This window comes from Paraburkholderia sp. GAS42 (assembly GCF_050436565.1).
GTDB lineage: Bacteria > Pseudomonadota > Gammaproteobacteria > Burkholderiales > Burkholderiaceae > Paraburkholderia.
In genome coordinates this window covers 172,446-230,116 of sequence record NZ_JBNDML010000005.1, presented here as the reverse complement: position 1 = coordinate 230,116, position 57,671 = coordinate 172,446, and the positions used below count along the sequence as shown (strand labels likewise).

The following is a 57,671-nucleotide window of genomic DNA, read 5'->3' as shown; positions in this document are numbered from 1 at the left end:
CGTCATGATGTTGATCTGCCAGCCTGTGAGTTCGCTGGCAAGACGCACGTTCTGACCGCTACGGCCAATTGCGACCGCCAGTTCGTTTTCGTCTACGACGACGTCCATCGAATGCTTCTCTTCATCGACGACAATCGACTGGACGGCTGCCGGCGCGAGGGCGCCGATCACGAACTGAGCGGGATCTTCCGACCATAGCACGATGTCGACGTTTTCGCCACCGAGCTCATTACGGACCGCCTGCACGCGCGAACCGCGAATCCCGACGCAGGTACCGATCGGATCAATACGCTTGTCATACGCGACCACGCCGATCTTCGCGCGAACGCCCGGATCACGTGCCGCCGCCTTGATTTCCAGCAGGCCCTGCTCGATTTCCGGCACTTCCATTTCGAAGAGCTTCATCAGGAATTCGGGCGCGGTGCGCGACAGTTCGATCTGCGGACCGCGTGCGGTGCGATCGACCTTCGCGATATATGCGCGAACCCGGTCGCCGACGCGCAGGTTTTCCTTCGGGATCAGCTGGTCGCGGCGCAGCAGCGCTTCGACACGGCCGGTTTCAACGATGAAGTTTCCCTTGTCGAGGCGCTTGACCGAGCCGGTCATGATGTGTTCGCCGCGCTCCAGGAAGTCATTCAGGATCTGCTCGCGTTCAGCGTCACGCACCTTCTGCAGGATGACCTGCTTGGCGGCCTGCGCGCCGATACGGCCGAATTCGATCGACGGCACCGGCTCTTCGATGAACTCGTCGAGTTGAATCTCAGGCTTCTGTTCGCGTGCTTCGAACAGCAGAATTTCCTGATCCGGTTCCTGCAAACCGGCTTCGTCCGGCACCACGCGCCAGCGACGGAAGGTTTCGTGCTCACCGCTTTCACGGTCGATATGGACGCGGATGTCCGCATCTTCTTCGAAGAGTTTCTTGGAGGCCGAAGCGAGCGCCGCCTCAAGGGCGGCAAAAACCACGTCCTTGTCGACGTTCTTCTCGCGTGCCAGCGCATCCACCAGCATCAACACTTCGCGACTCATTGTTTGCGGCTCCTAAAGTCAACTTTGGGGACGAGGCGCGCCTTGTCGATATCTGCGACCGTAAAATCGAGCATCGCGGCACCTTCCTTCCCTTCGAATTCCAGACCGATCGTTTCGCCTTCGGGTGCATGCAGGATGCCCCGGTACGATTTCCGTCCGTCCAATGGCTTTTTCAACGTGATAACCACTTCGCTGCCCGCGAAGCGTTCGAAGTCCGCCAGTTTTTTCAGCGGACGGTCGAGACCGGGCGACGACACTTCAAGCCGCTCGTAATCGATGTTTTCGACCGTCAGAACGTGCTGGAGCTGACGCGTGACCTTCTCGCAGTCTTCGATTGCGATGCCGGCCGGCTGGTCGATATACACACACAGCATGCCGCGCCCGGTGCGCTCGAGATCGACGAGCTCGTAGCCGAGGCCCACGACCGTGGTTTCAATCAGTTCCGTCAGTTGCACAGTGCCCTCTAAGATGTTCGCGCGGCGAGCCTGCGGGTTGCCAACCGGGTTGCCAGCGATTACACCTGCGGGCCGCGCGCCAGGCTGGCGCACGTTCGTGCTACCCGGGATGCAGAACCACAAACTGAAGCGGCAAAAAAAAATGGGCGAAACGCCCATCATCTTATTGCCGGTGGTCGCACCTGAGCCGCACAAGAAAAGCCGCACGTCCAGCGACTTCGCGATTGTAGCATTTTTCAGGACAAACGCAAACCTGCGATGCCCGTAGAACGCCTGCTGAAGCCTGTTTTAACAGGTATTTCGCGGTTTACTTCGCGTTTTAGCGAAGCCGCGAGATAGCGGTTGCGCGGTGATCTGGATCCGCCGTCGACTGCAGCCAGGCTGCACGGCGACGCTGGATCCAGGATCCGGTCAATCGCTCAGCGACCGCGGGTGCGGTTGCGCGGCGTGCCGCGCGGGCCGCCGCGGTTGCCTGCAGCATTCGGATTGCCGCCGGTGCGGTTGCCCGCATTGCCGCTGCCGCCGCGATTACCGCCCGGTGCGCGATTGCTGCCGCCGCTGCCGGCGCGGTTTGCGCCGCCTGCGCCCGCACCGCTGCCGGCCGCACGGTTACCGCCATTGCCCGAAGGCGCCCGGTTTCCGTCGATATCGCGTCCGCCACGTGGGCCCGGATTGCCGCCACGACCACCACCCGTGCCACGACCGCCATAGCCGCCTGTACCCGTGCCGAAACCCGATGACGCGCCGCCGCCAAACCCGCCACCGAAGCCACCGCCGGCTGCACCGCGACGGCCCTGGCCACGCGGCTGCTGGTCGGCGAGACGACCGTGCGACATCAACACCGGTTCACGGTTGATGAAACCCATCGACGTCTGCATCGGATCCGGCTGACGACGCTCTGGCGCTGCGTTGCGGCCACCTTTTTCCTCGGCAGGCGCCTTGAGGCCAACCGACGCCATCAGGCTGCGCACCTGATTGTCTTCGAGTTCTTCCCAGCGACCGCGCTTCAGCCCCTTCGGCAGCGAGATCGGACCGTGACGCGTACGGATCAGACGGCTTACCATCAGGCCAGCCGCTTCGAACATACGACGCACTTCGCGGTTACGGCCTTCGGCCAGCGCGACGTGGTACCAGTGATTCGTGCCTTCGCCGCCGCCATCGCGGATGCGCAGGAAATTCGCCGGGCCGTCTTCAAGCTCGACGCCGTGCAGCAGCTTCTGACGCATCCCTTCGGCCAGCTCACCCACCACACGCACCGCGTACTCACGCTCGACGCTATAGCGCGGGTGCATGAAGCGGTTCGCCAGATCGCCGGATGTGGTCAGCATCAGCAGACCTTCGGTGTTGAAGTCGAGACGGCCGACCGCGAGCCACTTGGCGGTTTTCATCGGCGGCAGCTTGTCGAATACCGACGGACGGCCTTCCGGATCCGCGTGACTGACGATTTCGCCGGTCGGTTTGTGATACAGCAGTACGCGCGGCGGCTTGTTCGCCAGCTTGCGCTTGACCGGCTTGCCATTGATGCGGACCTGGTCCGTCGGCATGATGCGCTGGCCGATGTGCGCCGGCTCGCCGTTGACGGACACACGTCCGGCAATGATCAGCTCTTCCATATCGCGGCGCGAGCCCATGCCAGCTTCGGCAAGCACCTTATGCAGCTTGGGCGCATCGTCGTCCGGCGAGAGCACGCGTTTCGGCGCGGCGGCCCGGCCACGGCGCAGCATCGGGGCGCGCACGCCACCAGTGGTGCTGTTGTCAGCATCGAACGCCGGGGATGTCACGTATGAAAACAGATCGTCCGGGGAAGCCTCGGTTGCGACTGCAACGGCAACAGCCGGCGCCTCGCCGCGACGGTTCCTCTGGCGCTGTCCGCCTTCGCGGGGCGCGCCATCACGTTGACCGCCTTCGCGCGGCGCACCGTCGCGCGGCGCATTGGCCCGCTTGCCGCCTGCGTTCCGGCGTTGTCCCTGGCCCTGACCTTGCCCCTGACCTTGTCTCGGGGCGCCTTCCTTGCGCGGCGGTCGCGGCTGCGCCACGACCTCGCCGTCCTGCGCCGTTTCCGTCGCGACCGGTTCGCCTTGCGCCGGTTCGCCTTCGGCGCCCTTCGCCTTCGCTCCTGCGCGTCGACGCGCGATCAGACTGCGCGGACCGCGGCGCAGGCCGCGACGCGGACGGTCTTCGCCTTCGGCGCCTGCGGTTTCGCCCGTGCGATCGCTTTCGCCGGCCGATGCCTGCGACTCGCGCGCCTCGTCGGGACGTGCAGATTTCACGGCGCGCTCGGATTCGGACGAATCGGTGTCGTGGGTATGTGTCAAAACAACCTCAAAATGTCAGGTCGCGCGCGCCCATTGCGGGCGCGGCAAAAGTTCGGTTACGTCAGGCGCTGCGCGATTCGGTTTCGTCGTCGGTCAAAACGCCTGCGTCCCGCGCGGCATCGCCACGATCTTCCTGATCGTCGTGTGCCGCACGTGTCGGGTTCGACTCAATGACGTGCTCCGTTTCGCGGAGTTCGCCCGAGCCGTGCGCGGGTGCTGCCGGATCGGCCTGGGAGACCGGATCCTGATTTTCTGCATGACCAGCGATGCTCGAAGCATCGCCGGCTTTCGGTTCAACGTCTGTTTCGGCGACCGGCGCATCGAATTGCGCGTGGGCAATCAGGTGCACGTCGTCGATGGGTGTTGCTGCCGGATGCGCCGGTTCGGCGACTTCCGTGGACGATAGTTCCGCTTCGGGACTGGCAGCCGCGACATGTGCCGGTGCGCCATCCGTGTACGCACCAGCCACGTCAGCCGCTTCACCTGCCGCCGACGCTACGTCCACGTCGGCATCCGCACCAGCCGATCCTTCGACCGCTTCAGCCGCTACGACTTCGCCATCTGCGAATTCGATCGCGTGCTGACCCAGCAGGTTCACGTTCAGCTGCGCCGTTGGGTCGTCGAGCGGCGGCAGTTCGTCGAGCGCCTTCAGGCCAAGATCGTCGAGAAACGAGCGCGTCGTTGCATACAGCGCCGGACGCCCCGGCACATCACGATGACCAATGATTTCGATCCAGCCGCGATCTTCGAGCTGCTTGACGACCTGCGTGTTCACCGTCACGCCGCGAATCTCTTCAATATCGCCGCGCGTGACCGGCTGGCGGTAGGCGATGATCGCGAGCGTTTCGAGCACAGCGCGCGAATACTTCGGCGGCTTCTCGGGATGCAGACGGTCCAGGTACGAGCGCATTGCAGGCTTGCTCTGAAAGCGCCAGCCAGACGCCAGCCCGACCAGTTCAACCCCGCGACCCGACCAGTCCTGCCTCAGGTCTTCGAGCAACGTGCGAACGGTGTCTGCCGACACGCCGTCGGCAAAGAGCTTGCGCAGCTCGCCGAGCTTTAAGGGCTCCTGCGCGCAGATCAAGGCAGTCTCGAGGACGATTTTCGCCTCTTGGGTATTCATGCAGCCAGGTCGACCTTATGAGTTAGGGTCAAAGAACCGGATCGGACAGACGATTTGGAACTGAAGACGCGCTCGCCCGATTCTGATCGGTCATATTGATGGGAGCACGCACCGGGGGGAGGCGAAACAGGCTAATCGAGCCAAACCCAGCCGGACGGAGCAGCGAAATTCCTGTAAGGAATCGCGTGACTGAGCGCCATCTTACGCAAAAAAAATCGAAGCGTAAAGGCGAAATACCGGCCACGAGGCCTCCCGGAAGTCCGGCCCGTCTTTGCCCGCCGGAAATCAGCGCGCGCCACACTCTCCCAGATAACGCTGGAGACGCTCCACACCGGCGTCGAGGCGCGCGGTGTCGCATGCGTAGCACCAGCGCACGAAGCCCTCGCCTTCAGGCCCGAACGCGCTGCCCGGCGCGAGTCCGAGCCCCGCCTCGCGAACCAGCGCCTTGCACAAATCAAGGCTCTTCGCCGCGCCGGGTAACGAAAAGAACAGATACATCGCGCCGGCCGGTGCCTTGACGTCGACGCCAGGCATCGCCGACAGTGCCTGCACCAGATGATCGCGTGAAGCCTTCAGGTCGGCCACGAGCTGCTGCGTGAAACGCCCTCCCTGTTCCACGGCCGCCACGCCCGCCTGCTGCACGAACGATGGCGCACAGGACGTGTTGTACTCCACCAGCTTGCCGAGATCGTCCATCAACGCGGCGGGCGCGACGATCCAGCCGAGCCGCCAGCCGGTCATCAACCACGCCTTCGAGAATGAGTTGACGCAGATCACCCGTTCGTCGCGCGCGGCGAGATCGAGGAACGATGGCGCGGCGCGGGTGCTGCCGGCGTCGTCGCCGTAATAAAGGCGCTCGTAGACTTCGTCGGCGACGATCCAGATGCCGTGACGGCGGCAATGCTCGAGCACGGAGCGTTGCTGCTCCCGCGTCATCACCCAGCCGGTCGGATTGTTCGGCGAGTTGATCATCAGCAGTTTCGTGTCCGGCGTGAGGGCCGCCAGCAGCCGGTCCAGATCGAGCGTCCAGCCCTGCGTACCATAATCGAGCGCAACGGTGTCGACGTGTGCGCCAAGGATCTTCGGGATTTCGACGAGGTTCGGCCACAGCGGCGTCACGGCGACGACCCTGTCGCCCGCGCCGACCACCAGTTGCGCTGCCAGCATCAACGCGTTCACGCCGGCGCTCGTCACCGCGACATGTCCGGCCGACGTCGCCCCGTGCAACGCGCTCACGTAGCTGGCGAGCGCGGCGCGAAGCGGTGCGATGCCGAGATTGTGCGTGTAAAAGGTCGCGCCATCGGCGAGCGCGGCGCTTGCCGCGTCGCGGATGAATTGCGGCGTCACGCGGTCGGATTCGCCGAACCAGAATGGCAGCACGTTTTCGACGCCAAAACCCGCATTCGCGACTTCGCGGATCTGCGATGGCCGCAGCGCGCGGACGGCGTCCCGGGCGTCGGGGGCTGAGGGTTTGCGGAAATCCAGTTCGGTCATTGTGGTGTTCACGTGGTTCGTGGCAAGGCAGGAGAACGTCAGTTTAATGGTTCACCGTTTTTTCGCGACGGCGGGCGGGCAGCGCGCCACTTAACGCAGATCCTCCGCCCTCGCCGGCAGTTGCCGGATCAGCCCCCACACGGCTTCGGCCGCCGGCGACAGCGAGCGGTCCCGCCGGCGCACCAGCTCCACCGTCCGCTCCGCGCGCGGCACCAGAGGGCGCGCCACCAGCGACGAATGCGCCGGCAATGGCAATGAAAGCCACGGCAGCACGCTGACACCGATGCCGGCCTCCACGAGCCCGAATACCGTCGCCGAGTGCCCCAGTTCCTGCACCACGGTGGCCGTGACGTTGTGCTCGGCCATCACGGCATCGATGATCGGCCGGCTACCCGACGCGTAATCGAGCATCACGAGCCGCTCGCCCTCCAGATCGATCCACGCGACCTGCCGCTGCGCCGCCAGCCGGTGATCGCTACGCGACACGAGGCAGAATGAATCGGTCATCATCGGTTCGCTCGTGAGGTCGTCGGCGGAAAACGGGCCTATGACCACACCGAAATCCACTTCACCCGACTTCACCTTGCGCACCACATCGCTCTGCACGTCGTCGCGCAGCCCGAGCGTGACGTACGGAAAGTCCCGGCCACACGTCGCGATGATCTGCGGCATCAGCCGGCAGGCGATCGTCGGACTTGCCGCCACCACGACGCGCCCGCGTCGCTGCTGGCCAATTTCGCGGATCTCGCGCAGCGCGTCGTCCAGATCCGTCAGTAACCGCGACACGCTCGCCACCAGATTGCCGCCGACGTCGGTGAGCTGCACTTCGCGGGTCGTCCGGTCGATCAGCTTGAGACCGATTTCCGCTTCCAGCTCGCGCACGCAGCGACTCACGGCTGACTGCGTCAGCCCGATTTCGTCGCCGGCGCGGCTGAAACTCTGAAGCCGCGCGACCTCGATAAACACGCGCAACTGACGCAATGTCACATTCATCCAATTGCCTCATCAATGAGCATCTTTGATGCGCATTGTATTGTTTCCCGGCGCGCTACGGCACAAAACACAAATCGCTGCAATGCAGCAATAGAGCGCAGACGCACGCTGGGCGGGCTTGATTGCACAAGATTGGTGATTGTCCCGATTTGCGAGATGGGTTTTTTGGATTCTTATACGCCACTGACTAGCGCCCGCGCTGGCCTGATGCCACGGGGTTTTGAGGCGTTCGCGGAAGAAATGGCACGCTTCATGCATTAGGGTGAATACTGGGTCGGCGCTGCTCGCCGCTTGATAAACGCTCTAGACGCCGTGGCAAGCCCGACCCCGCCTGGCACTCGAATTCGGGTGCATGAAGAGTGCGCGGCGCGGGGCAGCGCACCGGAGTTAGCTTCGCTGAGGTGAAAACATGATGCTGTTCGACGATTTGAGAGACAACGAGTGGGCGCTGGTCGAGGCGTTGTTCTGTGCGGAGCCAGCACGAAGCGAACGACGCGGTCGTCCTCGCGTGGAAGCCCGCGCGGTTGTCAATGCTGTGCTGTGGGTGCTGTCGACGGGTGAAGGCTGGTCCAAACTGCCAGGCCGCTATCCGTCGCCCCCCACTTGCCGCCGTCGTTTCGACGAGTGGCAGGCCGATGGTACGCTCGCCGAAATAGTTAAGCGACTGGGCACGAGCGGCCGCGAAATTTCGCTGCGCGGACGCATCGGAGCGACGGCGGCGAAGCCGCCCGCACCGCCGAGCCGCGATCGACTGCGCGGCGCATTCTGGACCAATCCGGAATCCTGGCGCGCGCCGGTCAAGATGGCCTGACGCCAACCCCATGCCACCGGGCGCCTTCGGGCGCCCGTTGAGCATCTGACGGCGCCCGCTTCAGCACGTCGATTTCGCTCGCTCTTCCGGCGGCCGCGACAGCGTTTCCAACGCTCTTCCCTGCATACTTCGACAACGCTGGAAGCCGGCTGGCGCACGCAGCGCCCGACCAGTATTCAGCCGCTGACGAAACATCTCTTTACCATTATTTACAGCGTGCTTTCGCTCCTGAGCATACCGTATGAGTATGCGAACAAGCCTATTCCCGATGGCTTGACGGGAGCCCCTCATGAAACCAATGTCCCTGCTTCTGTGCGGCATTGTGGTTTCAACACTTGCCGCACCCACGCTGGCCCAGGAACGGCCGCAGACGTGGAACTTGCATCCGGAACGTCCTGCCAGCCTGAAGGCATGGCAAAACGACGCGCCGGGCCGCGGCTTTACGCCGCCCACGCCGCGTGGTGACCTGCGCGGAGATATCGCGAGTAACGCGCGCGAGCGGCCCGAGCCCTCTCACGACAATGGTCAACGCCGGCGTTAACGCTACCGGATGTCGATGTGAAGACCACCGCATGCCCGAACCCGAACAGGCCACGATGCCGGGCACGACCGCAATTCAAGCCGTGATGCGGGCCGCGGCGATCGTGAGCGAAACATGCGAACAATACCGGGAACCACTTCGAAATGGGCGTTGTCTCACCCAAGCCATAAGCACAGCGTGGCAGAAGTAATTCCGGTAAGCCCGTATCTCGCGATACGGGCTTTTTTTTGCGCAATGGCTTTTCACCGACGCGGAGCGCCGGGTTCGTGCAAGCCCGCGGCAGTTACGGACGCGCTTCGAAAGCGGTGGCCGTGCTCACCTCAGGCGTGACTGCGATGTAATGGTTCATCCGGTGGGCATGCCACTGCAGCGAACGTTCGTCGCGTTCGAGCCGCGCGAACTCTGCCCTGCCCCGCTCGGTCAGCACCGCGATGTCTACCGGGGCGTGAAAGCCCGGCGCCGGGGCAACCGTGCGCTGTCGAACGGTCTCCATGAGACCAAGCGCGCGAAGATATTCGAAAACACCGGGGCGTCTGGCCCAGGGCACCTGGCGATATTGCGCCCGCCTCAGCGCTTCAAGTACCGCTTCGTTGGAATACGTGGTCATCTCACTTCTTTCTTAAAGTGCAGCCATGACACGACTTGCGCAACGCCAATCACCGCGCCACTGGTGAGATGCGAAGCACCGGATTCGCCCGATGTTCCGTTTGCCACCGGGTGCTGCCTGTTATATTCAGGACCCCCGTACGAACGCCTTGCTGACGTTCTCTCCCCGTGCCGACGATGCTTTCCGTACCGGTGCGATGGCAGGCGCGAAGATTGTCCCGAAAGTGATACGTTACCCCATTTAAATTGATTCTATTCACTTTATTGGCGCTTTTTTTTGCAGCTTTCCTGCTTTTGCGCCGGTTGCGTTCGATCATCGCCATTATCGCGCTTACGCTCTTCTGGCTGCTCTCGTCCGGATGGCTAACGGCACCCTTACTGGCGTGGGCGCAACACGGCGCCTGTCCCGTTGCGCGCGCAACTTTCGCCGGACACACCGCGATCGTCATGCTCGGCAGCGGCACGGAATACGACGATCACGATCGCCTGATTCCGAAGCGCGATGCCATCGCCCGCATAGAGAAAACCGCCGAACTTTACGCGGGCTGTACACGCGTCGCGACGCGCTGCGATGTCATCGTCAGCGGCGGCAATCCGCAGCATCACGAAGCCACCGAAGCCGACACCTATCTGCCCTGGCTTTTGCAACGCGGCGTCTCGCGCAACGACATCGTGCTCGAAAACCGCAGCCTCACGACTTACGAAAACGCGAAGTTCGTCGTCACCATTCTGCAACACGTACATTACGATTCGTTGATACTCGTGACATCCGCGCATCAGATGCCGCGCGCGTTGCTGGACTTCCACCGTTTCGGCAGTTTTCCGCAGCCGGTTATTTCAAATACGCGACGCGCGCAAACCGGCGTGCTGCCGCGCTATATCAACCTCGTCAATGCCAACATCGCGCTGCACGAATTGATCGGGATTGCACAATTTCACGTCTACCGCGCGATTGGCTGGTTCTGATCAACGCGAGGCACGGCGAATGCTGCTTTAATTAAAGGACTCGCTGGTCGCATCGGCGCTGGCACAGCCGCATCGACCGCATCGGCGCGCCATGTAACCGAATGTAACGAACTGTCAATTCTGTTACGGGTTGTCCGCGGGAGCAGATATTGCTCGCTAGAATGCAGTGTCTTTCCGACTGGACAGGCATTACTCGGGTCCATAAACCACTCTACGGAGGTAGCGATGAAAAAAGCGTCCCTGGCAGTCCTGGTTGCCCTTTCCGCGTTGTCGACGGGCGCGGCCTACGCGCAGTCCGACAGCGGCGTCACGATGAGCACCGATCCGGCGAAAGCCGCTGACGTCGAGCAACGTGCGCAGGATTTGCAAGCCAAACAGCAGGCCATGGAAAACGCGCCCATGCCGGCTCATCATGGCAAGTCGATGAAACACAAGAAAGCGCCGAAGGCCGAATAACATTTGCTCCGGCGTCGCGGCAAACCATGCCGCATCGAGGAGGAAAAGCCGAAGCCGGCGTTACCGGCTTCGGCTTTTTTATTGCCGGCGGCCCGGCAACGGTATGCTAAAGTCGCGCACCCACCCATCCCAACCCGTGCGCACCCTGGTGCGGAGGACAGAATGAGCAACATCCAGCTGGACATCGAATGGACCGAAGCAGCGTCCCGCAAGATTGAAAAACTGATGCCACGCGGCAGCCAGGAAGCATTTCTCGCGTTGCCGCCGGTCGAATGCCTGCCCATGGAAGGCGACGTGCTGTTCCTCGGCCCGGCTGGCAAACAGCAGCCGTTTATCGTCGCCGAGCGTCAGTATCATCACGAAGGCGACGCGGACTGGACCATCATCCTGATTCTCGACGTCCCACAGGCGACGCACTAAAGCTTCTTTCGCACGATCAAGCGACAAGAACCACAGACGGCGGGCAAGTGCCCGCCGTCTTTCCATTCGCGGATCAAATAATCGAGCCAGCACGCGAAAGCCGAAGCGCCAGCTGCGCCATCACGCGATCTTCGACACCACGCGAATTTCCGAGTGTTCGACCCAGTCCTTCACCGCCTGCCCGCAGGCGGCGATGTGCGCGGACTTCGCGTGTGCGGCCAGCGCCGCCTCGCTTTCCCAGCGCTCGACAAACACAAAACGGCGCGGCTCGCTTACATCGCGATGCAGGTCATACTGCAGCGCGCCTTGTTCCTTGCGCGTCGGACCGACGATGCCTGTCAGCGCTTCACGCAACTGCTCTTCGTAGCCCGGCTTTGCTACCGAGATTGCAACCACTGCTACTTCCGACATATCGCTCTCCGTTTCAGAAAGACAGCAGGATACCCGCCGCGCCGCGAGCGCGCTGGGCACCTCCCATTCTGTGATTCGCCGAACACTCGTCACGCAAATGACCTGATAGACTGTTTTCGACCCAGGGTCTGCACGGCGCTCTGCGCGACGGTGCTGGAGTACGCCCTCGGACACAGATTACGCAGCCCCGCTCGCGCGAGGCTTTTCGCCGGTGAAGCGCGCTAAGAGTCCGCGGCCGGCAGCATGTCGAAGCACGTTGCCCACGGCAAACCCGGATGTCCACCGTCGACGAACTAACACTCAGCCGCCTCCTGCCCCGCATCGTCCGGGATGGGGACGGCTGGTCGGCCAACTGGCGGTCCATCACACTGCATAGCGTGTTCCAGCCGGTGCTGTCGATCACGCATCAGCGCATCGTCGGCTATGAGGCGCTGCTGCGCGCAACCGATTCGGCCGGCAATCCCGTGACGCCCGACGCACTCTTCTCGCAGGCGCAGCTGCATGCGAACGCGCCGATTCTCGATCGGCTCTCACGCTGCCTGCACGTCGCAAATTTCGTCGAACAGAAGATCGACGCGTGCTGGCTTTTTCTGAACGCGCTGCCACAGGTCTTCGAAACACGCTGGCCGCATCGCGCGTTTATCGACGAGTTGTCTGCGCACTTCGGCCTGCCGCGCGAGCGCATCGTGATCGAACTGCTGGAGCAACCTGCGGGCGATGAAGAAGCCGTGGCGCGCACGCTCGCCGCGACCCGGCCGCGCGACTTCCTGATCGCGATCGACGACTTCGGCACCGGCTTCTCGAACTTCGACCGCGTGTGGCGACTGCGTCCGGATATCGTCAAGCTGGACCGCTCGCTGATCGCGCGCGCCGGCAAGCGCGAGGGCGACGAATCGCTGATGACGCATCTGATCGCGATGCTGCATCAGGCCGGCACGCTGGTGCTCGCCGAAGGCGTCGAGACTGACGACGAACTGATGATCCTGATGCAGGCCGATGTCGATTTCGTGCAGGGATACTGGTTCGGCATGCCGCAGGCGTCCGTGCGCGCGGCGGGTGCAGGCGCGCCGGAACTGATCGAATCGATGTGGCTCAAGTACGACGCCTACGACCGCGCGAATGCGCATCACCAGCAGCTGGGTTTCGAAAGTTTCGCCGAAGCGGTCCGCGCGGGCGCACACGTGTATTCAGCGACCGGCGATCTGACGCAGGCGGCCGAACAGGTGTTCAACGTGGGCGAAGCGCGACGCGTGTTCCTGCTCAACGCGCGCGGGTTGCAGGAGCAGCCGTCTGTGACGGCGAAGGATCTCGCGCCGCCGCCGTCGCGCCTCGCGCCGCTCTTTCCCGATACGCATAACAACTGGTCACGGCGCGCGTATTTCCGGCACGCGATGGCGTCACCGGGACACGTCGCGATGATGGGACCTCATTACTCGCTGACCGAGGGTGAGGATTGCTACACAGCCGCGATTGCTATCGAGCGCACTGACGGGACGGAAGGCCCGGAGGTATTCTGCGCGGATTTTCTGCCGGACCGGTCGCACGGGGGTGCGCGTTGAAATTGTGTGCGCATCTGCGTTCGTGGGTGTGCGCTCCGGTGGCATGGAAGCGTCCCTTGTGTTTCGGTCAACCACAGGGAAAGATCAGTCCTCCACGCGTCCGCGGCCTGCCTTGATTTCACCGCGTTTCGTTTTCCCGTCGAGCCTGCGCAGATTCGACGCCCGCGTTGGACGCGTGGCGACCCGCGCCTTGCGGCTGACACTGACGCTTTCGATCAGCTGATCGAGGCGCGCAAGCGCGGCGGCACGGTTCATTTCCTGCGTGCGATGCTCCTGCGCCTTGATGATGACAACACCATCGCGCGTCAGGCGATGATCCGACAACGCGAGCAGGCGCATCTTGAGCACCTCGGGCAACGACGACGCGCGTACGTCGAAGCGCAGATGAATCGCACTCGACACCTTGTTGACGTTCTGCCCGCCTGCTCCCTGCGCGCGCACAGCCGTCAATTCGATTTCGTTCAGTGGGACCGGGTAACGTGAAGTCATGGCTCGGGTGTTTTGCAATCAGACGCGGGAATAGCCGGATCGATTCCAGTCGTTCGGGCCGCGTGCCAAATGCAGCCCGGCCGGACAATGAACGATAGAACGACCGACAGCGGCGACGCCATGCCGCAATCCGGGCGCCACCTGCGCGGCACTTTACCCGCGTCCTCGGCCGGGCGCATCGAATAAAAAACATTTGCCTGTGTCCGGTACCCTGACGATACTTGTGACACTTCGACATCACACCGATCCGCATGAAAATACGCGCGAGTTTTTTCCTCGAACTGGTGGTCAACCTGCTGTTGCCATGGCTCGCGTATCGCCTCGCCGCGCCGCATTGGGGCGAAACGGGCGGCCTCATCGCTTCGGCGGTGCCGCCGGTTGTCTGGAGCCTTGTCGAACTGGCGCGCTTTCGTCGCGTCGATGCGCTGAGCGTGCTGGTGTTGCTGGGCATTGTGCTGTCGATCGCAGCGATGGCGGCGGGCGGCAGCCCGCGCATGCTGTTGCTGCGCGAGTCGCTGGTGTCGGGCGCGATCGGCGTGGCGTTCCTGGTTTCGCTCCTGATGCCGCGGCCGCTCGTGTTCTATCTCGCGCGGGCAACCGTTGCCCGGGAAAAGGCAGACGGCGCCGCGCACATCGACGCGTTGTGGCACGAACGCCCCGCTTTCGCGTCCGAGCTTCGACTGATGACGGCCGTATGGGGCGCGGGCCTGACGCTCGAAACCGCGCTGCGTGCCTTCATGGCGATGACGTGGCCGATCGAACGCTTTCTCGTCATATCGCCGTTTGTGAGCTACGGCATCTACGGCGCGTTGCTGCTGTGGACCGTGTGGTACCGAAAAGGCATGCGCCGACGCGTGACAGACGCCAGCGAGGCCGATGGCGTCGCCGGGTAGCTGTCCAGTCTGTTTGCGCTGCCGGGCCGGTCGGGTCTGACTGGAGAGCCTGGTCTCTCCGGCACGCGTTTCGACAACGCCGGTCATGCGTCACGCTCCAGCGCCTCCGCGATTCGGGCCGCGAGGCCCGAGTCGCGCTGCGTAGGCGTTGCGACCGCCTGCGACAACACTGCGCGCGAACCGATCACTTCAACCCGGTGACGCGCGCGCGTGATCGCCGTATAGACCAGCTCCCGCGACAGCACGCGGCTGAACGTCGAAGGCAGAATGAGTGCGGCGTGCTCGAATTCCGAACCCTGTGACTTGTGGACCGTCAACGCGAACGCGGTATCGTGCGGCGGCAGCGCGGCTGGCGATACCGCGCGCAGGCTGCCATCGCCGGTGCGGAAGTACACCCGCAGTGCGCCGTCCGCGCCCGGCAGTGCGATGCCGATGTCGCCGTTGAAGAGACCGAGCGCGTAATCGTTGCGCGTCACCATGACCGGCCGGCCCGCGAACCAGCCCGCTCCGACCGTCAACGGGACACGCGCCACACGACGCACCTGCGCGGCCATCAACGTATTGATCTGATCGACGCCGCGCAGCCCCGAGCGCGTCGCGCACAGGATGCGAAACTGGTTCAACGCATCGAATAGCGGCGCCGGGTCTGGCAAGCGGGCGGCAAGCGCGTCTGCGAGCGCGTCGGCATATGGGGTGAAACCGGCCGCGAGTCGTGCAACCGTGCGGTCACTCAAAGTGGGCGACGCATCTTCGTAGAGCGCGGCCACGCACGGTGAGTCAGGATCGGTTGTCAGCGTATCGAGCACTGCGTGCGGGTCGCCGCCACGAATCGCGAGTGACAGCTGACCGATCGCCGAATCCAGACCGAAGCGGTAGTTGCGTTCGAGCCAGACGACGGCATCGGCAAGCGGCGCGGCTGTTTCTCCAGGCTCGCGGCTGGCGCTGCGCTCTTCTCCGTACGGCGGCGCTCCGAACAGATCATCGTCGAATGGCGAAAGGGGCGATGTATTCGCCTTTGCTGACACCACCTGCGAAGGTAACGACGCCACAAGTTGCGACTCGTCGATATCCAGCGCCGCGGCGACCCGCGCGATACCTGCAGCGCTGAAAGCCGGACGCGCGCTGAGTTCCGCGAACACGGCGCCTGCCTCGACCGCCGCAAGCTGATCCTTGTCACCCAGCATCACGAGACGCGTCTGCGGTGCGATCGCGTCGAGCAGATGCGCGGCCATGGCGACGTCGATCATCGACGCTTCGTCGATCACGATCACGTCGTACGGAAGGGGATTGTCGCGATGATGTCTGAAGCGGCCACCCGGTCCACTGCCGAGCAGACGATGCAATGTCCAGGACGTCTGTGGAAGACGCGCGGCAATATCGGGCGGCAGATCGCCGGCACGGGCAAGGAGTGCTTCCTGCATGCGCTGGGCCGCCTTCCCGGTGGGCGCGGCAAGTGCCACGCGCAGATCCGGCGCGGCGTCGAGCAGACACGCGAGGACGCCTGCCACGGTCGTCGTCTTGCCGGTGCCCGGGCCGCCGCTCACGATGGTGAGCCGGCCCGACAACGCCATGACTGCCGCGACGCGCTGCCAGTCGACCGCGTCATCCCGGGAAGGACCGAAATATCGCAGCAGACGTGCACGAAGCGCGCCCGTGTTTTCTGCTGCGTTGTCGCTGACGGGCGCAGGCGCCTCGCCGTTTCCATGCGCCTGCGCCTGCGCGTGCGCGACGAGCGCGCGGGCAAGCTGCCGTTCATAGTCGTAATAGCGCGCGAGGTATAGCCTGCCCTGCCCGTCGATGACCAGGGGCCGCAGCGCTGCGGCCTCCTGCGAACCGTCGCAGGCAATACCGCTCGCCGATAGCGCCGCGCGCGCATCCGCTTCCGATGTTTCGTAGCGCCTCGCGAGCACATCGAGCGGCACACAGACGTGACCTTCGGCCGTCGCGCGACTGATCGCGAACGCCGCGCGCTGTGCCCAGCGCACGCTCGATGCGTTGCCGCCGAGTCGCCGTGTCAGCACGCCCAGTCGACGCGCGAAACCTTCGGCGAGCGCCGTGCTGAAATCCGCGGGTGTCGGCAGCGTGACTTCGATGTCGAGTGGCGGTTGTTCAAATGCGCTCATGCCGCGCCTCCATCCATCAAGGCATCCAGTGCAAACACGAGCTCCGCCTGCGGCGTACGTGCGTGGACACCCGCTGCGCCTTCCGCGTGACGCCATTGCGGCCGTACACCCCGCACGAACAGATACAGATAGCCTCCAATATGCGTGTCGTAGGAATAGTCGCGCACGCGTGCGCGCAGATACCGGTGCAGCGCAACCGTGTAGAGCAACGCCTGAAGGTGATACGCGTGACTTGCCATCGCCGCTTCGAGCGACGCCGCAGCGTAGTCATCGGGCGTATCGCCGAGATGGTTCGATTTCCAGTCGACGATCCAGTAGCGACCGCCGTGCTCGACGATCATGTCGATAAATCCTTTGACGAAGCCGCGCAATACACCCGGTTCCAGCGCGACGTCCGGGTAACCGTGCGATATCAGCAGCGCACGCAACGCTGGAAAGTCGAGCGCGTGTGCGGGAAACAGAAACTCGAGTTCGTTCAGGCGCCGCAGCGGATTCAGCGAGGCGAGCGTCATGCCCGGCACGAGTTCGGTCGTGACGACGTCGGTCAGCAGGTTGTGCATCATCGAAGGCATCTGCCGCGCGAGTTCAGGCAGTGCAGGCGCAGGTCGCTCCCGCAATGCCCGTTCGATCGCTCCCGGCCAGGTCCCGGCATCGGTGAAGTCGGCCAGTTCGAACATCCGGTGCAGACATTCACCGGCCGCCGCGCCGCGCGGAAAAGCCAGGATGTCGTCCGGCGCGTGTGCCGGGCGCTGCACGATGACCGGCGCGGCGTTCACGTCCACAGCGACATCGACGATTTCATCGTGATCGGGACGTGCATCTTCCGTTTGCGTGAAAGCTTCTTCGGTGCGCGCGCCGGCCGCCACGAGCCCGCTGAAGCTGGCCATGCGCCATTGATCGCGCAACAGACGACGGTTCATCCGCGACTGCATTTTCGTGCCGTCAGCCTGCTGGTTTTCCAGTGGCACGCGACGCGTCATTGGAGGCAATGCCTCGATCGATACGGGACCGCCCGACAACGCACGCCAGCGCGTCTGCAACACGCTTTCATCCGGTGGCCCGGCGAGCCAGGTGTCGAACGTGTGACCGCTACCGGCAACCAGCCAGTTCAGCACGCTGCGGCGCGACTCTTTCGTCGAACGCGACGAAAGGTAGACGCCACCGACGAGATAGCAGCGATACACAGCCCGTGTAAGCGCCACGTAGACGAGCCGCGCGCGTTCCGCCGCCTGTTCGCGGGCGGCAAAACGCTGGGCGCGCTCCGCTTCGTCGTCGTCGCAACCGTAGTGCAGCACGGCCGCGCCTTCATCATCGTGATATTCGCGTGCGTCCGGCAGACCCGATGAAGGCGGTTCGCGCAACTTGCCGTCGTTAAGGAACGGACAGAACACGACCGCGTATTCGAGCCCTTTCGACTTGTGGACTGTCACGATCTGCACGAGATTGCGGTCCGATTCGAGACGCAACTGTGCTTCCTCGCCACCGCCCTGGGTACGTTGCGCCGCGAGCCAGCGCAGCGTCGGCGCAATACCGGGCTGCGTCGCGGCGCGCGACTGCACGAGTTCGGCGAGATGGTTGACATCGGTCAACCGGCGTTCGCCGTCCACGCCTGCAACCAGCCGTTGCGCGACGCGCAGTTCGCGCATCAACGTGCGCCACATGACTGCGAAGCCGCGCTCGTGCCACAGCATCCGGTAACGCGAAAAACGCTCGACCCAGCTCATCGCATCGGCCGCGTGTGCTGGGTCATTCTGCGTCAAGGGCGCCTCGGCGATCTGTTCGAGGCGCCACAGCGCGGCGGCATCAAGCCCGAGCCAGTCCGTCGCGAGGGCGGCCCGCAAGCGACGCAGATCGCCGGGTGTGTCGACCGCCGCCAGCACGCGCTCGATCTGCTCGGCATCCAGCGTCGAAAACACCGAAGCCTGTGCAAGTTCGACGCTGCCGACGCCCCACGCGGCAAGCGCCCGTTTGACGAGACTGCCCTGTCGATGCGTCTGTACGAGCACCGCAATATTGCCCGGCGCAAGCGGCACATCGCCGATCGACACCGTGCCCTCCCGCGCGCCGCGCAGCAGGCGCACGATCTCCGCGGCGCACGCTTCACTGGCCTGACGCTGAGCCTCGCGTTTAGCCAACGCGCTTTCGCCTTGCGGCAGCATCCAGATACGAAAGTCGCCACCCTGCCAGTCTGGATCGATGAACGGCGCACGTTGCCGGGCGCCCGCGCGCACGGGCTGGTAATCGAGACCTTCCAGCACGAACGCCTGTGGATTGGCCTCGAAGATCCGGTTGCACGCCTCGACGATCGGCGACGTCGAACGTTGATTGACTGCCAGTGTGTAGCGCGCGGACGCGGCATCGCGCGCAGCGAGATAGGTGTGCAGATCCGCCGCGCGGAAGCTGTAGATCGCCTGCTTCGGATCGCCGACGAGAAAGAGCGGCCCTGCCGGCGCGAAAATGCGATTGAAGATCGCGAACTGGAGCGGGTCCGTATCCTGAAACTCGTCGATCAACGCGGCCGGATAGCGGACGCGCAATGCATCAGCGAGCCACGGATGGTCTGCGAGCGCACGATACAGATTCGACAGCAGATCGTCGAATGACACCACCCGACGCGTACGTTTGCGCGCACTGAGTTCGGCCGGCGCGGTGTCGAGCCACGACTGGACCAGCGTGAGCCAGCGCGCGCGTTGCGTGGCCTCCGATGCGACGACGGCTGCCGCGAGTTCGTCCGCCAGCGCGAAAAACGGATGTTCAGGTGGCTCGAACCTGACCTTTGTCGCCTTCTTTAGCGCGGACGCGGTCAGCTTCAGCGCGGTGCGCGGCGGTGCTTCGTGAGGATCGTCGCCGGCGAAGTATTCGGTCCACGCGGAGATCGCGGCGCTCACTGCATCCGGCTTGTGCGACGTCTTGCTGAGACGCTCCTGCACATCGGCGAGCAGGCTCGCGATCGCATCGCGCTCCGTGCGCCAGAGATCGCTGGCGCGCTCGAATCGCGCCTGTATCTCCTGCACGCCGGACGCTTCGCCCGTATCGAGGCCGCCCCAGCGCAACTGCGCGAGCGGCTTTTTGAGGCGTCGTGCGAGTTGCTGGTCGAGAGAGACCGGCCCCGCGTGCTTCGCCACGAGCCACGAAGCGAACGCGGGATGCGCGGCCGCGACCGGCTCGACGCGCTGTCGCCAGAAATCAGCAGCGAGTTCGAAGCGCAACGCGGCATCGTCCGCTTCCATATCGAAGGCGAACGGCATCGCCGCCGCGAAAGGCGCTTCCTGCAAGGCCCGCTGACAGAACGCGTGAATGGTGTGAATGGCCGCCTGATCGAACGTCCGTAACGCGCGACGCACGACCTTCGCCGCATCGCCCAGATCGATGCCGTTCTCCGGCGCGAGCGTGGTCTCGAACAGTCTCGCAATAAACGGGTCGCCGCCATCATCGCCGGTTTCGATCGCGCGATCCAGTTCGGCCAGCCGCCCGCGAATGCGTTCGTGCAGTTCCGCCGTCGCCGCCTTCGTGAAAGTGACGACCAGGATCTGGTCGGCGTTCAGATTCTTCTCGAGCAGGAGCCGCACGTACAGCGCGCAGATATTCCACGTCTTGCCCGTTCCCGCCGACGCCTCGATCTGGTTCACGCCATCAAGCGGGCACGCGAAGACATCGAGTTCTTCCGCCGCCGTTGCATGCGTCCACGATGCGCCGATCATGATGCGCTCCGCAGATGCTGGACAAGCGGCTTGAAAACGATCGCGGCGAGCGTGCCGAACGGTTCGTCGAGCGTGAGCGGCGTGCCGCGCAAGGCGATCCTCAGCGCCGCGTCGTCGGATTCGCCGCGCACGCGGTCGTTGATCCATGCGCCCTGCGCGGCTGAATCGCTGTCATTGATTCTGGCCCACGCGCTTTTTGGGAAAAAGCGCAACGGCATCATGCGTCCCGCCCGATACAGCGCGGCAAGCGGCGCAAGTTCATCAAGAGGAGCCTCGACGGGCGCGAGTTCGAATGTATCGCCACTGCCATGCCAGACCGTGCGCCGCGGGCCGGACGGATCCTGCGCGCAATAGACGAGGTGTGCAAGCCACGCGGACAGATAGTCGCGCGCCGTGGGCCGCGAATAGCGAAAAATCACCTGACCGGTTTCCGTCAGGAGGTTGAGCGTGCCATGCAGCTGGAACGGCGTTTGTTCAGCAGCCTGTCGTAGCGCGGCGTCGGATGCGCTGAACAACGCCACGTCACCGGTATCCGGCCAGCGCGGTGTGATGTCGAGCGCGAAGTGCAAACGCTCGACGCCCGCCGTGAGTTCGCGTCGTACGTTGTCCGCCAGTTGTCGCAACGCGCCGAGTTCACGCGCGCGCCAGACGGCCCCGGTCGCGCCGCCTGGCAACTCAGGGCTCGCCTCTGCCACGCGACGCGCGCGCGCAAACGCGTCATCGCCCACATCGCGTTCGAGGAGACCGGGCAACAGACGGTCTGCGAGCGCGTCGCGGCCCGCGTAGTCGAGTTCAAAAGGTTCGATATCGAGCAGTTCACCCTGAGCGTCGGACAGCACGATGCCGAGCCGGTCGCGCAAAATCGCGCGCGCTGGATGGCGCCAGAAATGCAGAAAACTGTCGAACGCGACGGGTGCTGCCGGCTCGGCCGGCAACGGTTCTGCAAAGAATGGCGCAACGGCTGCGCCACGCGGCGCTGCCAGCAAACCGGCGAGTTCCGCGCGATCCACATCGTACGTAAAGAGCCCGCGGTTCGACTCGAAATAGTCAGCCGCGAACGGCTGCAAAGGATGCTCAACGATGAATGCGCGCCGCGCGAGATCCGTTTCGGCAGGGGTCGCATCCGACCCTGACGAAACACGCGCCAGATGATCGAGCAGCTCGTCGACCAGCGCTGCCGGCGGCAACGACGCGTTATCGCGAATGCTGCGCCCCGTATAGGCAATCAGCAGACGGTCGCGTGCGGCCAGCAGCAGGTCGAGGAACAGGTTGCGTTCGTCATCGCGCCGCTGGCGGTCCCCCGCCTTGCCGAACGCAGCCATCAGATCGAATTCGTCCGCGCGCGCAAGGCTTGGCAGCACGCCGTCGTCCATGCCTAGCAGACACACGACGCGATACGACAGACCGCGCAGGCTGGTCAGCGACGAGAACGTCACGCTACCCCATGGCACGCCACCGCGCGCGGGATCATCGAGCGCTTCGGCGAACGCCGCGCGCACCACTGCCGCCGGCAACGTCACGTCCCTCGCGCCCGCGTGCATTGCTTCCCCCATGGTGTCGAGCGCATCGCGCACGTCCGAGAGCGCATCGGCGAACAGCACGCCGCCATCGAAGCACTGACCCAGCGTTTCCAGCAATAGCTGGGTCCATTCCGCCGGCGTGTGCTCCGTCTCGCAAAGACGCGCGAAGGCGTCGATATCGTCGACAAAGCGCGCGAGCCGCCCCAGCAGTTCCGCATCCGAACCATCGGCGCCTTCCACCGGCAACCAGGCGTCGACGGGATCGCCGCCGTCAGGCATTGCGTAGCCGAGGAACAGGCGCGTAAGTGCATCCGAGAACGTGTGGCGCGCGATAGGCACCGCCGCGTCGTCCGGCTCGACGGGTGCGAGACCGCGACGCGCCCCGGCGGCTGCCAGCCATTCCTGCGCTGCTTCGAGCGCAACGGCGTCGATGCCATAGCGCGCGCCGATCGCATCGACGCGCAGCCATTCGATCAGTTCCGGCGCGCCCACACTGCGGTCTGGCAATGCAAGCCAGTCGAGCAGCACGCGCGCGACCGGATTGGCCTGCGAAGGCGGCAAGCCGGTGATGCGATAGGGAATGCGCCGCGTGTCACCCGACGGCGCCGTGCCGAACACCGCATCGATCAGCGGACCGGCCGCACCGAGGTCGGGAAATGCGACGAGTACGTCCGACGGCTGAAGGTCGTCGAATTCGTCGAACCAGCCTAGCAGCCGGTCGTGCAGCACTTCAAGCTGACGCGACAGGCTGTGACAGACGTGGACCTCGACGCCATGTTCGACGGGCGGCTCGCTTCCCGCCTCGTCGTGCAAATCGAGAATCGCGTTCTGTACACGGGCAAGCCAGCTCGAGGCAGGGTTCTCGACGAAGTACGACACTTCGCTCGACGCCGCGCTCTCCGTCAGTTCATGAAGCATATGCAGTTGCGCCTGGGTCTGCCTGCCCCACTCCGCGAGCAGCGGATGACCCACTTCCTGGAAATCGAGTTGATCTGCGGCATCGAGCGATTCGATACGGCCTTCGCTGACGAGATCGAACCAGTACTCGCGGCACGGGTTCATCACATAAAGACGCACGTCGACCCAGCGCGACAGCTCACGCAGGAGCGCGACGTGCAGCGGCGGCATGGTCGGCAGCGCAAACACGCTGACCGACTCGGGCCAGTTCGCCCGCGCGACGGCGTCGAGATCGAGCCTGCGCACTTCGTCAAGAAAGCGATACGCGGGCGGCGTTGCGTCGGACGGCGATTGAACGTCGCCCGCGACCTCCATCGACAATGCGCGCCAAAGCGCAGCCTGCCAGCGTTCGTCCTCGCGGATGGCGTCGCTGCCGCCCGTGAGCCGCGGACCACGATCGTTCGCCGGACCGGAAGCGCCCGCGAAGATCGAACCGCCCGCCTGCCATTGCGTGAGCCACTCCGGCCGGTAGGTCAGATAGTGGTCCAGCACGGTGGCGATGCGACGTGCCAGTTCGTAACGCATCGGTGAATCGGCCGCATCGAGATAGCTGCGCAGCCGCGGCGACGCGCTCCATGGCGCGCCGTCACCCTCGCCGAGCAGACGATAGCAACGCCACACGAGCCGGTCAGGCGCGAAAGGCGAATGGACAGGCACGGGAATCACGCCATCGATGCGCGCCCACAGCCACTGCGCGAGATAGCCAAAGTTGACATTGGCGCAGACGCCATGCCGCTCTGCAATATCGATTTCCAGCTGGCGGCGCACTGCGGCGCTCGGGACGATGACGGACTGCGCCGTCCACGGATCGGACGGTGCAGCGGACAGATCGTCGAGCAACGCGGCCGCGAGCGTCTCGTATCGGTTCGAGTAGAAGAGCTGGAGCATGGAGCCTATGGAAACGGGCGCCGCCGCCCCGACAGAAGACGACGACAGACATTGAGGCAACAGCATAACAAAGGCATCGATCGCATAGAACCTGGCCGGACGGATGAGGTCAGAGCACAGGCAAAATCAGTTAGACTCGACGCAGCTTGAGTCTGGCCCCTCAATCGTTTTTACGTTTCCCTCAACTCAGGAAAACCCAGGCAGTCGATGCGCTATTCGGTCGAAATCAAGAAATTTTTGTACAGCCAGTACTTCTATGGCGGACTGCGCATCGCGGTGGGCGTGTCGTTACCGGCCGTCCTGTGTCTCGTCGTGTTCCACAACCGCGATCTGGGGTTTACGATCGCGACCGGCGCCCTCGGCGCCTGTGTCGTCGACATGCCGGGGCCGCTCAAGTACAAGCACAACGAGATGCTTGCCTGCAGCGTGATCGGGTTTCTGTCCGCACTTGCCACCGGGCTCGCCACGGTCAATTCTGTCGCGCTCTGGTGCACGGTCGTACCGCTCACCTTTGTGCTGTCGTTAATCGTTGTCTACGGCAACCGCTGGCCGCAGATCAGCTTCGCGACGCTGTTCATGATGATCATGACGCTCGAGGAGCACTTCACGCCGCTGCAGGCGCTCGTCAATGCTTCGTGGATTCTGCTGGGCGGGCTCTGGTACACGTACTGGGCAACACTGGTCAGCCACTGGATGATGCATCGCATTGAACAGCAGGCGCTGGCGGAGAGCGTGTTCGCGTGCGCCGATTACCTGCTGGCCCGCTCCGATTTCTATGATCTCGATCACGACCTCGATGAGTGCTATCGCAATCTGGTCGCGAAGCAGATTGCAGCGGTCGAACGTCAGGATGCCGCGCGCGACATCGTGCTGCGTAATCTGCCGAAACTGAAGAGCGGCAAGCTGGATGGCCGCCGGGCCTCACTGTTCAACCTCTTTATCAATACCGTCGACCTGCATGAACTGATCGTTGGCGCGCACACGGACTATCCACTGGTGCGCAATACGTTTGGCGGCTCGGACCTGCTCATCTTTTACCGTGATCTGATGCGAAAGGTCGCGGCGGATCTCGAGGACATCGGGCTGGCCGCGTTGCGTAACCGGCCGCCGCGGCTGCGCATCAGCATGAAGGCTGAACTGCGGGCGATCGAATTCGAGATCGAACTGCTGCGCAAGAACGATCTGCCATCGAAGAACCCGGAGGCCTACGCGGCGGTGTCCGCCACCTTCCGGCGCGTCTGGAGCGCGACGCGTCTGATAGACAAGATGCGCAGGAGTCTCTCTGACGACGCCGACGTGACAGAAACAGAAGTCCGCGTCGACCAGGCGCTGTCGCGTTTCATTTCGAGCCGTCGCGTGCCGTTCCGGCAGATCTTCTCGAATCTGACCATGGCGTCGCCGAGTTTCAGGCATGCGCTGCGCGTGACGATCGCCGTGGCGGTTGGCTTCTGGCTCGGCCGGTTATTGCCGCTAACGAACGCGTACTGGATCGTGATGACCACCGTCATCATCCTGAAGCCCGGTTATTCGCTCACCAAGCAGCGTAACGGACAGCGGATCGTCGGTACGATGATCGGCTGCGGCGCCAGTATCGGGCTGATGATCTTCGTCAAGGAACCGCACGTCCTGCTGATCGTGATGTTCGCGTCGATGGTGATGAGCTACAGCCTGCTGCTATTCAACTACACGGCAAGTGTCGTGTTCACCTCGTCGTACGTCTTGCTGATGTTCCATCTGCTGGCGCCGGGCAGCCTGCACATCATCGGCGAGCGGGCGATCGATACCGTCGTGGGGTGTGCGATCGCGATCGCCGCGAGTCATCTGTTCCCGTACTGGGAATACCGGCTGATGGGCAAGCTCGTCAACGACATGATCTCGGCGACGCGGCAGTATCTGGAAGCCAGCTGGTGGTGGAGCGGCAGGCCCGGCGCGGCCGCCGCCGGCATTTCCGCAGCCGCGGTGACTGAAGCCGGCGCACGGGCACCCGTCGCGGCGATGGCTGAAGCGTCGGCAGGCGGTGAGGCGGTTGTGCTTGCGCCGGCAGGTGGCGACACGGCGGTGCTTGCGCCGTCCGTCATCGGCAATGCTGCGCTCAACCCCACTGCCGGCAGCGCGGCCGCCGTACCTGGTGTGTCCGCGAAAGCATCCACTACGCCTGCTGCAGCGGCTGCCGCCAGCGCGCTCGATCGTGACTTCCGCTATCGTCTGGCGCGCAAGAACGTGCACGTCGCGTTTGCGAATCTCGGCCAGGCATTCCAGCGGATGATGCTCGAACCGAAGTCGGCGCAGAAGTTCGTGCCCGAACTCAACGATCTGCTGGTTCGCAGTCACGTGCTTGCGTCGCATATCACGGCCGCGGCGCCGCTGCTGCGCACGGCCGCGCAGCAAAAGGACGGCGTGTCGCTGCAGTCGCTGCAACGTGCACTCACCGTCGTGCGGGAAAGCCTGACAGAAGCCGAAACGGGTAACCCGCCGCCGTCCGATCAGACCGACATCGTGAAGCAGCTCACGCGCGAACTCGATGCAACAGTGGTGGCAGCGGGACAGTCGCCGGACTATTCGGCGGATGCGGTTCACGACCTGAAACAGCTCGCGCATCAATGCAAGCAGATGGTCGCCGCGTCGTACCAGATCCGCAAGGACGCCAGCGTGATCCGATTGCCGGAAGACTAGATGCAAGACCCGGCGCAAGTGATGCGCAGTTGAGGCGCCGTTCCGGCCGGCTCAGCTGCAAGCTGCGTGCGCCGGCATCAACGTGCGGCGCGACATCCCGAAACCTGACACTGCTTTACTGCGACGCGCCCGTTGCAGCGTTCGGGCCCGTCGTCGTTGTCAGCGAAGCTGCCTTGGGCATGGATGTGCTTTGCTGATCGAACTCACGCTTTTCTTTGGTCGCGTTGTAGGCGACCGTCCCGATCACCATCAGCACGACGACCACGATAAAGACGGCAATGCCAAAGGTCGGATTCTTCTTGCGCGGTTCGTTCATGGGTATCAGATTGCGGGTTGTGTCGAAGGAAGCGGCATTCTACGCCCGCAGTGCTTGCACTCTGCTTGCAATGCACCTGACATTGCGCGTGAAGGCACCCACTACACGTGCCGCCGCATCGGCAGCGCCCCGTGAAACCTGCCAGGCGCACCGCGTCATCTCGCGCGAGGCAACTTACGTGATCGCCGCAGCGCGCACCGGCAGCGCCGTCGAATATTTGATCTGCTCCATCGCAAAACTGGAGCTGACGTCGTATAGCGGCACGGCGCGAATCAGCAGCTTGTAGACGCGATCGTAGTCGTCGATATCGGACACGACGACGCGCAGCAGATAGTCCGTCTCCCCGCTCATCCGGTAAACCTCGACCACCTCCGGAATGTCCTGCACGGCCCGCGTAAAGGTCTGCGCCCATTCTTCCGTGTGCTGGTTTGTGCGCACGGCTACAAATACCGTCGTGCCGACGCCCAGCTTGCGCGGATCGCATAGCGCCACCTGCGCCCGGATCACGCCGGCTTCCTTGAGTCGTTGCACGCGTTTCCAGCATGGCGTCTGCGACAGGTTCACCTGCTGCGCAAGTTCGGCGATCGGCATTGTTGCGTCGGCCTGAAGCAATTCCAGCAGCTTCCGGTCGATGAGGTCCATTCCCATGAGAGCACCCAGGTAGAAAATTATTCTATTTTTAAGCTATTGGATGAAATTATATGGAAACTCTTTCTCCGTGCAAACCGGTATAAATGTCATTGTCCGATCACCACACAACAACGACTTTCCACTCCGCCATGAGCCACCACGCCGACCTGATTCTCCTCGACCGTGCCGCCCTCGCCACCGTCGCGGCACCCGCCGCGGACGCCGGATATTTCCGTTCGCACGCGACGCAGGCTACCCGGCCTCGATCAGCCATCGATCAGCTGTGTCGTTCGCTTGACGATGCCTTCGAAGAATCAGTCCAGTCCGGTGACAACGCCGAGCCATCGCATCGCGCAGCCTTCGCTCGCGCCGTGCGCGCCGCGCTGGCCAGCGCCATCGCCGATGCCACACCGTTGACGGCCGCACAGCGCGAAGGCTCGGCCGATTCGTACTGCCGTCATCTGCTCGCCGCCGATCCGCTCGGCCGCTACGCCGTCGCCGCGCTCGTGTGGATGCCCGGTCAGATGAGCCCCGTGCATGCGCATCACACGTGGTGCGGCTATGCCGTTATCGAAGGCACGCTGACCGAGAAGGTTTTCGAATGGAGCGAAGCCACGCAGTGCGCTTCCCAGGTGCGGACGCACCCGCGCGCGAGCGGCGCCGTCTCGTTCACACGCGCCGGTCGCTCGGGCATTCATCAGCTTGGGAATGCCAGCAACGCACGCGCCGTTTCGCTCCACCTGTACGGCGTGCCGGGCGAACAGATCGCCACGCATGTGAACGATCTGTTGCGCGTCGCTGCGGAGACCGCGGGCGCAGTTGATCGCACCTTCGCCTGAAACTAGCTTTTGCCGGCCTCGCCGGCAGTCGGAATCTGCGGCGCGACGGGCGCCGTTTCACCCGTGGAAGGCGGCGCCGGACGCGGCGCATGCGAAACATCGCGCGCCGGCGCGCCAACCGGTCCCGCCGGACCGCCGGGCCCTGAACCCGAACCGGACGGCCGGCCAGAACCAGAGCCAGAACCCGCGGCATGCATCGGCGCATGCAGCTCTTCCTGCGCGACGTCCACCCCGGCTTCGTCCTTCGTCGACGTGTACACGCGCATTTGCGGAACCGGAATCTCGATGCCCGCGTCGTCCATCTTGCGTTTGAGCCGCAGGTTGAACGCCCGCGCAACACTCCATTGCTGCAGCGGCCGCGTCTTGATCTGTCCTTTGACGACCATCCAGTTCGGATCGAACCGGTCGAGCCCCCACACTTCGACCGATCCCAGCATTTCACGCCGATAACGGAAATCAGCCATCAGATCGGCGCCGACTTCGCGGATCAGGCGCGTCACCTGATCGACATCCGCCGAGAACGGCACGCGCACCTCGAACACCGCATAGGCGAAATCGCGCGACAGATTCTTCACGATCTTGATCTGCGAGAACGGAATGGCGTGAATCGCGCCCTGCCCGTCGCGCAGACGGACGGTGCGGATCGTCAGATGCTCCACCGTGCCCGCGTGACCACCGTCGACGTCGATCCAGTCGCCCACTGAAACCGTGTCTTCGAGGATGATGAAAAGGCCCGTGATCAGATCGGTCACGAGCGACTGTGCGCCAAAACCGATCGCAAGCCCGATCACGCCCGCGCCGGCCAGCAGCGGCGTCACGTTGATGCCGAGATTCGCGGCCGTCACGATCCCGGCGATCGTCAGGATCGAGACCAGCAGCGCGTTGCGTACGAGCGGCAACATCGTGCGCGCACGCGTGCTCGGGTTGCGCCCCTTCGTGCGCGGGCTGCTCGGGTTGAGCGCATCGAGAATCGCCGTATCGACCAGAATCCAGATCAGCCACGCGACAAACACCGTCGTGATGATCGCCGTCGCCGCGTGCGCGACGCCCCGTGCAGTGACGCTTTCCTCGACGATTTGCGCGAGCGAAACGTCCCACAATCGCGCGGCGAATTCGAGGAACGCGAGCCAGATGAAGAGCACCATCAGCGTGCCGACGAAGCGCAGCAGCCGCGTCACATAGGGTGAGCGACGCCGGCGCCGCGCGTCGCCGGGACGTGTGATGCGCATCACAATCGCGCTCAGGAAGAATGCCAGCACCAGCAGGAGCGCCGTCAACACCGAAATCTGCAGCACGTTCTCGCTGGTGCCGATGCCCGCGATCGTCGCGACCACCGAAACGGCGGCGAGCATCAGCATCGGTAGATGCCAGAGCGATGCGAGCACGTCGAACGCATCGGTGGCGGCTTTATGGCTGTGCCGCTGCTCATACGAGCGGTTACGGATCAAATGCGCGACCGGACGGCGGAATGCGAGCGCGAAATAGCCCGTGAGCACCGCGGCCGTCATGTTCGCGGCGGTCGAGACCAGCGCCGCGAGATTCGAGCCGAGCTCATGCGCGACGTCGTAATTCACGGCCGCGTCGCCAAGCGCGCTGCAGATGCCGATCACGAACAGCAACCGGCGCCCACGCTCCAGCAGCAGCCGCACTGCGACACGCCGGTGCCCGGAGCCGAACAGCGAAAACATGATCAGACAGATCGACGAAAACACCGCACCGGCGACGATCGCATACGCGATCACCATGCCGAGCGTGCGCCCCAGTGCATTCGGCATCGCGCGCGCAAACAGCAGCGCGGCAACGAAAGCAACGATCCAGGGCCCGACGCGCCGTAGCGCGAAAACCAGCAACTGGCGCGTAGTGGGATTCGGCTTCAGTTCGTAGACGATGCCAAAGCGCGCATACAACCGCTTCTGCACGAAAATCAGGCCTCCCGCGCATGCGCCCCAGCCCGCCAGCATCGCAACCATATCGAGCAGCACACGGCCGAACGACTCGCGCCCCTGACTGGCGACGATCGTATAAAACTCGTTGCCGGCCGCATTGAAGCGCCCCGCCCAGTAACGCAGCGGCGTGCGGCCATTGTTCACGTCGGTTTCGACCGATGCGATGCCCGACGCGATCGCGCCGAGCAGACCCGGGCCCGGCTGCGCGGGCGCGGCGGGGCCGACGGTCTGCGATACGTCGCGCAGCTTTTTGAGCTGGGTAACGAGTGCGGCGCGCTGGCGGTCGTTATCGAGCGTCGAGATGACATTGTCGAGCGAATGCGACAGTTCGGCCTGGCTCGCCGCTGAGGGCGCAGACGCCGCTGCGGGCGCCGAACCCGCGGACGCCGACGACGCCGTCGCACTGTTGATCAGGCTCTGCAACGCGGGGATCACCGGCGTACCGGCCGCCCGCGCCGTGCCGGGCGCGGCCGTCAGCACTACGGCGCACAGCATCACGGCCAGCCACATGTACGCGGACCACGCGGCACGCCACAATGCGGTGCGCCCGGAGTCGGAATGGCGGCGGGAGGAAGGACGTGCCGGAAATGCCGGAAATAGCGGAAGTGCGGCGTGAGCGGCCGGTCGCGCGTCGCCTGACGGCGCGGCCCCGGGTTCACGCCGCGACGGGCATGACTTCATGAGATTCAGTGACAAAACGGGACACGTCAGTGTAGCCGTAGTTGCGGCGCAACCCCATTTACATGCGTAACCGGATGTTAGGACACTTGCACATGTCGGCGCGATCTGGCGTTCGCCTCAAACCCGCCAGATCACGCCTGTCAGCCCACTGTCAGCCCACCGTCAGCCCAGTCAGACAAGCGGCCTGTCAGTAAGCCACCGTCGCGATCTGCCGGACGAAGCGGCCCTGTTCGAGTTCGTCGACGAATGCGATCGCGTAGTCTTCGGCGGAAATCTGGCTGTTGCCATCCTGATCGACGACCAGTACGTTCGCGGCCGTGCGGAACGTGCCCTTCCGCTCGCCCGGTGCGATCAGCGCGGCCGGCGCGAAGAACGTCCAGTCCAGGTCGCTGACGGTGCGGAAGTACGCGAGGGCGTCGCGGTGCGCGAGGGCGATCGCCTTGTACGCGTCCGGGAAGCCGTCCGTGTCCACCAGTTGCTTGCCGGGCGCGACTTCGAGCGAACCGGCGCCGCCCACGACCACGAGGCGCTTCAACCCCGCCTTGCGCACGCCCTCGACCAGCGCCTTCGACGCCGTCACGATCGCGCCCAGATCCGACTGCGGCGGTGCATAGGCGCTCGCGACGACATCGACGCCGCGGAGCGCATCCGCAACACTCGCCGCGTCAAGCACATCGGCAGACGCTGCCTTCAGGTTCGCCACACCCGTCGGGACGCGCTCCGGATTGCGCGACAGCGCCGTCACCGCGTGCCCGCGACGCGCCGCTTCCGCCGCGATCCGCGAACCGACCATGCCCGTCGCGCCAAAGAGTGCGATTTTCAGTGCCTTGCTCATCGTGATACTCCTTTGAAATGCTTATATGTAACCATGTCGATTACATATAACGCGGAAAAAAGAGGGGCTTCGCCCCCCGTCTGAATCGTGTGTCTTCGAACTTCGGTTTGAATATCGCTTCGAACTTCGCTTCGAACATCGCCTCGCGCTATCGGCCCCAGCGACCCGGCGCCTCAGCCGCGCACACGCTTTTTGCGTTCGCGTTGCCGCTCTGCCCGCTCGACGTCCGCCGTCGCGTCCGCGAGCGTGCGCGACGCGAGTGAGGCTTCCATCGCCTGCTGCGCGTCGTCGATGATGTCGCGCAGCACAACCTGGATATTGCGCCCGACCATGCACGCCGGGTTCGGCTCCTCGCGATGCAGCGCGAACAGCTGCGCGTCATCGACGGCTCGATAAATCTCCAGCAGCGTGATGTCTTCCGGCGCGCGCGCCAGCAGCGCGCCGCCGCCCGCGCCGAGTTGCGACGTGGTGAGCCCGGCCTCGGACAGCATCGACAGCAACCGGCGAATCAGCACCGGATTCGTGTTCACGCTACCCGCGATGATGTCCGACGACAGCGGCACGCCTTCCTGTAGCGACAGCAGCGCCAGCACGTGCACAGCAAAGGCAAACCGGCTACTCGTATTCACAGCAACTGTATCCGACGACGATGTGTAACCATGGTAATTACATTTAACGGCTGCGTCAAATCACACTCACTTGTCCATCTGCTTCTGGGCGTCGGTCGAATCCGTCGAGGTGGACGTCGACGTCGAAGCCGACGACGAAGTGCCCGCGCTCTGATTCGACCATTGCTGAAGCTTGCGTCCCGCCGTCTGCAGGCCTTCCCCCGTCATCGAAGCCGCGTGATCGATCGCCGCGCCCGTAGCGCTGGCGGCGCCCTGCAGGTTGGCCTGCGCCGACGAAGCGAGACCGGCAGGATCGATCCTGATTGTCGGTGCCGACGCGGCGGAATTGAGATTCTGCTCGGCGGTCGCGCGCGTGGCGTCGACCTGCTGGCCGACATAGCTCGCGGCCTGGTCGAGTTTCTGGCCCGCGGCCTGCGCTGCGTCGTCGAGCTTGCCGCCGACCTGCCCCGCCGACGCATCGTTTTTCTGACACGCGGCAAGCGCGCCGAGCAGCGCCAGTGCAAAGGCCGTGCGGCGAATCACAGGGTGGGTGTAAATAGAGATCATCACAGGAGTGAGCCGCGTGGCGCGGCTTCGGTATGCGGAAACGCCGTAATGATACGCCGTAGCGCGAACGGCCTGTAACACGCGCTTTTCGCCCCGCTTTTCGCGGGCTTTTCCCGCTGTTCATTGCGCCCGTCCGTCGTGGTTCTGTCAAGGACGATGGAGTAGACTGCGTGAACGTTCGATGTGTTCCACCCACAACTGGAGGCATGCGATGGCAGCGAAGAAGATCCTTTTTCTGACCGGTGATTTCGCCGAGGATTACGAAACGATGGTGCCGTTCCAGGCGCTGCAGGCAATTGGCCATGTCGTTGATGCGGTGTGCCCCGGCAAGAAAGCCGGCGACCGCATCAAGACCGCGATTCACGATTTCGAAGGTGATCAGACGTACACCGAGAAGCCAGGCCACCAGTTCGCACTCAACGCCACCTTCGACGACGTCGATCCGACCCAGTACGACGCGCTCGCGATCGCCGGAGGCCGTGCGCCGGAATATCTGCGGATGAATCCGAAAGTGATCGACATCGTGCGCCAGTTCGCCGAAGCGAAAAAGCCGATCGCGGCAGTCTGTCACGCGGCCCAGTTGCTCGCCGCCGCCGATGTGATCCGCGGCAAGCGGATCTCGGCTTACCCGGCCTGCGCCGCCGAAGTGAGAATGGCCGGCGCTGATTACGCGGATATCCCGATCGACGCCGCCGTGACCGATGCGCCCTTCGTCACCGCGCCGGCCTGGCCGGCGCATCCGGAATGGATCCGCCAGTTCCTCGTGCTGCTCGGCACGCGTATCGAACTGTAGAACGCCTCAGTCGGGCTGCGGCCGGACCGCAGCCCGGCCGCCGTCATCTTCCCTGCCCTGCCATTTGAGACCCGTCTGATTTTTCCGAAGAACGCGCTTGCCTATAGTCGCCGGTCGACTTTTGAGAGCCTTTCGATGGAACTGACAGTCTGGATGATCATCCTTGCGGTCGCGTTGATGACGATCGCATTTTTCTGCACGCGCGCGCCCGCCAACTGGTCGCTTGAAAACCGTGTGCGACGCCTGACCGGAACGCGGCTGCTCGTGCAGGCCGCCCTCGCGCTGTGGTCCGCGCTGCTGCTGCTCCAGCGCGGCGTTTTCTCGCTCGAAGACATTGCCGGGCTGCGTCTCGCGCCGCATACGGTCATGGCGGGTGCCCTGATGCTGATCGCCGTCGCCTGCTACTGGTCGGTGCGCGGCAGCAGGTTACTGAAACCGCGCCGGCTCTTCGCCGCGTCCTAGCGCCACACCCTCGGGCCACGTCCCAGGGTCGCGCGTGAAGCCGCGTCCTAGGTTTTCGCTTCACTGACGGCGACGTCAGGCACGTCGCGCGTCTCCCTTGCGGCCTCCGGCAACGACAGATAAAACGTCGTTCCGGCGCCTTCCACCGACTCCGCCCAGACGCGGCCGCCGTGCCGCTCCACCACCCGTCGCACGAGCGCGAGTCCGACCCCTTCGCCCGGCGCCACGTTGCCATGCAGCCGCTGGAACGCGTTGAAGAGCCGCGGCAGCGCGACTTCCGGAATGCCGAGTCCGTTGTCCCTCACGTAGAAAATCCGTAGTGAATGCACGCCGGGGGGCGCCGGCGTCGTGCCGATCTCAATACGCCCTTCGCGCGACGGATTCAGATAATTCACCGCGTTGCCGATCAGATTGCCGAACACCTGTTCGAGCGCCGTCGCGTCGCCCCATACCGTCGGCAGTTCGCGCACGATGACCTGCGCGCCGCGCGCCCGGATCGACACCTGCATCGCGTCGATCACGCGTTGCACGATATCGACGACGTCGACATGCTGTTGCCGGTACTCCACGCGTCCGACGCGCGACAGGCGCAGCAACGCGTCGATGATGTGCGATGCGCGCAGCACGGCCGTCTGCAGGTAGCGAAGCGCCTCGCTGATGTCTTCGTCGATGAGCCGTTCGATGTGCCCGCGCTGCGTCGCGGTCAGCGACGACGCGCGCACCGCCGCGCGCAGGTCGTCGCACGCGTGCATCAGCTCCTTCGAAAAGCCCTGCAGATTGACGAGCGGCGAGCGCAGATCGTGCGACACGCTGTGGATAAACATCTCGTTTTCCTGCGTCTGCTGCCGCAGCGTCTCGTTGATGCGTGCGAGTTCACCTGCGCGCCGGGCGAGATCGGACTGGAAACGCGCCTGCAGGCGATCGGCTTCGAGCAGGCGCCGGCTGGTTTCGTGCAGCGTCACGTCGAGCCGCGCAATCTCGTCCGTGCCTGGGGCAAGCGGCGCGAGCGGCTCGTTCCGCGCAAGACGTTGCGCATTGCTGGACAGCGCGGCAAGCCGCCCGCGCAGGCCGCGCGCCAAAAGCCCAAACGCAATCCCGGCGAACAGAATCGAACCGAGCACCGCCGCGACGACCAGCATTTGCTGACGCTCGCGCGCCGTCTCAGCGGCCGCTGTGCGTGCGATATCGAGACGCCGCTCTTCCTGCTGGAACGCAGTGATCCGCGTGCGGACGCGATCGAGCACGGCTTCCGCCGTCGGGTCGCGAAAACGGTCGAGCACTTCGGCGCGTCGCCCGGAGCGCAGCAGATCCTGAATCCGGTCGGACCATTGCCGGTAAGACTGGATCGCCTGGCGAATCTGCACGGCGCGCTCGACCTGCGACGGGTTATCCGCGACCAGTTCGACGAGCTGGTCGATCCGTCGGTCGATGTCCATCCACATCGCGATCGGTGTGGCCGCGCCGGCGTCGCCGGAGACGGCCGAGCCGCGTAGACGCACGGATTCGAACTGCACGGGATCGAGGATCGCGGTGGTGTGACGCAGCACGTCCTGGCTGTGAATCGCCCAGCGCTCCGCATTGGCCGCGTCGGCCTGGGCCTCGACGACGCCTGCCAGCAGCGCCAGTTCGAACAGCGCGGGAATCGCGATCAGCAACAAGCCTTTGGTGGTCAGTCTCATGCGCGCGAAAGGAAGGTCCAGATGCGGCGGACGCCGCTCCGGGACGGCCATTATGTCGGCGTTTGCACGGGATGACAAAGGCGCCGTTTCGTCTCGTTTGGAGACAGGCGGTCGTCGGCTTCACGTAAGCGCGAAAGGTGAAGCGTCGCTGAAATGCTGTCGTCAGCAAATCGAATCAGCGCGTAAACGAAATCGAAGATATTGCCCCGATACGAGACACACCGCGCCCACTTATAAGCCTAAAACACCTTCATGGTGCATTTTAGTTTCGTTTCAAGGTCGTCTTCGAAACGAAGAATGCTGGCCAAAAACCATACTGGTGCCAGCATGCACCGCGATAAACCGCAACGGGCCCCTATTTGGCCCACTTCTTGCGTTCCGTGCCCGGTTTTTGCGCAAAGCGAGACTTACGGATGGAAAGCTTGAAGACCGGCACCGATACGCTGTTTCTGTTGATCGGCGCCGCCATGGTGCTGGCGATGCATGCGGGCTTCGCATTTCTCGAACTGGGAACCGTGCGTAAAAAGAATCAGGTCAACGCGCTGGTGAAAATCCTCGTCGATTTTTCGGTATCGACGATCGCCTATTTCTTTATCGGTTACACGATTGCGTACGGCGTGCAGTTCTACGATTCCGCCGATGTCCTCGCCGCCCACAACGGCTACGCGCTCGTGCGCTTCTTCTTCCTGCTGACCTTCGCGGCCGCCATCCCGGCGATCGTTTCAGGTGGCATCGCCGAACGCTCGAAATTCAACCCGCAACTGTTCGCGACGTTCGTGCTGGTCGGCTTCGTCTATCCGTTTTTTGAGGGTATTGCGTGGAATGGCCGGTTCGGTATCCAGCACTGGATCGCCTCGACGTTCGGCGCGCCGTTCCACGATTTCGCGGGCTCCGTGGTGGTGCATGCGTTCGGCGGCTGGGTCGCGCTGCCCGCCGTGCTGCTGCTCGGCGCGCGCCACGGCCGCTACCACCGCGACGGGCGCATCGCCGCCCATCCGCCGTCGAACATTCCCTTTCTCGCGCTCGGCGCGTGGGTGCTGGCGGTAGGCTGGTTCGGTTTCAACGTGATGAGCGCACAGACCATCGACAAAATCAGCGGCCTCGTCGCGGTCAACTCGCTGATGGCGATGGTCGGCGGCACCTTGACGGCGTGGGTCTCGGGCCGCAACGACCCTGGCTTCACGTACAACGGACCGCTCGCCGGGCTGGTCGCGGTCTGCGCCGGGTCCGACGTGATGCACCCGCTCGGCGCGCTGGTGACGGGCGGCATCGCGGGCGCGCTGTTTGTCTACATGTTCACGTGCGTGCAAAACCGCTGGAAGATCGACGACGTGCTCGGCGTCTGGCCGCTGCACGGCCTGTGCGGCGCGTGGGGTGGCATTGCCGCAGGGATTTTCGGACTGCACGCGTTCGGCGGACTCGGTGGGGTATCGCTGGGCGCGCAGATCGTCGGTACGCTGGGCGGCGTTGTCGTGGCGTCGCTGGGTGGTACGGCCGTCTACGGCGCGATCCGCGCGACAGTCGGCCTGCGGCTCGACCAGGAAGACGAATTCAACGGCGCTGACCTGTCAATTCACCGGATCACGTCGACGCCCGAGCGTGAAGCGGTCGGCTGATTTCTGGCTGAATGTCGGCTCAACACCGGCCGGCCCGGTTCAATGCGCCGGACGGTGTACCCGATGGAACAGTGAAAAAAGCTTCGCCCTGCGCGGCGCCGGCTGCTCGCCGCCTAGCAGGCCGAACTCTATTGGACAGCGCGTGTAGAACACGTGTACGTTTTCGCGTCGGATTGCGTCGAGCATCAACTCCGATTCGATTTCCGTGACCGCGAAAATGACCTGCATCGGCTGATCGGTCAGCTCGAAAAAACGCGCGGCGTGATGGACGCCCGCATGACTGACGCCTTCGGTGGCGGCGATCACGGTCGCGCCCTGAATGCCGGTATGTTTCGCCTTCGCGAGTAGCCAGTCGATCACGGTTTGCCGGCCGTGCCGCCGGCTCTGTTCCGTGTAGAACGTGAGTTGGTAGCCCTTCATGAGTGGCCTCCGGCGAGGAGCGAGGATACGACGGCGCGCCCGTCGTCGAGGCGTGGATCCTAACGGCGGCAGGCGTCTCGCTTTATTCTAGTTTAAGCCGTTCACGACGCGACGCCTTCGCGCGCGAAGCCCACCGCCGCTCGCCGGACAGCCGCCCCGGTGATAGACTGCCGGCCGGAGATGGCATTCTCCGTTGTCCCTAAACCGCCCTCGTGGCTGATGATGCCTGCCCTCGCCCGGGAGACCGGCGGGCAGCGCCATGTCTGCCCGCAAACGATCCGGTTTATCGACCTGCCAGGACCTCTAACAACAATGTATCTGTCCATTCTTGCCGTCGGAATCGGCGGCGCACTTGGTTCACTTCTTCGCTGGTTTCTGGGTCTGCGGCTCAACGCCGTGCTGCCTGTATTGCCGCTCGGCACGCTCGCGTCGAACATCATCGCGGGATATGTGATCGGCATCGCGGTCGCGGTGTTCGCACGTTATCCGGGCATCGCGCCCGAATGGCGGCTGTTCGTGATCACCGGCCTGATGGGCGGACTGTCGACGTTCTCGACCTTCTCCGCCGAGGTGGTCGCCCATCTGCAGCTGGGCCGTCCCGGCTGGGCCGCCGCCGAGATCGCGATTCACGTCGGCAGTTCGCTGGCGATGACGCTGCTGGGTCTCGGGACGGTTGCGCTGGTTGCGCGGTGAGTGCGTTGTGACGCGGTCGGGCGTTGGCGCCAATACGGATATCGGTGAACATCAAAGTCTGCGGGAGATAATCGCCGCATCGCAATGCCCACCGCCATAATTGACGCCTCATTCAAAAGCAAAGTCTGCCGGGAACGCGAGCACGGCTGGCTACTCATCAAATTTCGCGCATCCAGAAGGACGGAAACAAGCCCGGCCTCCTGCAGGTCGGACGCTAGCCATCGAATCAAGGTATCGCCTCGGCCTGATTGCGAACGCGGAAGAATTTTTCCACCGGAATGACCGCGACCACTCCGTCTCCAATTGCGCCGACATGTGCGATATCCATGATGGTCTTCACGAGCGCATCGACGTTTTCCGCCTGAGCGAAGATTTCGATTTTGACGTGCTCAGTCGTCCAGTCGTCGGCAAAAATATTCGGATGCGCGCCGAATCCTCGTACCCGCGTAACAGTGACGCCATGGATGTGGATGGCTCCAAGCTTTCGCTCCAGAACTTCCACGGCATCAGGCCTGACTATGGCAACAACGCATTTCAGTTCCATGTCTTTCTCCTCGCAGGTTGATTGTTGACGAAGCCGTGCCTGCTATCCGTTTGATTCGCGGCGCAGCACGACGGGAAGTGAGGTCGTACTGCTCCGTGCGGTTTAGCTATGCCTCGCGCGAATCAGGTCATGAGTTCTGCTCCCTTACCGATTCAACCCGCGCGTCCGGCCTGTCGGCACCAGACCGCATGCCTCGCATCATGAATAGCATCGACAACGGGCACGCCAGCGAGCAAGCGGCCAGGATGAATGTTGTGAGGGACCCTCGGAACTGGGGTAGTGCCCAGTATCCGACGGCGAGAACCAGCGCGAAAGTAAGCGCAATCGTCAACATCGTCTTCGTATTGCATTTCACGGTCGAAATCCTTATGGAAGTTGGACTGAATGTTCGTGTTCGAGAAGCGAGCTCGTTACTTCGATGGTGCCGTTCCGGCCTGGTCGGCATACTTGAGCATGATGTCGCCCATCGCCTTCATCATTTCCCCATGCATGCGCATCGCTGTCTTCGGGTCCATGCCCATATTGCCGCCCATCATTGGACAGCTGCCCATCATGCCGCCGCCCATTCCTCCCATTCCCATCATGGAAGAGCCGTGTTCTCGTGTTTGCGCGGGTGAGCCAGGGTTGTTGCCCGTACCACCTGCCGCCATGGCGACAGTGCCTGTGGTCAATAGCAGTGCCGACAGCGCTGCTGCTCGTAGAAATTTCGCGGTCATGTAACTCTCCGGATCCGGTTTAATCGTGTCGCTGAGAATGCGGTTTCTAACGCGCGGGTCGACGTTCGTCACGTTCGTGGCAGACGTGCGTGAGCCACGGTGTGAAACCGTTCGAACCTGGTCAAAGAAGAAGTTACAGAGAGCGCGGCGGAGGTGCCGGCAGTTCGGGAATGAACTGTTCTGCGAAGGTGTGGGCGACGGCCCCATAGACAGGCGAGGAAGGTACAACCATAACGGCGTACGTCACGGGTATGGCAGCCACACCGCAGACGAGGCCGCCCATGCTGCCGTGACATGCAGGCTGGGCGTTCATGGTGTGGTGATTGGTACCCTGCTCGCACGTCACCATGTTCGACACGTGTGAAGCTTTCACCTGCTGATGCGCGGCCACCGACGAAGTGACTGGACAAAGCGCCGCATGCGCCGGGTAGCCGAGCATTGGCAACCACGCAATCAGAAAGCACGCGACGAGTCTGGTCCAGAATTTCATAAATTTCAGTATAGGCGCTGCCGCGGCACACCGCCACGGCTGACCGTCGAACTCGTGTACAGGTTCACGTTACTGCCCCCATTGCTTCAGATGCGCGAGGAACGCATCGGCTCCAACGAATCCTTCGAGTTGGGCATCGGGCTGTTGCCGCCCGCTCCTGTCATAGAAAATCAGGGCCGGCGGCCCAAAGAGACCAAAGCGCCGCAGCATTGCAGTGTCCTCTGCAGTGTTCTTCGTCACATCGATGCGCAGTAGCTTCCAGTGCGCGAATTCGCTGACCACGCGCGAGTCGGTAAAGGTAAAGCGCTCGAGTTCCTTGCAACTGATGCACCAGTCCGCGTAGAAGTCGACCATCACGGGCTGACCACTTGCTGCCTTGAGCGCCTGGTCCAGCTCGGCATTCGTCCGTACCGCTTCAAACCGCGCGGTTGCATTTTCGTCCGCGTTTCCGCTCGTCGATGACGACACGCGCATCACGCCACCGAGTGGTTCCAGAACGTCGAAGTTGCCCGATGCAACACCAATGAATTCAGCGACTCCTGCAACCAGCAGCAATACGCCGAGAGCCTTTCCCACACGGGAAATACCGGGTGCATCAGGCGGTAGCGGGTCGATGGCGCGGAGCATCATGCCGCAACTGGTCAGCAGCAGCGCGACCAGTACCATCAATAGCCAGCCTGGTAGCAGCGAGTAGACGAACCACAACGCGGCTGCGAGCAGCATTACGCCCAGCGTATTCTGAACCGCGACCATCCAGTGGCCTGACCTCGGCAGAATACGCGCGCCGAACGTGCCGACGAGCAGTAGCGGAATGCCTATTCCTACGCCCATCACATACAGAGCCAGTGCTCCGCCGACGACATCACGGCTGTTCGCGATATAGAGCAGCGCACCTGCCAACGCTGGGGTCGAACACGGCCCAACAATCAGTGCGGATAGCATACCCATCACGAACACCGGAACAATCCGCCCGCCTGGCAGACGATTGCTCCAGCCGGTAAGTCGGGTTTGCCAGCTGGTTGGCAGTTGCAGCCTGAACAGGCCGAACATCCCGAGCGCAAGGATAAACATGAGCAGGCCAAAGACAGCCAGCACCCACGGCTTTTGCGTCACGGCCACCAACGGGATGCCGATGAGTGCTGCAATGGTGCCGGCGACCGCATAGGTAATTGCAAGCCCTTGCATATAAGCGAGCGACAGCGCGAAGCCTCGTCCCAGGGACGGCCGTTCCCGGGTTCCTCCGATAACGGCCGTTACGATGGGGATGAGCGGATACATGCATACCGTGCCTGCAATCAGCAGGCCGGCGAAGAGAAAGCCCAGCAGCTCCGGTAAGGAAATGCCGTTCGCTGGATGCAGGTTGATTCCAGACACGGGTGTTGACTGGCCCCCGCCAACGCTCGGGAATTCGGTAACTCCAGCCGCAGCGTTGTTCCCAACTGCGACGGACGTGACGGAGCCGTCGGCCGCCACCCGATAGTTTCGCGTCTGCGGCGGATAGCACACCCCCAGGTCCGCGCATCCCTGCGATGTGACGGACAGCACGACGCTTGTCGCTATTGGGCGAGGCAGAGGAATGCGGACTTGCACCGGCCGGTGGTAGACGGTGACCATTCCGAATGTCGGGTCGTTTTTCACTTCCCCGGGCGGCATCTGGTCCGGCTTTACCGGTGTGCCGTCAGCCGCAAAGCTGAACCTGTCACGGTACAGGTAGTAGCCAGGTTGTATGTCGAAATCGAGTGCTACCAGTTGTGGCGCACTGAGCGTGACCTTCAAGGGGAACGCCTGTTCAGGCGGCAGCAAGTCGGACTCGTTCACCGCGTGGGCCGCCAGCGACGTCAGTACAAACAGCAAGGCGAATGCGACGCGCAACGCACGGTTGAGCGCCTCTTTCAGATAGCAAATGCCTCGCTGGGCGGTGATTGATGTCGTTTGCATCGCTGACCTCTATCCATGCAAGCAGGCTCACCGTGCACGGTAAGCCTGCAAGTACAGCATCAGTACCGCATCAAGACTGCTTTTCCAGCTTCACGATGGTCAGCGTCCCGTTGACGCTTTCGACGCGAACCTTGACCTTGTCGCCCTCGTGAACCTGCTTGACCATCGCAGCATCCTTGGCCTTGAACGCCATCGTCATCGGCGGCATCCCGACGTTCTCGAGCGCACCGTGCTTCAGCGTGACCATACCGGTGGTCGGGTCGACTTTCTTCACTTCCGCATCGGTGAGCGTCGCGTTCGGTGACGCCTTTGCAGCCGAAGGCTTCATGGACATGTTCATGCCGGCCATGTCATCGCCCGCGAACGCCGGTGCGGCAAACATGCCAATTGCGCAGAGAGCAACAGAGGTAACAATTAACTTCTTCATTGGGTTTCTCCAGTCTGGATAGATGGCACTTTCATGCCGGAAGGTACTGCATGAGGAAGCCGCTCATGGCCCAGCTTTCGCGCACGGCGGCGCTGCAACAGGAACCAGGCTGCGGGGATAACGAACATCGAAAGGATTGGCGCCGTGACCATACCCCCGACCATCGGCGCGGCAATGCGCTGCATGACTTCCGAGCCGGCGCCGTGTCCGACCATGATGGGTATCAGGCCGGCCAGAACGACCGCAACTGTCATTGCCTTGGGCCGCACACGCAAAACGGCGCCTTCGCGAATCGCATCGAACAGGAGTGCCTCGGTCAGTAGCTCACCGCCTTCCAGCCTCCGATTCAAAGCGCCCTTCAGGTACAGCAGCATGACGACGCCGAACTCCGCCGCCACGCCCGCGAGCGCGATGAATCCGACTGCGGTGGCGACAGATACCGCGTGGCCCAGAATCCAGATGAGCCAGAATCCACCAACGAGTGCAAATGGAACCGTCGACATCAGCAGCAACGCATCAGCCGCAGAGTTGAACGTCAGGAACAGCAGCACGAAGATGACGACGAGCGTCACCGGGATGACCGTGCGTAACTTTGCCGCCGCGCGCTCCAGGTACTCGAACTGTCCGGACCAGGCAATCGAGTACCCGGGAGGCAGTACGACCTTTTCCGCAACAGCACGCTGCATCGCTTTCACGGCCGACTGCAGGTCCGTGTTACGGATGTCCACGTAGACGTAGCCAGAAAGACGCGCGTTCTCGCTACGAATCATCGGTGGACCATCGGCAATCGTGATGTGCGCGACATCGCCGAGCTGGATTTGTGCCCCGCGTTCCGTGACGACCGGTAGCCGACGCAGCTTATCGAGCGAATCCCGGATTTCGCGCGGATAGCGGATGTTGATGGGGAACCGCTCACGGCCGGCAATGACCTCGCCGACGTTGTCACCGCCCACTGCCGAGGACACGACCGACTGGATGTCCGCCACGGCGAGCCCGTAGCGGGCCGCCGCCAGCCGGTCGATGTCGACGTCGATATAACGACCGCCGTTTAGTCGTTCGGCCAGCGCCGACGTCACCCCCGGAACATCCTTGACCGCCGTTTCGACCTGCTTCGCGACCCTGTCGATTTGCGTAAGGTCCGGGCCCGAAATCTTGACGCCAACCGGCGTCTTGATGCCCGTCGACAGCATGTCAAGGCGATTGCGGATAGGCGGTACCCAGACGTTCGACAGCCCCGGCACCTTCACCGTCCGGTCCAGTTCATCGACCAGTTTTTCCGGCGTCATGCCGCGGCGCCACTGACTGCGCGGCTTGAACTGAATCGTCGTCTCGAACATCTCGAGTGGCGCCGGGTCAGTGGCCGTGTCGGCCCGGCCAGACTTGCCAAAGACGGTCTCCACCTCCGGAACTTTCTTGATGAGCCGGTCCGTCTGCTGCAGCAGTTCGCTCGCCTTCTCCGCCGAAATGCCGGGAAGCGCGGTCGGCATATACAGCAGGTCGCCTTCATCGAGCGGTGGCGTGAATTCGCCGCCTAGCTGGGAAAGCGGAATCGCCGAAGCAGCCAGTGCAATCACCGCCAGACCAATGGCAATCCACGGCCGCCGCAGCGTGGCTTCCAGCAACGGCCGGTACAGTCGAATCAGTACGCGATTGATGGGGTTCGAGTTCTCGTGAGGAATACGACCTCGAATCAGATAGCCCATCAGCACGGGCACCAGCGTCACCGACAACCCGGCAGCAGCGGCAATGGTGTAGGTCTTCGTGAAGGCCAACGGAGAAAACAGCTTGCCTTCTTGCCCCTCGAGCGAGAACACCGGGATGAACGACAGGGTAATGATGAGCAGCGAGAAGAACAGTGCGGGCCCCACCTCCGCAGCCGATGTCGCGATAAGGTCCCAGCGCTGTGCGGTCGTGATTGGTTCGCCCGGGTGGTCATGGTCGAACGCTTCGAGATGCTTGTGAGCGTTCTCAATCATCACGATGGCAGCGTCAATCATCGCGCCGATGGCAATTGCGATGCCTCCCAGCGACATCAGGTTCGCGTTGACCCCCTGATAACGCATCACGATGAACGCGGCCAGCACACCGAGCGGCAGCGACAGAATCGCGACAAACGCACTGCGCAGGTGGAACAGGAACACCGCGCAGACCAGCCCAACGATGATGAATTCCTCGATGAGCTTGTCTTTCAGGTTGTCCACCGCACGTTCGATGAGCTGCGAGCGGTCATAGGTCGTTACGACCTCGACTCCGGCCGGCAGTGAACGCTTCAGGTCAGCCAGTTTCGCCTTCACCGCGTCGATAGTCGTCAGCGCGTTCTTGCCTGAACGCATGACGATGACACCGCCCGCGACTTCACCGTCGCCATTCAGTTCCGCGATGCCGCGCCGCATCTCGGGCCCGATTTGAATCCGGGCAACGTCGCCAAGCAGAACCGGTGTGCCGGTGTCATTCGTCCGCAGCACGACGTTCCGAAAATCATCGAGCGAGTGTAGATACCCCGACGAGCGCACCATATATTCGGACTCGGCCATCTCTACCACCGAACCGCCCGACTCCTGGTTGGCTTTGCCCAGTGCATCGGCCACCATCGCCTGGGTGATGCCGTACGCGCGAAGTTTGTCCGGGTCGAGGACGACCTGATACTGTTGAACCATGCCACCAATGGACGCGACTTCGGAGACGTCTGGCACCGACTTCAGTTCGAACCTCAGGAACCAGTCATTGAGCGCGCGCAGTTGTCCGAGGTCGTGCTGTCCGGTCCTGTCGACAAGCGCGTATTCGTACACCCAGCCGACGCCGGTTGCGTCCGGGCCAAGCGAGACTGTCGCTCCTTGGGGCAGCCTGCTCTGAACCTGGTTCAGATACTCGAGCACGCGTGAGCGCGCCCAATACTGGTCGGTCCTGTCGTCGAACAGCACATAGACGAACGCATCGCCGAACGACGAATACGCCCGGATGGTCTTTGCCCCCGGCACGCCAAGCAGCATCGTGGTGAGCGGATACGTGACCTGGTCCTCGATGACTTGCGGCGCCTTACCCGGATACGACGCCTTGATGATGACCTGTGTATCGGACAGGTCAGGCAGCGCATCGAGCGGTGTTTGCGTGACCGAATAGACGCCCCACGCCGTAACAAGCACGGTCGCGAGCAGCACCAGGAAGCGGTTGTGGATAGACCACCGTATAAGACGCGCAATCATTTCGCGCCTCCGACGGGTTCGACCCTGGTCAACTGGTATCCGTCATCTGACTGCCTGAAGACAAAATGCACGGTCTGGCCAGGCTTCACGTCCGGAAACGCCGTCGGCGATGGTTTGCCGAACGACATCGTCATCGCGCCCCAGCCCAGCGCTGGAACGGGTTGATGTGAAAACGTGATGTCTCCGGCCGTCACCTTTTCGACCTTGCCTGTGGTGTCGTAGGTCTGCGGTGCTGCTGCGGCAGATGCGGGAGCCGGCGCGCTCGCACCGGTCGGTGCGGTTGCTTCGAGCTTCGGCAGAACGGATTTCAGACTCGCTTCCGAGTCAATCAGGAACTGGCCGGATGCGACGACCTGCTGGCCTTCAGTCAGGCCGCTACTCACCTCGGTATCGTCGCCGGCATCGTTCCCGACTGTGACCGGGACAGGTTGTAACCTGCCGTCTGGATTCCTGACGATGACTATCGACCGCTTACCCGTCGTGATGACAGCTTCCGAAGGAACAAGCAACCGCGATACTTTTTTCGCGGCACCAATGCGCGCCCGCATCAGCATCCCCGGCGTCAACCTGAAGTCCGCGTTGTCGATTTCGAGGCGAGCCTGCAGCGTGCGGCTGCTTGTGCTGATGCCCGGCAGGATTTCGCGGATGTGTCCCGTGAAATGTTGCGCCGGGTCGCCGGCAAACACGGCGTCCACGCTCATGCCTGCTTGAACCTGGAGAGCCAGTGCTTCGGGTACCTCGACCACGAGCCACAGCCTGTTGAGCCCGGAGACCTTCGCGAGCGTCTGCCCGGGTGACACCATCGCACCATCGCGAACGTTCAGTTCGGTCAGCACACCGGTTTCCGGTGCGGATAGCGTGATGTGTGTCTGCGCCTTGCCGGTGCGGTCGAGACTCGCAATCACGCCGTCCGGAATCGACATCGCCCGCATACGCGCACGTGACGCAGCAAGCATGCCGTCATTCATGCCGCCACGTTTCAGCGCCAGATACTCTTCCTGCGGCGCAAGCCAATCTGGAACGAACAGGGATGCAATCGGAGCACCCTTCGTTACGCGTTGCATTGGGGCGCTGGCGTAAAGATGGTCAATGTAGCCGGTCACCCGCGACTGGACGACATCAGCTTTCGACTCATCGAACTGCGTAGTCCCTACCGCGTCGAATCCTTCCGTTGTTTCCTGCCGGCGGACAGTCGCGTAGCGAATGCCAAGGTTCTGCTGCAACCCCGGGTCAATCTTGATGCCGTTCGAGCCGCCTTCATCGGCGTAGACCGGTTCGAGCTGCATGTTCATGAAAGGCGACTTGCCCGGCTTGTCGAAATGCTGGTTCGGCACCATTGGGTCGTGCCAGTACAGTACCTTACGGCCAGTCTTCGGGTCGATTTTGTCGCCGGAAGGTGTAGCCGCAACAGCGCTCTCGCCACTAATCACCGAACGATGTGTGCCGGCGACATAGCCGGCACCGAGCAACACCGCTGCGACGAACGTCATAAGCGCCGCACGTGCCAGTTGTTTCTTTTGCATGTTGTTCTCCTTCACTGACTCACGGCCATCGAGGCGGGCACAACCTGGTATTCCAGCTGGGCCCAGGTCTGGGATACGTCACGCTGCAGGTCGAGCATCTGAAGCTGGGCGTCGAGCTGCGCACGTTTGGCGGCGAAGGTGTTCGCAAGCGAGCCGGTGCCTGCCTTGTACGCAGCAGTCGCCAGTTGGGCGCGTTGGTCCGCCGCGGGCAGCAGGGAATGACTGAGATTCGCGATACGTTCGCGACCGCTGGCCAAGGTTGCCGCCTGCGTGCGGATATCCGCTTCGACCTGACGCTGCGCGTCCTCGTACATCAGCCGCGCCTTGGTGCCCAGTTCGGCTTTCTCCGCTGCGTCCCGGTCCTGGTAGTTCTTGCGATGGATGGGCAGCGGGATGCTGACGCCAACCGACACCATGTTCGAGTACGCGCCGCCGCGCTGCTGGTAGGCGACTTCCCACGTCCAGTTGGGGCTGCGGTTACTGTTCGCTACGGCCGTGTCGGCATCGGCGACAGCAATGTCCCGGGATGCTGCGATGAGCACCGGTTGCACTTCATGCAGCTCTTCGGGCGGCAGGGACGATACGTATGACTGTAGCGCCGGCGGGTCACCGGTCACGTCAGAAACGGGCGTTGCCATCCATCGGGACAGGCCGATGAGTGCGGTCTGAAACGTCTGCTGGGCCTTGAGCAACTGGTCCTGGGTCTGCGCCAGCATCGCCTGAGCCTGCATCACATCGGCGGCAGTCGCTTTCGCTCCACGATAAGAGGCTTTCGTCGCATCCAGCTCATGGGTCATGTGGCCAACGAGTTCCTGTTGCAGCGCGACAGCTTTCTTCGCATAGACTGCGTTCAGCCACGCCGTGGCCGTTTGCTGGCGCGTGTTCGCGAGCTGGGCAAGGTAGCCGGCCCGCTCGCGGTCCACTACGTCGTTTGCCAATGCGGACCGCAGCCGGCGCTTGTCCCCCGATACCCATTCCTGTTCGATGCCGATACGGCGCATGGTCATGAAGTCCTGACCGATGGTGAACCGTTGCGGTCCGTTCACCGGCAGGTTGTCCACGCCAGCCTTCAGCATTGGGTCGGGCAACTGGCCGGCCCGGACGGCCGACTCTGAACTGGCACGGACTGAAGCCTGCGCAGCCCCCATGACGGCAGAGCGGTCGGTAGCGGACTGGAGCGCCGCATCAAGCGTGACGGGTGCTTCCTGAGCGTGAGCGGCGATACTCGCCAAAGCTAGCGCGATAAAAAGCGTGCGCGCACGCGGTGGTGCACGCCGGTATGACGGCGTGCCAATAGTTAAAGGCATGTTCTAACCCCAACGGCGGAGTCCCAACGGGAATCCACGTCCTGGACGCAGGACGACCTCGCCGCAAACGCGGCGAACCTGTCACAAAGGGATTAGATGGCGCGGGGAGGTCGCCAGAAACCGCCCGGTTCACGGACGGACAGGGACTGCGCGTAATGGAAAACAACTGGGCTGGACAGCCCGGCGGGACGAGAAACCTCGGTGCGGGATACCGGGTGATACAGGCTGCCGAGCTGGCATTGCGCCGTTACCTTGCAGAACAGGCCTTTGGCTTTCCCTGGCTGCGATGATTTCATTGTCTCGCAGCCAGGCATTTCCGAAGACATCGCACTGCCATCCTCGGAGCCCATGCTCATCTGCATCGGACATGCTCCTGTCAAGCCGCTGGCCGCCAGCCCACTGACGGGAAGCGCGGCGCAGAGCAACAGGAGGAGTAATGTCCGGAGAAATTTCATGGCTGGGATTATAGCGGAGCAATTTTATCCCTGCTCCGGGGATTTTGCCGCCAGCGTCGCTCATCGCACACAGCCGGCACCAACTGGCGATTGGGCGGAAGGGACACGGCGCCTGGCGCCGGTATGGCGCGCCGGGGATTCGCGTCCGACGTTATCTCGGTGGACAGTTCAGTGTTTTCACGTGCTAACGACGCACGGAAAATAAAAAAGGACCCGACGTGCTGTCGGGTCCCGTAAAAGATGGCCTTTGCCTGAAGTCAATCGAGGCAGGATGCAGCCTTTTTTGACCCTGTGGCGGTGACCATCTGCGTGGACGTGAGAAACAAACGGTAGCGAACGGACTACGACGAACCGGGTAGTGGACTGGAGACGAGTACCGCAGCGGCGACCAGCACGCCTGCCAGTACCACCGATTCGATATGCAACACGGCGGCAAAGCGTTTTAGAGGCTTCAGGGGTGACGTTGGGGAGGCATTCTTCAACGATGCGAGCAGCTTGGGCATCTCGAAGAAACGATTGTGTCCTCCGAGGGCTGCAGCCACGAACACCAGCGCGAGTTTCAACAACAGAATCTGTCCGTAGCCCGACTCCAGAAGGTCGCCAGGCGACCTGACACCGCGCCAGCCGTTATAGGCGCCTGTGGCAAAAAGAATAACCAGCGCAACCGTTGCGGCATCCGACAAAGACTGGATATATGCGGCGCTATTGACGCGGTCGCTGCCCGGAGCGTTGAAAAAACGTGGCGCAACAATGTACGTCGTAACCAGCACAAGCCCCACCCACGCACTGATGGCGAGCAGATGTACCCAGTCCGCAGCCGACGCGTCACGCAGGCACTTGACCTTCCTGCCATGGGAAGGTTCATGCTGAGGGTTCTGATTTGCTACTGGAGGCAAAAATGGAATTCGAGGTTAAGGATATGTCATGCGGCGGGTGCGCCAACTCGATTACGCGCGCCGTCACCAACATCGACCCGGCAGCGAGGCTCGACATCGATGTCACTGCCAAAATCGTGAAAATCGATTCGGCGTTGCCGCCAGAACGTCTGGTCGCTGTGATTGAGGCAGCAGGATTTCACCCGACGGTCAACGTGTAACCACATCGTCCCACGGAGATCGCTGAAATGCGGTTCCCTATTGGCGCCTTACTTTTGACGTTCGCGTTTCAGCTTCCCGCTCATGCTGAAAACGTCATCGTGCTGAATTCGTCCGACGCGAGCGTGAGCCTGATTGACGAAGCAACGCAAAAGGTGGTCGATACCTTCCCGGTGGGAAAGGAACCCCACCATTTGAGCCGCTCGCGGCTCGCATGACCATGCGCACCATCAACATAACCACCACTCGGAATGACCGTCTGACACGGTCGTCCGGCGGAGCGACCGCCAGGGTAGCCACGCGAAGGTCATTCGTCATGTAACACCAGTAGCGCCACCGGAATGCCGTAACAATTCACCTGGTCCGCCACAACCACCCCGTGGCCTGCGACCCACTCGTCGCGAGCATCCAGCGTCGCCCCTTTCCTGTTGTCAGCACGCAGAATGTTGATTGGCCACGACGGACGGTACAACCGTTCGTGCACGAGGGAACCGACCCAAAGGGGCACGGGTGACGCGCCGTTCTCGCCTTCAACCGCATAGCCGCTTGGCCAGAAACGCAGCACATCGCGTTCGTCACGTGAGTTGCCCGGACGAGTAAAGACCAGCGACGACGGCACGCCGTTGTTCAGCTCAGGCAACACCGGAAGCGCCATGGCCACCACGTTGGGCGAAGCGAGGGAAAGCAGGCTGCGTGCAGAAAGGTCCGCGCCCTCGACCCAGCCCCGGCTTCGAAGTTGACTTCTTATCTGGTCGATGCGCGCAGACCACTGCAGCGTGAAAGGCTCCCCCTGCTCGCCTGCCATGTCGGAGCGAAAGCACGGCAGGGTCCTTGAAAGCGAGTCGGTCCACTGCGCTTGCGTCACCAATACGGGTGCCGGGCGTCGCACGGCACCCGGCGCCGGAATGACCGGATTGACATTGAACTGTACGACCACGCTCGCACACATGACCAGAAGAATGACGACCGGCACGAGCCGACGCGATGGCGGGGCCTCTGGATTCCGCCACATCGATGCCAGCGCAACGATGGCCACCCATACAAACGCAAGCGCTGCACCGCCGACAGCATCGGAAAACCAGAATCGGCCGAAGTAAAGCCCCGCGAGCGCAACGACAACCACGATGACAGCACTCGTCGTCACTACGAATACGCCCTCAAGCTTACTCACCCTTCGCGCAAGCAGAAACGCGAGAAAGCCATACACAATTACTGCAACGGCAACGTGATTGCCCGGAAAAACGTAGGCAACCGAAGCCGGCAGACCCGGAGGACCACGGTGCATGGCAAGCTGAATAGCGAATATCAACAGTTGGGAGAAGACGACCGCAATCAGCCAGTAGCCGAGTGTGTGCCACCGCCGCTCCAACACTATCCACAGCACAGACACGACGACCAGTGCAGCCAGCGTAGCGGTGCTGCCCAGAATGGCGAGCGCCGAAAGAACAGCATCGCCCCATGGTGTGCGTACCGACTGAAGGAACTGATAGACCGACACGTCAACCCGCACGAGCGGGTCGCCGCTGACAACGTCTTCCAGAACGCCGAAAAAGAGCCAACCGGAAAGAAGCACAACGAGGGATGCCGCTACGATACCGCCAATAGCTGGCTGTTCAGCGTCCAGCATCCGCAGCGCAAGACGACCTGCTGACCCTTTGCGGTGACTCGCCCAGACAGCCAGACGGCGGCCGACCGCGCTTGCCCACGTATTGGCGTGCAAGAGGAGAACACGGGCCAGGCGGGCGCTCAGCCATACGGTGCCGGCCAGAAGCAAAATGATGACGACGAGGCGGAACGAGACTGCGCCAGCCAGTTGAACTGATGCACCGAAAGCCACGCCCGGCAGAATATGGGCAGGCGCCCAGAGAAAAGCCGAAAGGACGTTCATCGCGTAGAACCGCGTCGGGGCCATGCCCAGCATCCCTGCGACCACTGGCACAATCGCCCGCAACGGTCCGATGAACCGGGCGAACACTACGCTCTTCGCGCCATGTTTCTCAAAAAAACGGTGTCCCGCCTCGAGTACCTGCGGATGTTTCCGGAAGGGCCAAATCTGGACAATCCTGTCCTTGTAGCGGTTGCCGAGCCAGAAGCTCGTGCCGTCCCCGGCAACAGCGCCAGCAATCGCCCATGTGAGCAACCATCCCAGGTGGAGCGACCCCGTACCCACGAGCGCGCCGGCCAGAAACATTGTGGTGCTACCTGGAACGAAGGTCCCAATCACGGCGATGGCTTCGAGGAATGCCGCGAGGAAAACGACTACATATGTCCATGCCGGGTGTCCGGCGAGCAGTTGCAAGAGGTGAGCGTACGCGTGCTCCATCGTGCCCTACCGACCGTTCGGGTACAACGGCTGAAAATAACGCGCACGAAATCCGCCTTCGATGTTTTCGAGCACAAGGCGCCCGCCGGTCCGACGTGCAATCTCCGAAACGATGGAAAGACCCAATCCACTTCCTGACACCATGGAATAGTCCAGCCGGTAGAACGGTTCCAGCACTCGCTCGAGTTCCTCATCGGGAATACCGGAACCCGAATCGACAACTTCAAACATCACCTCATTTCCCGCATGAACGACTGATACATCTACCTTCCCGCAAGCTGGCGTATATCGCACCGCGTTGTCGACCAGGTTCCTCAGCACCACCGTGACTGACGACACGTCGACAACGGCATCAAGTTCGTCGAAGTGCTCGAAGCCAAGGTCGATATCCTTCTCGCGGGCAAGGCCAATTGTGGCGTTGATGACCTCGGTTGCGACGGCTCGCAGCGATACCGTAGCCGGCCGCTCCAGCCCCCCCTGTTCGGACCTTGCCAGTGCGAGCAGTTGCTCCACGAGTCTGTGAGTGCGGCGCAGTCCCGATTGAAAGGCCATGAGCCGCTCACGAGCGTCCGGCGATGTAACGATTGCGTCGAGATTTCCTGCCTGCAACGATAACGCTGCCAGCGGCGAGCGCAACTCATGCGCAGCGCTCGCGACAAACCGGCGCTGATGGCTGATTGCGTCCTTCAGCCGCGTAATCAGGCGGTTAATCGACCGGACAAAAGGCAATACTTCGTTGGTTATGCCGTCTTCAGGTAGCGGTTCAAGCGACATGTCGGTCTGTCGGTCTACCACGCTCGCAAGACGTGTGAGAGGCGCCAGCTTCGTTCTGACAATCACTACGATGATAATGATTAAGCCCGGCAACAGCAGAAGCATCGGAATGAGCGTTCTCATTGCGCCATCCCGCGCAATTTCGTCGCGCAACGCTGAGGGTTCTGCCACCGCGATACGCTCGCCGCTGCGGAGTGTACGGATGTTGACGCGCCAGCTTTGCCCGCCGTTGTTCAAGTCGTGAAACCCGTCGGTCAACGCCTTGGGAATCAGGAGTCCAGCGACCTTGGCGACTCCCGTCATCCCGTCGCTCAACCTGTCGATGACCACCTTGACGTCCGCTTCCTGGGAACTCTCAACCGACGGGCGAGACCCGGTGAACGCCAGCGCACGGCTATCAATCAGCGCAGCGATTTCCGTTAGCTGCCCGTCCTGCAGTTCCCTCGCTTCCTGATAAGCGAACGCGAACGACAACCCGCAGGCGACAACCCCCACTCCCACAATCACACAGCCAATCCACACCGACAGCTGCAACGTCAGAGAGCGTGATTGTCTTCCTTGTCTACCAACCATCCCACACCTCGTACGTTACGAATGACGGAAGCACCCAGCTTCTTGCGGATGCTGTGAATCACGACCTCCACGGCATTGCTTTCGACCTGTTCCTGCCAGGCGTAAAGCTTCCGTTCCAACTGGTTTCGCGACAGGACCGTCCCCGGCCTCATCAGGAGTGCACTCAACAGGGCGAACTCACGACTTGTCAGCCGGCATTCGGTGTTTCCATACACCGCGATATGCGTAGCAGCGTCCAGCGTGAGGCTTCCGCTCGTCATCCTGGTATCGCCGTGGTCGCCAAGTCGGCGGGTCACCGCCCGAAGGCGCGCGAGTAGCTCGCTGATTTCGAAGGGCTTCACAAGGTAGTCGTCGGCGCCAGCGTCCAGTCCGACGATTCTGTCCTCAACGGTATCTCGGGCCGTAAGAATAATGACCGGCACCTTGCTGCCGCCCGTTCTTATCATGCGAAGCAATTCGACGCCGTCGCGTTTCGGCAGATTCAGGTCCAGCAGCACCACGTCATGTTCTCGACCCAACAACGCGCCCATTGCCGACTCGCCGTCGCACACCCAGTCGGTCGCATACGCTGCATCTTTCAATGCCTGGACGATTGCATTGCCAATCATTTCGTCGTCTTCCACGAGAAGAATTCTCATACGTCTCACCAAGGTCGAAAGCAGCGTGCTAAGCCAAATCTAAGTCTCGCGGATTAGTATCCGAAGCGTTTTTTTGCATCGGATATCCATCGTGACCCATGGTGCTTTCGATAGTAGGTTGCAAAGCGGGATTCCCGCAACCGGTCGGCGACCTGGCAGCGTATTTGCATCCGCGCGAGTCGCGTTTGTCACGCTGGCTTTGGCGCTGAGCGGGTGTGCAGCGTATTCACCAAGGCCCCTTCCAGATACGCCCCAATGGCCCGATGACATCGCGTCCACCGCCTCGCCACTGACGGTGGACCAGGTGGTTGAACGTGCGCTCAAGCATAGCCCGGAAATCCACCGTGCTGAACGCGAGTTCGATATCGCCACCGCCAGAAAATACGCGGATGGCCTGCTGCCGGACCCAACGCTCAGCTTCAGCACAGACCGCCCCGGTGCGGAGGGCTTCGTCCCCGCATTCATGGTCGGGCTTAGCTATGAAGTGTCCGCAATCGTTGACCGCCCAGCGAAAAAGCGAGCGGCAGATAAGGCTCTTGAGAAGCAACAGCTCGCGGTGGAATGGACGAAATGGCAGGTCGCGAATCATGCCTATGCGCTCTACGTCAATAACGCGAGCCTCGAACGTCTCGAGAGAGAAGTCGAGCCACTGGTCGCCTATCAGAAAAGTGTCGCTGAACGAATGCAAAAGGCGCTCGCACGCTCCGACGTGACGCGAGACGTCGCCGTGCAGGCGGAAACCGCGTACCGCGACAGTGTGCAGCAGTTGACTACGCTGCGCCAGGAGCACCTCCAGGCGGGACAGGAACTCGATACGCTGCTTGAACTTCGCCCTGGGACACGCCTGGCGCTTGCGGTTCCGCCGCAGCCGCTTGAAGTCCCGGAGGAAGCGGTGTTACGTGCGCTCGCCGACCTCGGACAGCGCCGTCCCGACTTGCTGGCTCTACGCGCGGGGTACGCCGAACAGGACGAACGCTATCGCGCGGCACTTCTCGCGCAGTTTCCTCGACTGGACATCGGAGTCACGCGAGGCCGGGACACGTCCGCCATCTACACCTCGGGTCTTACCGTATCGGTGACGCTTCCCCTGTTCAACGGCAACCGTGGGAATATCGCGGTCGAAAGGGCCACTCGGGAGAGTCTCTATCAGGAATACGGCCAAAGGCTTGACGACGCGTACACCGCTGTCGACGGCATCAGCGCGGAGCTAAGCCTGCTGGGTGAACAGCTCCGTAACGCGCAGTCAACGGAGGCTGCACTCGAGACGTCGGTGAAGCAGGCGCGTGTCGCCAATGGCGCAGGCGATGTAACACTGCCGGTATTGGCAGACCTCGAATCCCGGCTGCTAACACAGCGCATCGCGACGGCAAAGCTCGCAAATTCCGTACTTCAGCAGCAGGTCGAGCTCTGTACCTTGATTGGCGTGAGCGCCATTGACCACCGACCGCTTAAGCAGGACCTTCCATGAATTCCATCCGGTTGCTCATTCTTGTCGCAATCGCCGTGACGTGGTCCGTCGCGAGTCATCATGCGGTCGCGCAGGACGTCGTGACGATGCCTGCGGTGCTGAAGCGCGTTGTGGTTACGGTCTCGGCGCCGGCGCGCGTGCAGGCGACCTCCAACACCGTGCTGAGTGCACCCACCGCCGGCATCGTCTCCGGCTTGCGCGTCGTTCCTGGCGAAACGGTGCGGCCTGGGCAGACGATTGCGCATCTGACTGGTCCCATGGTTTTGACGGAGCGCGCGCGCCTCGCGGCCGACCTGAAGTCGGCCCAGATACGCGTGTCTGCCACAACCCAGGCCGCCGCCATTGAGCAACAGAAATTTGATGAACAACTCAGTACCCGCGACGCTATCGCCCGCGCTCACGCCGAGCTCGACACCGCGCGCCAGCTGCTCGTCGCCGCACAAGCGGCTGCAGGAAGCTATACGAGCCTGGTCGAGATTGGAACGTCTGAACCCGGTGTGGTGACGGGGGTCAACGCCGCCGATGGTCAATACGTGAGCACCGGGCAGGCACTGGTCACTGTGGCATCGTCGCGCGGTCTTCATGTGGTCACGAATCTTTACGGGAGCGACGCGGCATCGGTCACGACGGGAATGAAAGGCGTCTTCCTTCAAGAAGGCACCGGTGCGCCCGTTGATGTATCCGTACAACGCACCTCCTGGAGCGTTATCGCGCCGGGTCAACTGGAAGTCTGGCTTGACACCGCGCCCGGTCACAGCCTCATATCAGGGACAGTCGGCACGGTCTCACTCACTGCATCCGACGGCAAACGCCTGGCCGTTCCGTCCGCAGCGCTGATTCTCGACGGCGGAATATGGTGGGCACTGGTGCGCGACAAGGGGGGTAACCACCGGCGACGTGTCATTCCCGGACCTTCCGAGGGCGGCTGGACGTCAATCAGGCAAGGACTTGCGCCAGGTGAGCGAGTCGTGACGCAGGACGCTTATCTTCTCTTCCACCAGGACTTCGCTACGCGCTACCAGCAAGCCGATTGACGCACTCTGCCGACAAGAACATGCTCAAAGATATCGCCAGGCGGCCGCTGCTCTGGGTCATGCTGTATGCCGCCCTGATTGCCTACGGCATCTATGCGCTTCTCAACATTCACGCTGAAGTCCTGCCGCAGTTCAACCTTCCACAGGTGAGCATCGTCGCCCAACTGCCAGGAGCGACGACCCTGGACCTGGAAGGACTGGTTGCAAGGCCCGTCGAAACCGAACTGTCGTCGCTCCAGTCCCTGAGCGACGTGCGGACCGTCGTAGGCCAGGGTTCCGTCAAGATTGAAGCGCGATTCGCGGAAGGGACGACCGCCGCAACCGCGCTGCAAGACGTCAATGGCGTGATCGGACGCGTCAATGGTTCTCTACCGAAGGGCACGAGCCTTACCACGGAAATCTCCGGCAACGCGATAAACGAGGTCGCGGATTATGCAATCCAGATTCCCGACGGCGTGGACGCGTCGCAGGTCCAGCGCATCGTGGAATCAAACCTCGCGCCACGCATCCGGGCAGTTCCGGGCGTACAGCGCGTTTCGGTGGCCGGCCCGGGCGCGGACGCGATATGGATACGTCCCGAGGTTGCGAAGCTCCAGCGTTTCAACGTCTCTGCGTCGGCGCTCGCGGCATCGCTCGATGCGACGACGGCAATGGTGCCG

The 57,671-nt window shown here is 62.9% G+C and carries 49 protein-coding genes, 3 pseudogenes and 1 riboswitch (2 of these 53 cut by a window edge); of the genes and pseudogenes, 18 read left to right on the top strand and 34 right to left on the bottom strand.

The window, feature by feature from the left end; all coding sequences use genetic code 11:
* The 6 genes from nusA to P3T16_RS10445 all read right to left on the bottom strand — a co-directional run.
* Positions 1 to 1,026: the 5' portion of a transcription termination factor NusA gene (gene nusA, locus P3T16_RS10470; RefSeq protein ID WP_429257010.1), read on the bottom strand. 450 nt of this gene lie to the left of the window's left edge; only the first 1,026 of its 1,476 coding nucleotides appear in the window; its start codon is at positions 1,024 to 1,026; its stop codon lies beyond the left edge, outside the window.
* Positions 1,023 to 1,481, bottom strand: coding sequence for a ribosome maturation factor RimP (gene rimP / locus P3T16_RS10465; protein ID WP_133663653.1), 459 nt, complete (start codon positions 1,479 to 1,481; stop codon positions 1,023 to 1,025). Before rimP ends, nusA begins: the two co-directional genes overlap by 4 nt.
* Before the next feature lie 419 nt (positions 1,482 to 1,900).
* Positions 1,901 to 3,796, bottom strand: coding sequence for a 23S rRNA pseudouridine(2605) synthase RluB (gene rluB / locus P3T16_RS10460; RefSeq protein WP_429257011.1), 1,896 nt, complete (start codon positions 3,794 to 3,796; stop codon positions 1,901 to 1,903).
* A gap of 61 nt (positions 3,797 to 3,857) precedes the next feature.
* Positions 3,858 to 4,919 carry an SMC-Scp complex subunit ScpB gene (scpB, locus tag P3T16_RS10455; RefSeq protein ID WP_429342201.1) on the bottom strand — a complete coding sequence of 354 codons (1,062 nt, stop codon included), beginning with the start codon at positions 4,917 to 4,919 and terminating at the stop codon, positions 3,858 to 3,860.
* Between the two features lie 285 nt (positions 4,920 to 5,204).
* Positions 5,205 to 6,413 carry a pyridoxal phosphate-dependent aminotransferase gene (locus P3T16_RS10450; protein ID WP_429342284.1) on the bottom strand — a complete coding sequence of 403 codons (1,209 nt, stop codon included), beginning with the start codon at positions 6,411 to 6,413 and terminating at the stop codon, positions 5,205 to 5,207.
* 90 nt (positions 6,414 to 6,503) lie between these two features.
* A complete protein-coding gene (locus tag P3T16_RS10445; protein WP_429257013.1) occupies positions 6,504 to 7,406 on the bottom strand; it encodes a LysR substrate-binding domain-containing protein in 903 nt (300 codons plus the stop codon).
* A gap of 412 nt (positions 7,407 to 7,818) precedes the next feature.
* Between P3T16_RS10445 and P3T16_RS10440 the strand changes: the two are divergent.
* Positions 7,819 to 8,214 (top strand): annotated as a pseudogene (locus tag P3T16_RS10440) (transposase); the annotation flags it as partial.
* Between the two features lie 292 nt (positions 8,215 to 8,506).
* Positions 8,507 to 8,758, top strand: a complete 252-nt coding sequence (locus P3T16_RS10435) for a hypothetical protein (RefSeq protein WP_429342200.1) — start codon at positions 8,507 to 8,509, stop codon at positions 8,756 to 8,758.
* 283 nt (positions 8,759 to 9,041) lie between these two features.
* On the opposite strand, the gene P3T16_RS10430 is transcribed toward P3T16_RS10435, so the two are convergent.
* Positions 9,042 to 9,365, bottom strand: coding sequence for a hypothetical protein (locus P3T16_RS10430; protein WP_429257015.1), 324 nt, complete (start codon positions 9,363 to 9,365; stop codon positions 9,042 to 9,044).
* A 245-nt stretch (positions 9,366 to 9,610) separates the two neighbouring features.
* On the opposite strand from P3T16_RS10430, the gene P3T16_RS10425 reads away from it, so the two are divergent.
* From P3T16_RS10425 to P3T16_RS10415, 3 genes are all read left to right on the top strand, one after another.
* Complete coding sequence (locus tag P3T16_RS10425; RefSeq protein WP_429342199.1) at positions 9,611 to 10,330, top strand: YdcF family protein; 720 nt, start codon at positions 9,611 to 9,613, stop codon at positions 10,328 to 10,330.
* 225 nt (positions 10,331 to 10,555) lie between these two features.
* On the top strand, positions 10,556 to 10,786 hold the full coding sequence (locus P3T16_RS10420) for a hypothetical protein (protein WP_429342198.1): 231 nt from the start codon (positions 10,556 to 10,558) through the stop codon (positions 10,784 to 10,786).
* Positions 10,787 to 10,948: 162 nt separating this feature from the next.
* A complete protein-coding gene (locus P3T16_RS10415; RefSeq protein ID WP_228878138.1) occupies positions 10,949 to 11,206 on the top strand; it encodes a DNA-binding protein in 258 nt (85 codons plus the stop codon).
* Positions 11,207 to 11,326: 120 nt separating this feature from the next.
* On the opposite strand, the gene P3T16_RS10410 is transcribed toward P3T16_RS10415, so the two are convergent.
* The gene (locus tag P3T16_RS10410) at positions 11,327 to 11,617 is read right to left on the bottom strand and encodes a putative quinol monooxygenase (protein ID WP_429257018.1); all 291 of its coding nucleotides are present in this window, start codon (positions 11,615 to 11,617) and stop codon (positions 11,327 to 11,329) included.
* A 275-nt stretch (positions 11,618 to 11,892) separates the two neighbouring features.
* Between P3T16_RS10410 and P3T16_RS10405 the strand changes: the two genes are divergently transcribed.
* Positions 11,893 to 13,176: an EAL domain-containing protein gene (locus tag P3T16_RS10405; RefSeq protein ID WP_429342197.1), complete on the top strand. Its 1,284-nt coding sequence runs from the start codon at positions 11,893 to 11,895 to the stop codon at positions 13,174 to 13,176.
* A gap of 84 nt (positions 13,177 to 13,260) precedes the next feature.
* Here the strand turns inward: P3T16_RS10405 and arfB are convergent, their stop codons facing one another.
* Entirely contained in the window at positions 13,261 to 13,665 is a 405-nt protein-coding gene (gene arfB, locus P3T16_RS10400; protein ID WP_429342196.1) for an alternative ribosome rescue aminoacyl-tRNA hydrolase ArfB, read from the bottom strand.
* Positions 13,666 to 13,916: 251 nt separating this feature from the next.
* Here arfB and P3T16_RS10395 point away from each other — a divergent pair, with 251 nt between their 5' ends.
* Entirely contained in the window at positions 13,917 to 14,558 is a 642-nt protein-coding gene (locus P3T16_RS10395) for a VC0807 family protein (protein WP_429342195.1), read from the top strand.
* An 83-nt stretch (positions 14,559 to 14,641) separates the two neighbouring features.
* Here the strand turns inward: P3T16_RS10395 and P3T16_RS10390 are convergent, their stop codons facing one another.
* From P3T16_RS10390 to recC, 3 genes are read right to left on the bottom strand one after another with little or no spacing between them, the layout of a single operon-like run.
* Entirely contained in the window at positions 14,642 to 16,681 is a 2,040-nt protein-coding gene (locus tag P3T16_RS10390; protein WP_429342194.1) for an AAA family ATPase, read from the bottom strand.
* The gene (gene recB / locus P3T16_RS10385) at positions 16,678 to 20,382 is read right to left on the bottom strand and encodes an exodeoxyribonuclease V subunit beta (protein WP_429342193.1); all 3,705 of its coding nucleotides are present in this window, start codon (positions 20,380 to 20,382) and stop codon (positions 16,678 to 16,680) included. Before recB ends, P3T16_RS10390 begins: the two co-directional genes overlap by 4 nt.
* Positions 20,379 to 23,747, bottom strand: coding sequence for an exodeoxyribonuclease V subunit gamma (recC, locus tag P3T16_RS10380; protein ID WP_429342192.1), 3,369 nt, complete (start codon positions 23,745 to 23,747; stop codon positions 20,379 to 20,381). Before recC ends, recB begins: the two co-directional genes overlap by 4 nt.
* Before the next feature lie 207 nt (positions 23,748 to 23,954).
* Here recC and P3T16_RS10375 point away from each other — a divergent pair, with 207 nt between their 5' ends.
* Positions 23,955 to 26,420, top strand: a complete 2,466-nt coding sequence (locus tag P3T16_RS10375) for an FUSC family protein (RefSeq protein ID WP_429342191.1) — start codon at positions 23,955 to 23,957, stop codon at positions 26,418 to 26,420.
* Between the two features lie 115 nt (positions 26,421 to 26,535).
* On the opposite strand, the gene P3T16_RS10370 is transcribed toward P3T16_RS10375, so the two are convergent.
* Both P3T16_RS10370 and P3T16_RS10365 read right to left on the bottom strand, forming a co-directional pair.
* A complete protein-coding gene (locus P3T16_RS10370; protein WP_429257026.1) occupies positions 26,536 to 26,736 on the bottom strand; it encodes a hypothetical protein in 201 nt (66 codons plus the stop codon).
* 174 nt (positions 26,737 to 26,910) lie between these two features.
* Entirely contained in the window at positions 26,911 to 27,384 is a 474-nt protein-coding gene (locus tag P3T16_RS10365; RefSeq protein WP_429342190.1) for an Lrp/AsnC family transcriptional regulator, read from the bottom strand.
* Between the two features lie 131 nt (positions 27,385 to 27,515).
* Here P3T16_RS10365 and P3T16_RS10360 point away from each other — a divergent pair, with 131 nt between their 5' ends.
* On the top strand, positions 27,516 to 28,205 hold the full coding sequence (locus tag P3T16_RS10360) for a cysteine dioxygenase (RefSeq protein ID WP_429342189.1): 690 nt from the start codon (positions 27,516 to 27,518) through the stop codon (positions 28,203 to 28,205).
* A gap of 2 nt (positions 28,206 to 28,207) precedes the next feature.
* On the opposite strand, the gene P3T16_RS10355 is transcribed toward P3T16_RS10360, so the two are convergent.
* The 4 genes from P3T16_RS10355 to P3T16_RS10340 all read right to left on the bottom strand — a co-directional run bounded on the left by P3T16_RS10355 (position 28,208) and on the right by P3T16_RS10340 (position 32,842).
* Positions 28,208 to 30,646: a mechanosensitive ion channel family protein gene (locus P3T16_RS10355; RefSeq protein WP_429342283.1), complete on the bottom strand. Its 2,439-nt coding sequence runs from the start codon at positions 30,644 to 30,646 to the stop codon at positions 28,208 to 28,210.
* A 373-nt stretch (positions 30,647 to 31,019) separates the two neighbouring features.
* Positions 31,020 to 31,667, bottom strand: coding sequence for an NAD(P)-dependent oxidoreductase (locus tag P3T16_RS10350; protein ID WP_429342188.1), 648 nt, complete (start codon positions 31,665 to 31,667; stop codon positions 31,020 to 31,022).
* A 173-nt stretch (positions 31,668 to 31,840) separates the two neighbouring features.
* Complete coding sequence (locus tag P3T16_RS10345) at positions 31,841 to 32,296, bottom strand: Rrf2 family transcriptional regulator (protein WP_429257030.1); 456 nt, start codon at positions 32,294 to 32,296, stop codon at positions 31,841 to 31,843.
* Positions 32,297 to 32,362: 66 nt separating this feature from the next.
* The gene (locus P3T16_RS10340; protein ID WP_429257222.1) at positions 32,363 to 32,842 is read right to left on the bottom strand and encodes a hypothetical protein; all 480 of its coding nucleotides are present in this window, start codon (positions 32,840 to 32,842) and stop codon (positions 32,363 to 32,365) included.
* Positions 32,843 to 33,053: 211 nt separating this feature from the next.
* Between P3T16_RS10340 and P3T16_RS10335 the strand changes: the two genes are divergently transcribed.
* On the top strand, positions 33,054 to 33,635 hold the full coding sequence (locus P3T16_RS10335) for a DJ-1/PfpI family protein (RefSeq protein WP_429342187.1): 582 nt from the start codon (positions 33,054 to 33,056) through the stop codon (positions 33,633 to 33,635).
* A gap of 135 nt (positions 33,636 to 33,770) precedes the next feature.
* Positions 33,771 to 34,097 (top strand): hypothetical protein, encoded by a 327-nt coding sequence (locus P3T16_RS10330; RefSeq protein ID WP_429342186.1) that lies wholly within the window; start codon positions 33,771 to 33,773, stop codon positions 34,095 to 34,097.
* 47 nt (positions 34,098 to 34,144) lie between these two features.
* On the opposite strand, the gene P3T16_RS10325 is transcribed toward P3T16_RS10330, so the two are convergent.
* Positions 34,145 to 35,776 carry a sensor histidine kinase gene (locus tag P3T16_RS10325; protein WP_429342185.1) on the bottom strand — a complete coding sequence of 544 codons (1,632 nt, stop codon included), beginning with the start codon at positions 35,774 to 35,776 and terminating at the stop codon, positions 34,145 to 34,147.
* 413 nt (positions 35,777 to 36,189) lie between these two features.
* Here P3T16_RS10325 and P3T16_RS10320 point away from each other — a divergent pair, with 413 nt between their 5' ends.
* On the top strand, positions 36,190 to 37,392 hold the full coding sequence (locus P3T16_RS10320; protein WP_429342184.1) for an ammonium transporter: 1,203 nt from the start codon (positions 36,190 to 36,192) through the stop codon (positions 37,390 to 37,392).
* 39 nt (positions 37,393 to 37,431) lie between these two features.
* Here the strand turns inward: P3T16_RS10320 and P3T16_RS10315 are convergent, their stop codons facing one another.
* Positions 37,432 to 37,812, bottom strand: a complete 381-nt coding sequence (locus P3T16_RS10315; protein WP_429342183.1) for a DUF190 domain-containing protein — start codon at positions 37,810 to 37,812, stop codon at positions 37,432 to 37,434.
* A gap of 167 nt (positions 37,813 to 37,979) precedes the next feature.
* A riboswitch (Fluoride riboswitch) is annotated at positions 37,980 to 38,048 on the top strand.
* A 76-nt stretch (positions 38,049 to 38,124) separates the two neighbouring features.
* On the opposite strand from P3T16_RS10315, the gene crcB reads away from it, so the two are divergent.
* Positions 38,125 to 38,505: a fluoride efflux transporter CrcB gene (gene crcB, locus P3T16_RS10310; protein ID WP_429342182.1), complete on the top strand. Its 381-nt coding sequence runs from the start codon at positions 38,125 to 38,127 to the stop codon at positions 38,503 to 38,505.
* A 226-nt stretch (positions 38,506 to 38,731) separates the two neighbouring features.
* Here the strand turns inward: crcB and P3T16_RS10305 are convergent, their stop codons facing one another.
* The 11 genes and pseudogenes from P3T16_RS10305 to P3T16_RS10255 form a co-directional block, all read right to left on the bottom strand.
* A complete protein-coding gene (locus tag P3T16_RS10305) occupies positions 38,732 to 39,049 on the bottom strand; it encodes a P-II family nitrogen regulator (RefSeq protein ID WP_429342181.1) in 318 nt (105 codons plus the stop codon).
* Between the two features lie 127 nt (positions 39,050 to 39,176).
* Positions 39,177 to 39,383, bottom strand: a complete 207-nt coding sequence (locus tag P3T16_RS10300; RefSeq protein WP_429342282.1) for a DUF2933 domain-containing protein — start codon at positions 39,381 to 39,383, stop codon at positions 39,177 to 39,179.
* A 76-nt stretch (positions 39,384 to 39,459) separates the two neighbouring features.
* Positions 39,460 to 39,765 (bottom strand): hypothetical protein, encoded by a 306-nt coding sequence (locus P3T16_RS10295; RefSeq protein ID WP_429342180.1) that lies wholly within the window; start codon positions 39,763 to 39,765, stop codon positions 39,460 to 39,462.
* 133 nt (positions 39,766 to 39,898) lie between these two features.
* On the bottom strand, positions 39,899 to 40,255 hold the full coding sequence (locus tag P3T16_RS10290; RefSeq protein ID WP_429342179.1) for a hypothetical protein: 357 nt from the start codon (positions 40,253 to 40,255) through the stop codon (positions 39,899 to 39,901).
* 69 nt (positions 40,256 to 40,324) lie between these two features.
* Complete coding sequence (gene dsbD / locus P3T16_RS10285; protein ID WP_429342178.1) at positions 40,325 to 42,193, bottom strand: protein-disulfide reductase DsbD; 1,869 nt, start codon at positions 42,191 to 42,193, stop codon at positions 40,325 to 40,327.
* A 70-nt stretch (positions 42,194 to 42,263) separates the two neighbouring features.
* A complete protein-coding gene (locus P3T16_RS10280; RefSeq protein ID WP_429342177.1) occupies positions 42,264 to 42,620 on the bottom strand; it encodes a copper-binding protein in 357 nt (118 codons plus the stop codon).
* Positions 42,617 to 45,823, bottom strand: a complete 3,207-nt coding sequence (locus tag P3T16_RS10275) for an efflux RND transporter permease subunit (RefSeq protein WP_429342176.1) — start codon at positions 45,821 to 45,823, stop codon at positions 42,617 to 42,619. The genes P3T16_RS10280 and P3T16_RS10275 overlap by 4 nt, the downstream gene beginning before the upstream one ends.
* Entirely contained in the window at positions 45,820 to 47,346 is a 1,527-nt protein-coding gene (locus P3T16_RS10270) for an efflux RND transporter periplasmic adaptor subunit (protein WP_429342175.1), read from the bottom strand. The genes P3T16_RS10275 and P3T16_RS10270 overlap by 4 nt, the downstream gene beginning before the upstream one ends.
* 11 nt (positions 47,347 to 47,357) lie before the next feature.
* Positions 47,358 to 48,653, bottom strand: coding sequence for a TolC family protein (locus tag P3T16_RS10265; protein ID WP_429342174.1), 1,296 nt, complete (start codon positions 48,651 to 48,653; stop codon positions 47,358 to 47,360).
* A gap of 92 nt (positions 48,654 to 48,745) precedes the next feature.
* Positions 48,746 to 49,108, bottom strand: coding sequence for a hypothetical protein (locus P3T16_RS10260; RefSeq protein ID WP_429342173.1), 363 nt, complete (start codon positions 49,106 to 49,108; stop codon positions 48,746 to 48,748).
* A 341-nt stretch (positions 49,109 to 49,449) separates the two neighbouring features.
* Positions 49,450 to 49,920 (bottom strand): annotated as a pseudogene (locus tag P3T16_RS10255) (copper resistance D family protein); the annotation flags it as partial.
* 86 nt (positions 49,921 to 50,006) lie between these two features.
* Between P3T16_RS10255 and P3T16_RS10250 the strand changes: the two are divergent.
* Positions 50,007 to 50,204 carry a heavy-metal-associated domain-containing protein gene (locus tag P3T16_RS10250; RefSeq protein ID WP_429342172.1) on the top strand — a complete coding sequence of 66 codons (198 nt, stop codon included), beginning with the start codon at positions 50,007 to 50,009 and terminating at the stop codon, positions 50,202 to 50,204.
* A gap of 27 nt (positions 50,205 to 50,231) precedes the next feature.
* Positions 50,232 to 50,399: pseudogene (locus P3T16_RS10245) on the top strand (YncE family protein); the annotation flags it as partial.
* 110 nt (positions 50,400 to 50,509) lie between these two features.
* Here the strand turns inward: P3T16_RS10245 and P3T16_RS10240 are convergent.
* Genes P3T16_RS10240 through P3T16_RS10230 form a run of 3 tightly spaced genes read right to left on the bottom strand, consistent with a single transcriptional unit; the run spans position 50,510 to position 54,510 of the window.
* Positions 50,510 to 52,525 carry a VTT domain-containing protein gene (locus P3T16_RS10240; RefSeq protein ID WP_429342171.1) on the bottom strand — a complete coding sequence of 672 codons (2,016 nt, stop codon included), beginning with the start codon at positions 52,523 to 52,525 and terminating at the stop codon, positions 50,510 to 50,512.
* Between the two features lie 6 nt (positions 52,526 to 52,531).
* Positions 52,532 to 53,872 (bottom strand): sensor histidine kinase, encoded by a 1,341-nt coding sequence (locus P3T16_RS10235; RefSeq protein ID WP_429342170.1) that lies wholly within the window; start codon positions 53,870 to 53,872, stop codon positions 52,532 to 52,534.
* Positions 53,836 to 54,510, bottom strand: coding sequence for a response regulator (locus P3T16_RS10230; protein WP_429342169.1), 675 nt, complete (start codon positions 54,508 to 54,510; stop codon positions 53,836 to 53,838). The genes P3T16_RS10235 and P3T16_RS10230 overlap by 37 nt, the downstream gene beginning before the upstream one ends.
* 295 nt (positions 54,511 to 54,805) lie before the next feature.
* On the opposite strand from P3T16_RS10230, the gene P3T16_RS10225 reads away from it, so the two are divergent.
* The 3 genes from P3T16_RS10225 to P3T16_RS10215 all read left to right on the top strand — a co-directional run.
* The gene (locus tag P3T16_RS10225) at positions 54,806 to 55,978 is read left to right on the top strand and encodes a TolC family protein (protein ID WP_429342168.1); all 1,173 of its coding nucleotides are present in this window, start codon (positions 54,806 to 54,808) and stop codon (positions 55,976 to 55,978) included.
* A gap of 86 nt (positions 55,979 to 56,064) precedes the next feature.
* On the top strand, positions 56,065 to 57,012 hold the full coding sequence (locus tag P3T16_RS10220) for an efflux RND transporter periplasmic adaptor subunit (protein ID WP_429342167.1): 948 nt from the start codon (positions 56,065 to 56,067) through the stop codon (positions 57,010 to 57,012).
* A 20-nt stretch (positions 57,013 to 57,032) separates the two neighbouring features.
* Positions 57,033 to 57,671, top strand: the beginning of a protein-coding gene (locus tag P3T16_RS10215) for an efflux RND transporter permease subunit (RefSeq protein WP_429342166.1). Its footprint extends 2,397 nt past the window's final position; only the first 639 of its 3,036 coding nucleotides appear in the window; it begins with the start codon at positions 57,033 to 57,035; its stop codon lies beyond the right edge, outside the window.

Coding starts and splice junctions, on each gene's coding strand:
- recC (WP_429342192.1), bottom strand. CDS start 23,747: ATGCTCCAGCTCTTCTACTCGAACCGATACGAGACGCTCGCGGCCGCG.
- P3T16_RS10390 (WP_429342194.1), bottom strand. CDS start 16,681: ATGAGCGCATTTGAACAACCGCCACTCGACATCGAAGTCACGCTGCCG.
- scpB (WP_429342201.1), bottom strand. CDS start 4,919: ATGAATACCCAAGAGGCGAAAATCGTCCTCGAGACTGCCTTGATCTGC.
- P3T16_RS10410 (WP_429257018.1), bottom strand. CDS start 11,617: ATGTCGGAAGTAGCAGTGGTTGCAATCTCGGTAGCAAAGCCGGGCTAC.
- P3T16_RS10295 (WP_429342180.1), bottom strand. CDS start 39,765: ATGACCGCGAAATTTCTACGAGCAGCAGCGCTGTCGGCACTGCTATTG.
- P3T16_RS10320 (WP_429342184.1), top strand. CDS start 36,190: ATGGAAAGCTTGAAGACCGGCACCGATACGCTGTTTCTGTTGATCGGC.
- arfB (WP_429342196.1), bottom strand. CDS start 13,665: ATGACTTCACGTTACCCGGTCCCACTGAACGAAATCGAATTGACGGCT.
- P3T16_RS10275 (WP_429342176.1), bottom strand. CDS start 45,823: ATGATTGCGCGTCTTATACGGTGGTCTATCCACAACCGCTTCCTGGTG.
- P3T16_RS10305 (WP_429342181.1), bottom strand. CDS start 39,049: ATGGAACTGAAATGCGTTGTTGCCATAGTCAGGCCTGATGCCGTGGAA.
- P3T16_RS10325 (WP_429342185.1), bottom strand. CDS start 35,776: ATGAGACTGACCACCAAAGGCTTGTTGCTGATCGCGATTCCCGCGCTG.
- P3T16_RS10370 (WP_429257026.1), bottom strand. CDS start 26,736: ATGAACGAACCGCGCAAGAAGAATCCGACCTTTGGCATTGCCGTCTTT.
- P3T16_RS10240 (WP_429342171.1), bottom strand. CDS start 52,525: ATGGAGCACGCGTACGCTCACCTCTTGCAACTGCTCGCCGGACACCCG.
- P3T16_RS10260 (WP_429342173.1), bottom strand. CDS start 49,108: ATGAAATTTCTCCGGACATTACTCCTCCTGTTGCTCTGCGCCGCGCTT.
- crcB (WP_429342182.1), top strand. CDS start 38,125: ATGTATCTGTCCATTCTTGCCGTCGGAATCGGCGGCGCACTTGGTTCA.
- P3T16_RS10340 (WP_429257222.1), bottom strand. CDS start 32,842: ATGATCTCTATTTACACCCACCCTGTGATTCGCCGCACGGCCTTTGCA.
- P3T16_RS10235 (WP_429342170.1), bottom strand. CDS start 53,872: ATGGTTGGTAGACAAGGAAGACAATCACGCTCTCTGACGTTGCAGCTG.
- P3T16_RS10330 (WP_429342186.1), top strand. CDS start 33,771: ATGGAACTGACAGTCTGGATGATCATCCTTGCGGTCGCGTTGATGACG.
- P3T16_RS10250 (WP_429342172.1), top strand. CDS start 50,007: ATGGAATTCGAGGTTAAGGATATGTCATGCGGCGGGTGCGCCAACTCG.
- P3T16_RS10430 (WP_429257015.1), bottom strand. CDS start 9,365: ATGACCACGTATTCCAACGAAGCGGTACTTGAAGCGCTGAGGCGGGCG.
- P3T16_RS10300 (WP_429342282.1), bottom strand. CDS start 39,383: ATGTTGACGATTGCGCTTACTTTCGCGCTGGTTCTCGCCGTCGGATAC.
- P3T16_RS10315 (WP_429342183.1), bottom strand. CDS start 37,812: ATGAAGGGCTACCAACTCACGTTCTACACGGAACAGAGCCGGCGGCAC.
- P3T16_RS10230 (WP_429342169.1), bottom strand. CDS start 54,510: ATGAGAATTCTTCTCGTGGAAGACGACGAAATGATTGGCAATGCAATC.
- P3T16_RS10365 (WP_429342190.1), bottom strand. CDS start 27,384: ATGGGAATGGACCTCATCGACCGGAAGCTGCTGGAATTGCTTCAGGCC.
- P3T16_RS10335 (WP_429342187.1), top strand. CDS start 33,054: ATGGCAGCGAAGAAGATCCTTTTTCTGACCGGTGATTTCGCCGAGGAT.
- P3T16_RS10375 (WP_429342191.1), top strand. CDS start 23,955: ATGCGCTATTCGGTCGAAATCAAGAAATTTTTGTACAGCCAGTACTTC.
- P3T16_RS10220 (WP_429342167.1), top strand. CDS start 56,065: ATGCCTGCGGTGCTGAAGCGCGTTGTGGTTACGGTCTCGGCGCCGGCG.
- P3T16_RS10355 (WP_429342283.1), bottom strand. CDS start 30,646: ATGCTGTGCGCCGTAGTGCTGACGGCCGCGCCCGGCACGGCGCGGGCG.
- recB (WP_429342193.1), bottom strand. CDS start 20,382: ATGATCGGCGCATCGTGGACGCATGCAACGGCGGCGGAAGAACTCGAT.
- P3T16_RS10445 (WP_429257013.1), bottom strand. CDS start 7,406: ATGAATGTGACATTGCGTCAGTTGCGCGTGTTTATCGAGGTCGCGCGG.
- P3T16_RS10450 (WP_429342284.1), bottom strand. CDS start 6,413: ATGACCGAACTGGATTTCCGCAAACCCTCAGCCCCCGACGCCCGGGAC.
- P3T16_RS10350 (WP_429342188.1), bottom strand. CDS start 31,667: ATGAGCAAGGCACTGAAAATCGCACTCTTTGGCGCGACGGGCATGGTC.
- P3T16_RS10270 (WP_429342175.1), bottom strand. CDS start 47,346: ATGCAAAAGAAACAACTGGCACGTGCGGCGCTTATGACGTTCGTCGCA.
- P3T16_RS10265 (WP_429342174.1), bottom strand. CDS start 48,653: ATGCCTTTAACTATTGGCACGCCGTCATACCGGCGTGCACCACCGCGT.
- P3T16_RS10435 (WP_429342200.1), top strand. CDS start 8,507: ATGAAACCAATGTCCCTGCTTCTGTGCGGCATTGTGGTTTCAACACTT.
- P3T16_RS10280 (WP_429342177.1), bottom strand. CDS start 42,620: ATGAAGAAGTTAATTGTTACCTCTGTTGCTCTCTGCGCAATTGGCATG.
- P3T16_RS10420 (WP_429342198.1), top strand. CDS start 10,556: ATGAAAAAAGCGTCCCTGGCAGTCCTGGTTGCCCTTTCCGCGTTGTCG.
- P3T16_RS10405 (WP_429342197.1), top strand. CDS start 11,893: ATGTCCACCGTCGACGAACTAACACTCAGCCGCCTCCTGCCCCGCATC.
- P3T16_RS10360 (WP_429342189.1), top strand. CDS start 27,516: ATGAGCCACCACGCCGACCTGATTCTCCTCGACCGTGCCGCCCTCGCC.
- dsbD (WP_429342178.1), bottom strand. CDS start 42,193: ATGCAAACGACATCAATCACCGCCCAGCGAGGCATTTGCTATCTGAAA.
- P3T16_RS10415 (WP_228878138.1), top strand. CDS start 10,949: ATGAGCAACATCCAGCTGGACATCGAATGGACCGAAGCAGCGTCCCGC.
- P3T16_RS10290 (WP_429342179.1), bottom strand. CDS start 40,255: ATGAAATTCTGGACCAGACTCGTCGCGTGCTTTCTGATTGCGTGGTTG.
- P3T16_RS10395 (WP_429342195.1), top strand. CDS start 13,917: ATGAAAATACGCGCGAGTTTTTTCCTCGAACTGGTGGTCAACCTGCTG.